Source organism: Marinococcus luteus (genome assembly GCF_034497705.1).
In the GTDB taxonomy this organism is placed as follows: Bacteria; Bacillota; Bacilli; order Bacillales; family Marinococcaceae; genus Marinococcus; species Marinococcus luteus_A.
This window is the reverse complement of record NZ_JAXRUV010000004.1, coordinates 113,469-171,139: the sequence shown is the minus strand read 5'-3', so window position 1 is coordinate 171,139 and position 57,671 is coordinate 113,469. Positions and strand designations below refer to the sequence as shown.

At 49.0% G+C, this 57,671-nt stretch carries 55 protein-coding genes and 1 riboswitch (2 of these 56 cut by a window edge); of the genes, 43 read left to right on the top strand and 12 right to left on the bottom strand.

All coding sequences use genetic code 11. The features are described 5' to 3' along the window. The 24 genes from Q9M42_RS08730 to gatB all read left to right on the top strand — a co-directional run. On the top strand, positions 1-1,366 hold the 3' end of the coding sequence (locus tag Q9M42_RS08730) for an ATP-binding protein (RefSeq protein ID WP_322526099.1). Its footprint begins 1,451 nt before the window's first position; only the last 1,366 of its 2,817 coding nucleotides appear in the window; its start codon lies beyond the left edge, outside the window; the stop codon is at positions 1,364-1,366. 49 nt (positions 1,367-1,415) lie between these two features. Next, positions 1,416-2,723 (top strand): Zn-dependent hydrolase, encoded by a 1,308-nt coding sequence (locus Q9M42_RS08725; RefSeq protein ID WP_322526098.1) that lies wholly within the window; start codon positions 1,416-1,418, stop codon positions 2,721-2,723. A gap of 106 nt (positions 2,724-2,829) precedes the next feature. Then, positions 2,830-3,030: an NETI motif-containing protein gene (locus Q9M42_RS08720; protein ID WP_322526097.1), complete on the top strand. Its 201-nt coding sequence runs from the start codon at positions 2,830-2,832 to the stop codon at positions 3,028-3,030. 91 nt (positions 3,031-3,121) lie between these two features. Continuing rightward, a riboswitch (purine riboswitch) is annotated at positions 3,122-3,223 on the top strand. Positions 3,224-3,397: 174 nt separating this feature from the next. Further along, positions 3,398-3,892, top strand: coding sequence for a 5-(carboxyamino)imidazole ribonucleotide mutase (gene purE / locus Q9M42_RS08715; protein ID WP_322526096.1), 495 nt, complete (start codon positions 3,398-3,400; stop codon positions 3,890-3,892). Next, on the top strand, positions 3,880-5,019 hold the full coding sequence (gene purK / locus Q9M42_RS08710) for a 5-(carboxyamino)imidazole ribonucleotide synthase (protein WP_322526095.1): 1,140 nt from the start codon (positions 3,880-3,882) through the stop codon (positions 5,017-5,019). The genes purE and purK overlap by 13 nt, the downstream gene beginning before the upstream one ends. Before the next feature lie 31 nt (positions 5,020-5,050). Beyond that, positions 5,051-6,346, top strand: a complete 1,296-nt coding sequence (purB, locus tag Q9M42_RS08705) for an adenylosuccinate lyase (protein ID WP_322526094.1) — start codon at positions 5,051-5,053, stop codon at positions 6,344-6,346. A gap of 29 nt (positions 6,347-6,375) precedes the next feature. Then, on the top strand, positions 6,376-7,095 hold the full coding sequence (purC, locus tag Q9M42_RS08700; protein ID WP_322526093.1) for a phosphoribosylaminoimidazolesuccinocarboxamide synthase: 720 nt from the start codon (positions 6,376-6,378) through the stop codon (positions 7,093-7,095). Then, complete coding sequence (purS, locus tag Q9M42_RS08695; RefSeq protein WP_022793713.1) at positions 7,088-7,336, top strand: phosphoribosylformylglycinamidine synthase subunit PurS; 249 nt, start codon at positions 7,088-7,090, stop codon at positions 7,334-7,336. The genes purC and purS overlap by 8 nt, the downstream gene beginning before the upstream one ends. Beyond that, positions 7,336-8,019: a phosphoribosylformylglycinamidine synthase subunit PurQ gene (gene purQ / locus Q9M42_RS08690; protein ID WP_322526092.1), complete on the top strand. Its 684-nt coding sequence runs from the start codon at positions 7,336-7,338 to the stop codon at positions 8,017-8,019. Before purS ends, purQ begins: the two co-directional genes overlap by 1 nt. Beyond that, complete coding sequence (gene purL / locus Q9M42_RS08685) at positions 8,003-10,231, top strand: phosphoribosylformylglycinamidine synthase subunit PurL (protein WP_322526091.1); 2,229 nt, start codon at positions 8,003-8,005, stop codon at positions 10,229-10,231. Before purQ ends, purL begins: the two co-directional genes overlap by 17 nt. Then, the gene (purF, locus tag Q9M42_RS08680) at positions 10,207-11,628 is read left to right on the top strand and encodes an amidophosphoribosyltransferase (RefSeq protein ID WP_322526090.1); all 1,422 of its coding nucleotides are present in this window, start codon (positions 10,207-10,209) and stop codon (positions 11,626-11,628) included. The genes purL and purF overlap by 25 nt, the downstream gene beginning before the upstream one ends. Positions 11,629-11,645: 17 nt before the next feature. Beyond that, the gene (gene purM, locus Q9M42_RS08675; protein WP_322526089.1) at positions 11,646-12,683 is read left to right on the top strand and encodes a phosphoribosylformylglycinamidine cyclo-ligase; all 1,038 of its coding nucleotides are present in this window, start codon (positions 11,646-11,648) and stop codon (positions 12,681-12,683) included. After that, complete coding sequence (gene purN, locus Q9M42_RS08670; protein WP_322526185.1) at positions 12,680-13,291, top strand: phosphoribosylglycinamide formyltransferase; 612 nt, start codon at positions 12,680-12,682, stop codon at positions 13,289-13,291. Before purM ends, purN begins: the two co-directional genes overlap by 4 nt. Then, on the top strand, positions 13,288-14,820 hold the full coding sequence (purH, locus tag Q9M42_RS08665; RefSeq protein WP_322526088.1) for a bifunctional phosphoribosylaminoimidazolecarboxamide formyltransferase/IMP cyclohydrolase: 1,533 nt from the start codon (positions 13,288-13,290) through the stop codon (positions 14,818-14,820). The genes purN and purH overlap by 4 nt, the downstream gene beginning before the upstream one ends. 94 nt (positions 14,821-14,914) lie before the next feature. Further along, a complete protein-coding gene (gene purD / locus Q9M42_RS08660; RefSeq protein WP_322526087.1) occupies positions 14,915-16,162 on the top strand; it encodes a phosphoribosylamine--glycine ligase in 1,248 nt (415 codons plus the stop codon). 367 nt (positions 16,163-16,529) lie between these two features. Then, on the top strand, positions 16,530-18,272 hold the full coding sequence (locus Q9M42_RS08655) for an adenine deaminase C-terminal domain-containing protein (RefSeq protein ID WP_322526086.1): 1,743 nt from the start codon (positions 16,530-16,532) through the stop codon (positions 18,270-18,272). Positions 18,273-18,387: 115 nt separating this feature from the next. Beyond that, positions 18,388-18,702, top strand: coding sequence for a YerC/YecD family TrpR-related protein (locus Q9M42_RS08650; RefSeq protein WP_091615863.1), 315 nt, complete (start codon positions 18,388-18,390; stop codon positions 18,700-18,702). Positions 18,703-18,928: 226 nt separating this feature from the next. Continuing rightward, complete coding sequence (locus Q9M42_RS08645; protein WP_322526085.1) at positions 18,929-19,615, top strand: heptaprenylglyceryl phosphate synthase; 687 nt, start codon at positions 18,929-18,931, stop codon at positions 19,613-19,615. A 73-nt stretch (positions 19,616-19,688) separates the two neighbouring features. Further along, the gene (gene pcrA, locus Q9M42_RS08640) at positions 19,689-21,911 is read left to right on the top strand and encodes a DNA helicase PcrA (protein ID WP_322526084.1); all 2,223 of its coding nucleotides are present in this window, start codon (positions 19,689-19,691) and stop codon (positions 21,909-21,911) included. 14 nt (positions 21,912-21,925) lie between these two features. After that, the gene (gene ligA / locus Q9M42_RS08635) at positions 21,926-23,929 is read left to right on the top strand and encodes an NAD-dependent DNA ligase LigA (protein ID WP_322526083.1); all 2,004 of its coding nucleotides are present in this window, start codon (positions 21,926-21,928) and stop codon (positions 23,927-23,929) included. A gap of 138 nt (positions 23,930-24,067) precedes the next feature. Then, complete coding sequence (locus tag Q9M42_RS08630) at positions 24,068-25,270, top strand: CamS family sex pheromone protein (RefSeq protein WP_322526082.1); 1,203 nt, start codon at positions 24,068-24,070, stop codon at positions 25,268-25,270. A gap of 110 nt (positions 25,271-25,380) precedes the next feature. Continuing rightward, on the top strand, positions 25,381-25,671 hold the full coding sequence (gene gatC, locus Q9M42_RS08625; protein WP_322526081.1) for an Asp-tRNA(Asn)/Glu-tRNA(Gln) amidotransferase subunit GatC: 291 nt from the start codon (positions 25,381-25,383) through the stop codon (positions 25,669-25,671). A gap of 17 nt (positions 25,672-25,688) precedes the next feature. Further along, positions 25,689-27,146, top strand: coding sequence for an Asp-tRNA(Asn)/Glu-tRNA(Gln) amidotransferase subunit GatA (gene gatA / locus Q9M42_RS08620; RefSeq protein ID WP_322526080.1), 1,458 nt, complete (start codon positions 25,689-25,691; stop codon positions 27,144-27,146). A gap of 16 nt (positions 27,147-27,162) precedes the next feature. Further along, positions 27,163-28,599 carry an Asp-tRNA(Asn)/Glu-tRNA(Gln) amidotransferase subunit GatB gene (gene gatB, locus Q9M42_RS08615; protein ID WP_322526079.1) on the top strand — a complete coding sequence of 479 codons (1,437 nt, stop codon included), beginning with the start codon at positions 27,163-27,165 and terminating at the stop codon, positions 28,597-28,599. A 19-nt stretch (positions 28,600-28,618) separates the two neighbouring features. Here gatB and Q9M42_RS08610 read toward each other — a convergent pair whose 3' ends face one another. Beyond that, a complete protein-coding gene (locus Q9M42_RS08610) occupies positions 28,619-29,206 on the bottom strand; it encodes a GNAT family N-acetyltransferase (protein WP_322526078.1) in 588 nt (195 codons plus the stop codon). Positions 29,207-29,279: 73 nt separating this feature from the next. Then, positions 29,280-29,591, bottom strand: coding sequence for a hypothetical protein (locus tag Q9M42_RS08605; protein ID WP_322526077.1), 312 nt, complete (start codon positions 29,589-29,591; stop codon positions 29,280-29,282). A 440-nt stretch (positions 29,592-30,031) separates the two neighbouring features. Here Q9M42_RS08605 and Q9M42_RS08600 point away from each other — a divergent pair, with 440 nt between their 5' ends. Both Q9M42_RS08600 and Q9M42_RS08595 read left to right on the top strand, forming a co-directional pair. Continuing rightward, positions 30,032-30,967, top strand: a complete 936-nt coding sequence (locus tag Q9M42_RS08600; protein WP_322526076.1) for a tetratricopeptide repeat protein — start codon at positions 30,032-30,034, stop codon at positions 30,965-30,967. Between the two features lie 116 nt (positions 30,968-31,083). After that, entirely contained in the window at positions 31,084-31,971 is an 888-nt protein-coding gene (locus Q9M42_RS08595; protein ID WP_322526075.1) for a diacylglycerol kinase, read from the top strand. 27 nt (positions 31,972-31,998) lie between these two features. On the opposite strand, the gene Q9M42_RS08590 is transcribed toward Q9M42_RS08595, so the two are convergent. The 4 genes from Q9M42_RS08590 to Q9M42_RS08575 all read right to left on the bottom strand — a co-directional run bounded on the left by Q9M42_RS08590 (position 31,999) and on the right by Q9M42_RS08575 (position 35,761). Beyond that, on the bottom strand, positions 31,999-32,571 hold the full coding sequence (locus Q9M42_RS08590; protein WP_322526074.1) for a GNAT family N-acetyltransferase: 573 nt from the start codon (positions 32,569-32,571) through the stop codon (positions 31,999-32,001). A gap of 142 nt (positions 32,572-32,713) precedes the next feature. Next, positions 32,714-33,085, bottom strand: coding sequence for a DUF779 domain-containing protein (locus Q9M42_RS08585; RefSeq protein ID WP_022793690.1), 372 nt, complete (start codon positions 33,083-33,085; stop codon positions 32,714-32,716). A gap of 39 nt (positions 33,086-33,124) precedes the next feature. Then, positions 33,125-34,648: an acetaldehyde dehydrogenase ExaC gene (gene exaC / locus Q9M42_RS08580; RefSeq protein WP_322526073.1), complete on the bottom strand. Its 1,524-nt coding sequence runs from the start codon at positions 34,646-34,648 to the stop codon at positions 33,125-33,127. A gap of 132 nt (positions 34,649-34,780) precedes the next feature. Beyond that, positions 34,781-35,761 (bottom strand): aldo/keto reductase family protein, encoded by a 981-nt coding sequence (locus Q9M42_RS08575; RefSeq protein ID WP_322526072.1) that lies wholly within the window; start codon positions 35,759-35,761, stop codon positions 34,781-34,783. A gap of 172 nt (positions 35,762-35,933) precedes the next feature. Between Q9M42_RS08575 and Q9M42_RS08570 the strand changes: the two genes are divergently transcribed. After that, entirely contained in the window at positions 35,934-36,458 is a 525-nt protein-coding gene (locus Q9M42_RS08570) for an N-acetyltransferase family protein (RefSeq protein WP_440972317.1), read from the top strand. On the opposite strand, the gene Q9M42_RS08565 is transcribed toward Q9M42_RS08570, so the two are convergent. Together Q9M42_RS08565 and Q9M42_RS08560 are read right to left on the bottom strand one after the other, a co-directional pair. Then, complete coding sequence (locus tag Q9M42_RS08565; RefSeq protein WP_322526071.1) at positions 36,446-37,171, bottom strand: potassium channel family protein; 726 nt, start codon at positions 37,169-37,171, stop codon at positions 36,446-36,448. The two genes, Q9M42_RS08570 and Q9M42_RS08565, sit on opposite strands and share 13 nt — an antisense overlap. Positions 37,172-37,186: 15 nt before the next feature. After that, the gene (locus Q9M42_RS08560) at positions 37,187-37,708 is read right to left on the bottom strand and encodes a GNAT family N-acetyltransferase (RefSeq protein ID WP_322526070.1); all 522 of its coding nucleotides are present in this window, start codon (positions 37,706-37,708) and stop codon (positions 37,187-37,189) included. Positions 37,709-37,812: 104 nt separating this feature from the next. Between Q9M42_RS08560 and rlmD the strand changes: the two genes are divergently transcribed. Further along, entirely contained in the window at positions 37,813-39,201 is a 1,389-nt protein-coding gene (gene rlmD / locus Q9M42_RS08555) for a 23S rRNA (uracil(1939)-C(5))-methyltransferase RlmD (RefSeq protein WP_322526069.1), read from the top strand. A gap of 82 nt (positions 39,202-39,283) precedes the next feature. Here rlmD and Q9M42_RS08550 read toward each other — a convergent pair whose 3' ends face one another. Together Q9M42_RS08550 and Q9M42_RS08545 are read right to left on the bottom strand one after the other, a co-directional pair. Continuing rightward, positions 39,284-40,459, bottom strand: a complete 1,176-nt coding sequence (locus tag Q9M42_RS08550) for a DUF4317 domain-containing protein (RefSeq protein WP_322526068.1) — start codon at positions 40,457-40,459, stop codon at positions 39,284-39,286. A 122-nt stretch (positions 40,460-40,581) separates the two neighbouring features. Then, positions 40,582-41,394 carry a PRC-barrel domain-containing protein gene (locus Q9M42_RS08545; protein ID WP_322526067.1) on the bottom strand — a complete coding sequence of 271 codons (813 nt, stop codon included), beginning with the start codon at positions 41,392-41,394 and terminating at the stop codon, positions 40,582-40,584. Between the two features lie 318 nt (positions 41,395-41,712). Between Q9M42_RS08545 and Q9M42_RS08540 the strand changes: the two genes are divergently transcribed. From Q9M42_RS08540 to Q9M42_RS08510, 7 genes are all read left to right on the top strand, one after another. Then, a complete protein-coding gene (locus Q9M42_RS08540; RefSeq protein ID WP_322526066.1) occupies positions 41,713-43,227 on the top strand; it encodes a pyridoxal phosphate-dependent decarboxylase family protein in 1,515 nt (504 codons plus the stop codon). Then, complete coding sequence (locus Q9M42_RS08535; RefSeq protein ID WP_322526065.1) at positions 43,217-44,974, top strand: IucA/IucC family protein; 1,758 nt, start codon at positions 43,217-43,219, stop codon at positions 44,972-44,974. Before Q9M42_RS08540 ends, Q9M42_RS08535 begins: the two co-directional genes overlap by 11 nt. Continuing rightward, complete coding sequence (locus Q9M42_RS08530; RefSeq protein ID WP_322526064.1) at positions 44,955-45,542, top strand: GNAT family N-acetyltransferase; 588 nt, start codon at positions 44,955-44,957, stop codon at positions 45,540-45,542. Before Q9M42_RS08535 ends, Q9M42_RS08530 begins: the two co-directional genes overlap by 20 nt. Beyond that, the gene (locus tag Q9M42_RS08525) at positions 45,535-46,845 is read left to right on the top strand and encodes a lysine N(6)-hydroxylase/L-ornithine N(5)-oxygenase family protein (RefSeq protein ID WP_322526063.1); all 1,311 of its coding nucleotides are present in this window, start codon (positions 45,535-45,537) and stop codon (positions 46,843-46,845) included. Before Q9M42_RS08530 ends, Q9M42_RS08525 begins: the two co-directional genes overlap by 8 nt. Before the next feature lie 40 nt (positions 46,846-46,885). Next, entirely contained in the window at positions 46,886-48,685 is a 1,800-nt protein-coding gene (locus Q9M42_RS08520; RefSeq protein ID WP_322526062.1) for an IucA/IucC family protein, read from the top strand. 161 nt (positions 48,686-48,846) lie between these two features. Then, positions 48,847-49,719, top strand: a complete 873-nt coding sequence (locus Q9M42_RS08515; protein ID WP_322526061.1) for an STAS domain-containing protein — start codon at positions 48,847-48,849, stop codon at positions 49,717-49,719. 52 nt (positions 49,720-49,771) lie between these two features. After that, a complete protein-coding gene (locus tag Q9M42_RS08510) occupies positions 49,772-50,212 on the top strand; it encodes an SRPBCC family protein (RefSeq protein WP_322526060.1) in 441 nt (146 codons plus the stop codon). Positions 50,213-50,236: 24 nt separating this feature from the next. Here the strand turns inward: Q9M42_RS08510 and Q9M42_RS08505 are convergent, their stop codons facing one another. Further along, complete coding sequence (locus tag Q9M42_RS08505) at positions 50,237-51,040, bottom strand: alpha/beta hydrolase family protein (RefSeq protein ID WP_322526059.1); 804 nt, start codon at positions 51,038-51,040, stop codon at positions 50,237-50,239. 77 nt (positions 51,041-51,117) lie between these two features. Here Q9M42_RS08505 and Q9M42_RS08500 point away from each other — a divergent pair, with 77 nt between their 5' ends. The 3 genes from Q9M42_RS08500 (at position 51,118) to Q9M42_RS08490 (ending at position 52,982) form a co-directional block, all read left to right on the top strand. Then, positions 51,118-51,276: a hypothetical protein gene (locus tag Q9M42_RS08500; protein WP_322526058.1), complete on the top strand. Its 159-nt coding sequence runs from the start codon at positions 51,118-51,120 to the stop codon at positions 51,274-51,276. A gap of 13 nt (positions 51,277-51,289) precedes the next feature. Continuing rightward, positions 51,290-51,841: a GNAT family N-acetyltransferase gene (locus Q9M42_RS08495; protein ID WP_322526057.1), complete on the top strand. Its 552-nt coding sequence runs from the start codon at positions 51,290-51,292 to the stop codon at positions 51,839-51,841. Positions 51,842-51,929: 88 nt separating this feature from the next. Further along, positions 51,930-52,982 carry a C45 family peptidase gene (locus tag Q9M42_RS08490; protein WP_322526056.1) on the top strand — a complete coding sequence of 351 codons (1,053 nt, stop codon included), beginning with the start codon at positions 51,930-51,932 and terminating at the stop codon, positions 52,980-52,982. Positions 52,983-53,006: 24 nt separating this feature from the next. On the opposite strand, the gene Q9M42_RS08485 is transcribed toward Q9M42_RS08490, so the two are convergent. Beyond that, positions 53,007-53,792 carry an SDR family oxidoreductase gene (locus Q9M42_RS08485; protein ID WP_322526055.1) on the bottom strand — a complete coding sequence of 262 codons (786 nt, stop codon included), beginning with the start codon at positions 53,790-53,792 and terminating at the stop codon, positions 53,007-53,009. 195 nt (positions 53,793-53,987) lie between these two features. On the opposite strand from Q9M42_RS08485, the gene Q9M42_RS08480 reads away from it, so the two are divergent. The 5 genes from Q9M42_RS08480 to Q9M42_RS08460 form a co-directional block, all read left to right on the top strand. After that, on the top strand, positions 53,988-54,419 hold the full coding sequence (locus tag Q9M42_RS08480; RefSeq protein ID WP_322526054.1) for a VOC family protein: 432 nt from the start codon (positions 53,988-53,990) through the stop codon (positions 54,417-54,419). Between the two features lie 13 nt (positions 54,420-54,432). Beyond that, positions 54,433-54,978 carry a GNAT family N-acetyltransferase gene (locus Q9M42_RS08475; protein ID WP_322526053.1) on the top strand — a complete coding sequence of 182 codons (546 nt, stop codon included), beginning with the start codon at positions 54,433-54,435 and terminating at the stop codon, positions 54,976-54,978. A gap of 200 nt (positions 54,979-55,178) precedes the next feature. Next, positions 55,179-55,889: a TraR/DksA C4-type zinc finger protein gene (locus Q9M42_RS08470; protein WP_322526052.1), complete on the top strand. Its 711-nt coding sequence runs from the start codon at positions 55,179-55,181 to the stop codon at positions 55,887-55,889. Between the two features lie 298 nt (positions 55,890-56,187). Further along, a complete protein-coding gene (locus Q9M42_RS08465) occupies positions 56,188-57,009 on the top strand; it encodes an MIP/aquaporin family protein (protein ID WP_322526051.1) in 822 nt (273 codons plus the stop codon). A 235-nt stretch (positions 57,010-57,244) separates the two neighbouring features. Beyond that, positions 57,245-57,671, top strand: the 5' portion of a protein-coding gene (locus Q9M42_RS08460; protein ID WP_322526050.1) for a carboxylesterase/lipase family protein. Its footprint extends 1,118 nt past the window's final position; only the first 427 of its 1,545 coding nucleotides appear in the window; the start codon lies at positions 57,245-57,247; its stop codon lies beyond the right edge, outside the window.

Sequence of the window (57,671 nt, the reverse complement as noted above, 5' to 3'; positions counted from 1 at the left end):
GTTTGCGGAATGGACATCCGGATGGATGAACCAAATCGATGAAGACTGCCGGGAAAAAGTGGGGAACTATTTCAAGGCGTTTATCGGCGGTGGAGCCCCCCCAGACTATAGTATTGAATATAAAATTACGTCACAGAGCGGCGTGAACGTTTACGAGTTATATGGAAGAAATGTGCAGATGGAATCCGAAGAAAAGGGCACTATCTTTGTTCACCGCAACCGGACTAAGGAATTTGAGCTTGACCAGATGAAATCAGATCTTGTCAGCACTGTAAGTCATGAACTCAGGACGCCGCTGTCGAGTATTTTAGGCTTTGCGGAGCTTCTTCTCGTCAAAGATTTAAAGCCGGCCCGTCAGAAAAAATATATAGAAACCATTCACCGGGAAGGTGAAAGACTAACTTCGTTAATTAACGATTTTCTCGATCTGCAGCGTATGGAGTCCGGCCGTCAGGAATACGGCATGGAAGAAATTGATATCAGCAGCCTGATCCTTGAGGTCGTGGATACCTTTGAACCGAACCAGCCGGATCACACGTTTGTTGTAAAGGACCGGCTGCAGTATGGACGAATCTATGCGGACAAAGGCAAAATCGTGCAGGGTGTCACTAATATTGTGGGGAATGCGGTAAAATTCTCTCCAGAGGGCGGTGAGGTGAAAATTGAGCTTGCCAATGAGCAGGATATGGTGAGAGTAAAAATCAAAGACGAAGGTCTTGGAATTCCGGAAAAAGAGCTTCCTCGTCTTTTCGGAAAATTTCACCGTATTAATGATGAAGACCGGAGGAAAATCCGCGGAACCGGTCTGGGACTTGCGGTAACGAAGCAAATTGTTGAAGACCATAAAGGCAGAATAGAGGTTGATTCGATAGAAGGAGAAGGCAGCAGCTTCTGCTTATTCTTCCCGATCTCAGGAGTCGATTTCGATATTGAAGATCTGCCGGAAGAAAATGATCTTCACTCGGTGCTCATACTCGAAGACGACCGGAGCCTCGGGATGCTTCTTTCAGAGGAACTTCGCCACGCCAAATACGAAGTAGTGCACTACTTCAATCCTTACAAAGCGCTGAATGCATTAAAAAGGGGACTGCGACCGGAGGTTTTTGTGGTGGATCTGATGCTTGGAGAAGAAATGGATGGATGGGATTTTATTGAACAGCTGAAATCCTTCCGTCATACCGAAGATGTGCCAATTATTATTTCCTCGGCTTTGCACGAGGATAAAGAGCGAATGGCCCGTATGGATGTCCGGCATTACCTGACCAAGCCATATCCTCCAAACCGTTTATCCCAACAGGTGCGCCGTATCATTGAGCAGGCAGATAGTCAGGGAGAAGTGTATGTTCCCTCCTTTAATGAAGTGTAACGTCTTTGTCGGTGTGTTAGTCTAAAAGAAAAGAAGGAGTGATGTTGCTTTGGGTAACAAGGGATTCAGCAGGGAGCGCCTCCTCCAGACGATTGAGGAAAGCAGGGGCTTTCCGTCGATTGATCCCGAGGTTTTGGCGAGCCGCCTGGAAGAACTGGCGGCTATTGGCCGTACGGAAGAGGGTGGCATTACACGTTATGTTTATACAGAAGAGGAGCAGCAGGCAAAAAATCTTTTTCGTTCCTGGATGGAGGAAGCGGGCCTGAGTGTGCGGGAAGACGGTGTAGGAAACATTTACGGACTGTGGGAGTCAGGCCGTGCCGGAGCCCCGATTATCCTTACTGGATCTCATCTCGACACTGTGAAAAACGGTGGTGCTTTTGACGGAGCTCTCGGCTGTGTATCGAGCCTGATGGCCGTAGAAGCATTGAAGGCAGAAGGAGCCGAACTGGATTGTTCAATAGAAATTGCTGTTTTTGTCGATGAGGAAGGGGCACGTTTTGGGAGCGGGATGCTCGGAAGCCGGGCGGCCGTTGGCGATATCTCGAAGGATGATTTTTTTCAAATGCGTGATGATGAGGGAGTGACGGCGGCGGAGGCGATGAAGCTGATGGATTATTCGCCGAACAAGCCCGAGAAAAATATTTATCCGCGTGAACGGCTGCGCGCATATTTAGAGCTGCATGTGGAGCAGGGAAAGCAGCTCGAACAGCAGGAGGCGGGTATAGGGGTGGTGGAAGGAATCGCCGGCCCTTCCTGGCTTGACGTTCATTTTTTGGGGGAAACGGACCACGCCGGTAATACCCCGATGAACATAAGGAAAGACGCAGCCGCTGCAGCAGCAGAATTTATTCTGTATCTGGAGCAGCTTCCGGCTATGCACAGTGACACCGCAGTAGCTACCATAGGGAGGCTTTCTCTTGAGCCGAACGGTTCAAACGTAATTGCCGGAGAGGCCCGGCTGACAGCAGATATCCGGGACCTCGATGAGGAAGTCCGGGATCAAATGATCAGCCTGGCGCGAAGCGAAGCAGAAAAAATAGCCGCTCGCCGCGGGCTTACTGTTTCTCATGAAGTGGCCTTCAGGGTAAAACCAGTGCCGGCCCCTGAATGGATCCGGCGTTCGATTGAGGAGGCCTCCCGGAGCATCGGCTTAGCTACAGAATCCCTCGTATCGGGTGCTAGCCATGACGCTATGATGTTTGGAGCCTACGTGCCCTTCGGCCTTCTGTTTGTTCCGAGCTTTGAAGGCAAAAGTCATACGCCGGAGGAATTTACTGAATTAAAGGACTGTGTAAATGGGGTTGCTGTATTAAAAGAGACCATACGAACGATAGGCACAGAAAACGGACGATAAATAAGCGGATGAAGCGGGAAATGAAATTCTGCTTCGTTCGTTTTTTTTAGAAAGAACCTGTTATACTGAAAGCATAGAAGTAAAGAAATAAGGAGCAGCGACAAGAATGGCAAAAAAGAAAAATAAACAGACGTTTTACGTACATGAAGAAGAAACAGTGGAAGATTGCCTCGCCCGCATGGCGGCTGAAGGTTTTATGCCGGTACGCAGAATGGAAAAGCCTATATTTGAAGAGCAGACCATTAACGGAGAGATGCAGTATGTGCCTGTGAGGCAGGAAATCAGCTTTGAAGCAAAAAAGAAATAAACGAACATTTGAGGTTTTGTTATTCTGATTGTTCGAATTTTGATTGACAGATAATATAACAACTTGTTAAGCTGAAACATGCAAGCAACAAAAGCAGAACGATGACAATCCTCATATACTTTCGGGAATAAGGCTCGAGCGTCTCTACCCGGCAACCGTAAATTGCTGGACTATGAGGAGAATGATCAAACGAAGCCTTTGTCTGAAATAGTGGAAGCTTCGGCTTGAATTTTTCTTCTATAGTAGAACTTATGCGTTCATGAGACCTTCCCCGGAGTGCGGAAGACTATCCTTTTTAGGGATGGATCTGGCACCGGGGATTCTTTATGTCAAAAAGCAAGTGAGGAAAAGCAAAGGGGTGGCGCAAGTGGAACCGCAGGTAGGAGTAGTAATGGGCAGTAGGTCCGACTGGGAAACGATGCAGAAGGCATGCGAAGTGCTCGATGAGCTCGGTGTACCGTTTGAAAAGAACATTGTATCCGCCCACCGGACGCCGGATTATATGTTTGAGTACGCAGCTGATGCAAGAGGACGAGGAATAAAAGTGATTATTGCCGGTGCCGGGGGAGCGGCTCATCTCCCGGGTATGGTAGCGGCGAAAACGACGCTGCCGGTCATCGGGGTGCCGGTGCAGTCCAAGGCTTTAAGTGGATGGGACTCGCTTTTATCCATCGCGCAGATGCCCGGCGGCGTGCCGGTAGCAACCATGGCCATAGGAACATCCGGGGCGACAAATGCCGGACTTCTGGCCGCTCAAATGATTTCAGCCTTCGATGAAACGTTGGCAGGTAAGCTGCAGCGGCGTAGAGAGCAAATGCGTGAGCAGGTCATGCAGTCAGGAGATGAATTATGGGGAGAGTAATGAAACCGGGACAGACAATCGGAATACTTGGAGGCGGACAGCTCGGACGGATGATGGCGTTTGCGGCCAAGCCAATGGGCTACCGTGTGGCCGTGCTTGAGCCAAAAACAGACTCGCCCGCCGGACAGGTGGCAGATGTTGAAATTGAAGCAGCTTATGACGACCGTGCCGGGGCGGACAGGATGGCAGAAGCGTGTGACGTATTAACCTATGAATTTGAAAATATTGACGCAGACACAGCCAGGCATCTGGAAAATACCCTTTATCTTCCGCAGGGCAGCCAGCTGCTTCATACGGCGCAGCACCGCCTTCGTGAAAAAAAGGCCATTGAAGCAGCAAATATTAAAGTAGCTCCGTACCATCAGGTGACCTCCCGCGAAGAGCTTTCGGCAGCAGTAAAAGAGATTGATGTGCCAAGCGTGCTGAAAACGTGCCGCGGCGGTTACGACGGCAAAGGACAGGTGGTGTTACAAGCAGAAGAGGATGCAGAAGCAGCGTTTGAAACCCTCGGGGGAAGTGACGGTAAAGAGCTCGTACTTGAAGCGTGGATTCCTTTCCAAAAAGAAATTTCCTGCATTGTCACCCGGAGCGTGCACGGGGAGACCGGTGTTTTTCCAGTCGGGGAAAATATTCATGTTAATAACATTCTGCACCAGACAATTGTACCGGCAAGAATTTCTCGATTTGTGAATGAAGAAGCGATACGTATCGCCCACCGGCTTGCCGAGCATGTGGATCTTGTCGGTACCCTGGCAGTGGAAATGTTTGTCACAGAAGATGATAGGGTGTATGTAAACGAAGTGGCGCCGCGGCCTCACAACTCAGGTCACTATACGATTGAGGCGTGTGAAACCTCCCAGTTTGAACAGCACATCCGCGCTGTCTGCGGTCTTCCGCTCGGACCTGCCGGATTGAAGCAGCCGGTGGTTATGACCAACATTCTCGGTGAACACGTCAAGGCGGTAACTGCGCATATGGAAGAGTGGAGCAAGGACCACGTACATCTGTATGGCAAGGATGAAGCCAAGCCCGGCCGGAAAATGGGGCATTGGACGGTGCTCCGGGAGGATCTTCAGGACGCGCTTGATCGGTCCACGGACGTTTGGAAGCAGTACATAGAGAAATAATTATTAAAGAGAAGAGTGGAGGAACCTGATTATGATCGATCGTTACACACGCCCGGAAATGGGTGCCATCTGGACCGAAGAGAACCGCTTTAACGCCTGGCTCGAGGTCGAAATCTGCGCCTGCGAAGCCTGGTCGGAGCTTGGGGACATCCCGAAGGAAGATGTGAAAAAAATAAGAAACAATGCTTCCTTTAGCATCGAACGGATCCAGGAGATTGAAGAGGAAACGCGTCATGATGTTGTGGCATTCACCCGGGCGGTATCGGAGACTCTTGGTGATGAGCGCAAATGGGTTCATTACGGCCTCACCTCCACCGACGTTGTGGATACGGCGCTTTCCTATCTGATTAAGCAGGCCAACGATATTTTGCGGTCAGATCTGGAGCGGTTTCTCGAAATTTTAAAAAACAAAGCAAAAGAGCATAAGCATACGATCATGATGGGGCGCACCCACGGGGTACACGCAGAGCCCACCACCTTCGGAATTAAGCTTGCACTCTGGTATCAGGAAATGAAGCGAAATATCGAGCGCTTTGACGCAGCGGCCGAGGGCATCCGTGTTGGGAAGCTGTCGGGAGCAGTGGGAACGTTTGCCAACATCCCGCCGGCTATTGAAGAATCGGTCTGCCGGAAACTCGGCCTTCAGGCAGCGCCGGTATCGACGCAGACGCTGCAGCGGGACCGTCATGCAGATTACATGAGCACCCTCGCTTTAATTGCTACGTCGATTGAAAAAATGGCAGTTGAAATCCGCAGTCTCCAAAAAAGTGAAACCCGGGAAGTGGAAGAGTTTTTCGCCAAAGGGCAGAAGGGGTCATCAGCGATGCCGCATAAACGCAATCCGATCGGCTCGGAAAACATGACCGGCCTGGCCAGAGTGATCCGAGGCCATATGCTGACCGCCTATGAAAATGTGCCGCTTTGGCATGAACGTGATATTTCCCATTCATCGGCCGAACGAATTATTATTCCAGACGCTACCACGGCGCTCAATTACATGCTGAACCGCTTTGGCAATATCGTGAAAAACCTGACAGTATTTGAGGATAATATGAAAGCAAACATGAACAAAACGCTCGGTCTTGTCTTCTCACAGCGCGTGCTGCTTACGCTGATCAACAAAGGCATGGTGCGCGAGGAAGCATATGACACGGTTCAGCCAAAAGCGATGGAGGCCTGGGAAAAAGGCATTCCGTTCCGGGAGCTGGTGGAAAATGAACCGGCGATTACAAATGTTTTAAGCAGTGAAGAAATCGAGGAATGCTTTGACCACCGTCATCACATGAAGGAAGTCGATACGATCTTCGCACGTGCCGGCATCGAATAATAAGGGATAGTCCAAAGGAGGAGCCTGCGATGGAAAAACGCGCTCTATTGTATGAAGGAAAAGCCAAAAAACTGTATGAAACAGACGTGGAAAATACGCTCTGGGTAGAGTACAAAGACGATGCCACTGCGTTTAACGGGGAGAAAAAAGAAGTGCTGGTCGGGAAGGGCAAACTGAATAACGAAATTTCTTCCCTGCTGTTTCAAAAGCTGCATGAAGAAGGCATAAACAACCATTTCGTGGAACGGCTCTCTGAAACCGAACAGGCGGTCAGGAAGACGACGATTATCCCTCTTGAGGTCGTAGTACGCAATATTATCGCCGGCAGTCTTCACCGCCGCACCGGCATCGGGGAAGGCACTGAAACCGGTCAGCCGGTAGTGGAATTCTACTACAAGGATGATGAGCTCGGGGACCCGTTGATTAACGATGATCATATCCGGCTGCTGCAGGCGGCTTCCCCGTCGCAGGTGAAGGACATGAAGCAGATGGCCGAACACGTGAATGAGACGCTTAAGAAGCATTTTTCCGACCACGGTCTGCTGCTTGTGGATTTTAAGATTGAATTTGGCATGACTGAGGACGGGAAGCTGCTGCTGTCCGACGAAATTTCTCCGGATACGTGCCGGCTGTGGGATAAAGAAACCCGCCAGAAGTTTGATAAAGATTTGTTCCGTTACGGAATTGGTTCTCTTCAGGAAGGCTATACCGAAATCTTACAGCGATTAGGAGGAGCTGCACATGGTTAACGTTCAAGTGTATGTGACATTAAAAGAGGGAGTACTTGACCCGCAGGGAAGTACGATTGAAAATGCCCTGCAGACAATGGGGTACCATGAAGTGGCATCTGTCCAGACCGGTAAGTATATTGAGCTCGAAGTAGAGGAAGGAAACAACCTTGAAGCCCGGATCGAAGAAATGTGCGAAAAGCTTCTGTCCAATCCGGTGATTGAAGATTACACGTACACGATCGGAAAGGGCGTGTCCTGATGAGGTTCGCGGTGATCGTGTTTCCAGGGTCCAACTGTGATGACGACATGTATTATGCAATCCAGGAAGGTCTCGGAGAACCGGTGGATAAAGTCTGGTACACCGAAGAAAGCGTCGCGGATTACGACGGTATTCTTCTGCCTGGTGGATTTTCCTACGGAGACTATCTTCGTTCCGGAGCAATTGCCCGTTTTGCCCCGGTCATGGCGAGCGTCGTGGAGCAGGCGGAAAAAGGCAAGCCGGTTCTCGGCGTATGCAACGGATTTCAGGTGCTGCTTGAAGCCGGACTGCTACCGGGAGCCATGCAGAGGAACCGGTCGCTGAAGTTCATCTGCCGCCCGGCCCGCCTCGCAGTGGCGAATCATGAAACCGGCTTTACCTCCGAATATGCAAGGGACGAGCGAATTACGATTCCGGTAGCCCACGGCGAAGGAAACTACTACTGCGACGACGAGACCCTAAAGGATCTGCAGGCGAACAACCAGATTGTGTTCACATATGAAGATAATTTTAATGGTTCCAAAGAGGCAATTGCCGGCATTGTAAACAAGCAGGGCAATGTGATGGGCATGATGCCCCACCCGGAACGAGCAACCGACCAGATTCTCGGCAGTGACGACGGATTAAAAATCTTTCAGTCAATATTGAAGCAATGGAGGAAATCCCATGTCCTTACTACTTGAGCCTTCCGCAGAACAGATTGAACAGGAAAAAGTCTATCAGGAAATGGGCGTTAAAGACGAAGAATTCGAAATGATTAAAAAAATTCTCGGACGCCTGCCAAACTATACAGAAATCGGCCTGTTTTCAGTCATGTGGTCGGAGCACTGCAGCTATAAGCATTCCAAAGCCCAGCTGAAAAAATTTCCGACAGAGGGAGAGCGCGTGCTGCAGGGGCCTGGGGAAGGTGCCGGCATCATCGACATCGGCGACGGGCAGGCGGTTGTGTTTAAAATGGAAAGCCACAACCATCCATCAGCGATTGAGCCTTATCAGGGAGCAGCTACCGGAGTAGGCGGCATTCTAAGGGACGTCTTCTCAATGGGGGCCCGCCCGGTTGCCATTATGAATTCGCTTCGTTTCGGAGAGCTCGTCAAGCCGCGGGTGAAATATTTATTTGAAGAGGTGGTCGCCGGGATTGCCGGATACGGGAACTGCATCGGCGTGCCGACGGTCGGAGGCGAAGTGCAGTTTGACCCGAGCTATGAAGGCAACCCGCTCGTCAACGCAATGTGTGTCGGGCTTATTGACCATAAGGATATTCAGAAGGGGATTGCAAGCGGGGCCGGAAATACGGTTATTTATGTCGGTGCTAGCACTGGTAAAGACGGTATCCACGGAGCTACTTTTGCTTCGGAAGAAATCAGCGACGAATCGGAAAGCAAGCGTCCTTCCGTGCAGGTGGGGGATCCATTTATGGAAAAGCTGCTGCTTGAAGCATGCCTCGAACTCGTGAAGTGTGAATCGCTTGTCGGGATTCAGGACATGGGAGCGGCAGGGCTGACTTCTTCTTCAGCAGAAATGGCCAGCAAGGCAGGGTCAGGCATCGAGATGAACCTTGACACGGTACCACAGCGTGAGCTTGACATGAGCCCGTATGAGATGATGCTCTCCGAGTCCCAGGAGCGGATGCTACTGGTTGTAAAAGAGGGAGAAGAAAAAGAAATTCATGATATCTGCAGCCGCTGGGGGCTTCATTCAGCGGAAATCGGCCGTGTCATCGATGAGCAGCGTCTTGTGCTCTGGCACGGTGGTGAGCGGGTAGCGGACGTTCCCGTGGATGCGCTGGCCGAGGATGCACCGGTGTACTATCCCGAATCGCGGGAGCCGGAAGCGTTCCGCAAGCGCCAGCAGCAGGAGGCGTGGAGGCCCGACGTGAGTGACGCGAAAGAAACGCTCACGGACCTGTTGAAGCAGCCGACGGTCGCGAGCAAAGAATGGGTGTATGACCAGTACGATTACATGGTCCGCACCAACACAGCCGTTCAACCCGGCTCAGATGCAGCAGTGCTCCGGGTGCGCGGCAAAGATAAGGCACTTGCAATGACGACCGACTGCAATGCGCGTTATCTCGGCCTTGATCCGGAGCATGGCGGAAAAATCGTTATCGCAGAAGCGTCCCGGAACATTATCTGCTCGGGCGGACTCCCGCTCGGGCTGACCGACTGCCTGAACTACGGCAATCCGGAAAAACCGGAAATATACTGGCAGTTTGAGAAGTCGATTGACGGAATGACAGAAGCGTGCAAAACCCTTGAAACACCGGTTATCGGCGGCAATGTATCCCTCTACAACGAAACGCAGAACGGCGCGATTTATCCGACGCCGGTGGTCGGCATGGTCGGACTGATTAAAGAGCTTGCCCATATTACAACCCAGGAATTTAAGCAGGCGGGAGATGCCGTATATATTATCGGCGAAGCAGGAGAAGATTTCGGCGGCAGCGAGATTCAAGAAATGCAGACCGGTTCGATAGACGGACGGGCCCCGGAGCTTGATCTTGACACCGAGTACCGGAGACAACGCGACGTGTTAAAGGCTATTCAGGAAGGAATGGTTCAGTCAGCGCATGACGTATCCGAAGGCGGTCTTGCCGTTGCAATTGCGGAAAGCACGTTTGGCACCGGACTCGGAGCGGAGGCAGTCATTGCCGGGGAAGTTATCAATGAATTGTTTGCTGAAACGCAGTCACGCTATGTGATTTCCGTAACACCGGAAAACCGGAAAGCTTTTGAACAGACAGTACCAGACGCAAGATATGCCGGCAGAGTGACAGAAGAAGCAACATTGCACTTACTCAAAGAATCGGGAGAGACGATTCTTCAAGCTTCTGCCAAGGAGTTGGAGAACGCCTGGAAAGGAGCTATTCCATGCTTGGTGAAATCAAAGGCTTAAACGAAGAATGTGGTGTGTTTGCTGTCTGGAACCATGAGGAGGCGGCACAGCTGACCTATTACGGGCTGCACAGCCTGCAGCACCGCGGGCAGGAAGGGGCAGGCATCGTCGTCAGCGACGGCGATAAACTGTCGAGCCACAAAGGACTCGGTCTTATTACCGAAGCCTTTAAAGAGGGAGATCTCGAACAGCTGCAGGGAAGCTCAGCCGTTGGGCACGTGCGCTACGCTACGGCAGGCGGCGGTGGTCTCGTCAACTGTCAGCCGCTGCTTTTTCAGTCGCAGACGACAGGACTTGCGATTGCGCATAACGGAAATCTTGTGAACGCCAACCACGTGAAAGAAGAGCTCGAGAGAAAAGGAAGCATTTTTCAATCCACCTCGGACACTGAAGTGCTCGCCCATTTGATTAAGAGAAGCAATGAAAACCGCTTTGAGGATCAGCTGAAGGATGCGCTGTCCTATATTGAAGGGGCGTATGCTTTTGCGGTGATGACCGAGGACAAACTGCTTTGCGCCATGGATCCGAACGGGCTCCGTCCGCTTACGATCGGGAAAATTGGAGACACGTACGTGGTCGCTTCAGAGACGTGTGCGTTCGACGTGATCGGCGCTGAGTACGTCCGGGACATGCAGCCGGGAGAAATTGTCAGCATTGACGACTCGGGTATGCGCTCGGAGCTGTTTTCAACCTCTACGTCCCGGGCGATCTGCAGCCTGGAATACGTCTACTTTGCCCGGCCGGATTCCAATGTGGATAATATTAATGTGCATACGGCGAGAAAAAATCTGGGCAAAGAAATGGCTAAAGAAGCGCCGGTGGAAGCAGACGTAGTGACCGGGGTGCCGGACTCTTCGATTTCCGCTGCTATCGGCTTTGCCGAAGCTACCGGCACACCGTATGAACTCGGACTGATTAAAAACCGGTATGTTGGCCGGACATTCATTCAGCCGTCACAGGCGCTGCGGGAGCAGGGCGTGAAGATGAAGCTGTCTGCTGTCCGTGGAGTTGTAGAAGGCAAAAGGGTGGTCATGGTAGACGATTCGATCGTCCGTGGTACGACAAGCAAGCGGATCGTCCGCATGCTCAAGGAAGCGGGAGCGACCGAAGTGCACGTACGCATTACGTCACCGCCGATTACGCACCCGTGCTTTTACGGAATAGATACATCAACGAAGGCAGAATTGATTGCTTCGAACTATACCGTCGATGAAATGCGCGATCTGATGGGGGCGGATTCCCTGTCGTTTATCAGCATTGAAGGCCTGCAGAACGGCATCGGCCGGGATAAGAGCGAGCCGAACTGCGGTCAGTGCCTCGCGTGCTTTACCGGCAAATACCCTACAGAAATTTATGACGATACGCTCCACCCGCACGATAAAATTATGAATGGTTAACAAAGGAGGGCCTATGGATGTCTGAAGCTTACAAGCGGGCCGGTGTAGACGTTGAAGCAGGATACCAGGCAGTAGAGCGGATGAAAAAACACATTGCCCGCACCGGGCGCCCGGAAGTGATGGGGGCTCTCGGTGGTTTTGGCGGTATGTTTGATATTTCCGGACTTCCTTACAAGGAGCCCGTGCTCATATCGGGCACAGACGGTGTCGGCACGAAATTAATGCTTGCTTTTCAAATGAATAAGCACGACACGATCGGCCAGGATGTGGTGGCGATGTGTGTAAATGATATCGCCGTCCAGGGGGCCGACCCCCTCTATTTTCTGGATTATCTGGCCCTGGGAAAAGCAAACCCGGAAAAAATTGAGCAGATCGTGAAGGGTGTAGCAGACGGCTGTGCGCAGGCAGGCTGTGCTGTTATTGGCGGAGAAACCGCCGAGATGCCGGGAATGTACAGCGAGGAAGAATACGATCTGGCCGGGTTTGCCGTTGGTGCGGCGGAGAAGGCGGATATTTTGGCTGAATCAAAAGCAGAACCCGGAGACGCAATTATCGGGGTGGCTTCCTCTGGCGTGCACAGCAACGGATTTTCCCTTGTGCGAAAGGTTTTGTTCGAAGAGGGATTGTTTACGGTGAACGACACGGTACCGCCGTTTCAGCGTCCGCTCGGGGAAGAGCTTCTCGAGCCGACGAAGATTTACGTGAATGCGGCGAAAGCAATTAAGCAGGCAGGAACAGCCAGAGGGATGGCTCATATTACGGGCGGTGGTTTTTTCGAAAATGTTCCGAGAATGCTTCCAGATGGCTGCGGCGCGATGTTTGATGTTAACAGCTGGCAGCAGCCGGAGATTTTTCCCTTCATTCAAAACGAGGGTCATTTGTCCCCGGAAGACATGTTTGGCACCTTTAATATGGGTATTGGTTTAATGACGGTTGTACCGGCTGCGGAAAAAGAAAGCATGCTCCAGGCGCTGAAGCAGGCCGGGGAAGAGGCGTGGACCATCGGGGAAGTGACTGATGGCGGTGGTGTGCAGGTGAAGGGAGCGACGTGCTGATGAAGCTCGCTTTATTTGCCTCCGGCACCGGCTCAAATGCCCGTTCATTGGTCCATGCAGCCCGCGAGCAGCGGATCGAAGCGGAATTTGTGCTGATTGTCTGTGACAAGCCTCACGCCCCAGTCGTTGCCTTTGCTGAGGAAGAGGGCATACCGGTGTGCGCTTTTTCGCCGAAGGAATACGAAAACAAGGCAGCGTTTGAAACTGAAATCGTAAAGGAATTATATGCTAAAGGGGCGGAGCGGATCGTGCTTGCAGGCTATATGCGGTTAATCGGCGATACGCTGCTCACGGAATACGGCGGACGTATGATTAATGTTCATCCGTCGCTGCTTCCGGCCTTTCCTGGAAAAGATGCCATCAGGCAGGCGTGGGATGCTGGAGTAAAAGTGACCGGGGTCACGGTTCATTACGTTGATGAAGGCATGGATACCGGCATCATCATTGCGCAGGAGCCGCTGCATGTAAAAGAATCGGATTCGCTCGAGACGCTCACAGCCGGAATCCAGGCTGTTGAACACCGGCTCTATCCGGAAATTGTCCAGCAGTGGATTGCCCGTCCCCTTAAAACAGTGCAAACCAATACGGAGGGAGCCAACCATTCATGAAACGAGCATTAATTAGTGTGTCAGATAAAGAGGGCATTGTCCCCCTGGCTAAAAGCCTAGAAAAGCAGGGAATTGAAATTATTTCCACAGGAGGGACGAGCCGCGTACTAGAGGAAAGCGGTGTGCAGATCACGGGTATTTCAGAGGTTACTGGTTTTCCAGAAATACTTGACGGCCGGGTGAAGACGCTGCATCCAAACATACATAGCGGACTGCTTGCCCGCCGCAGTGACGATGCTCATATATCTCAGCTGAAGGAGCACAGCATCGAACCGATTGACCTGGTGGTAGTAAATCTGTACCCGTTCAAAAAAACGATCGAAAACCCGGACAAGTCGTTTGAGGACGCTATTGAAAACATCGATATCGGCGGCCCGACGATGCTAAGAGCCGCGGCGAAAAACTTCGAAGACGTTACGGTCGTCGTAGACCCGGATGATTATGAGCTTGTGCTTACAGAATTAAATGAGGGCGGTGCGGTATCAGCTGAGACGAATAAAAAGCTTGCGGCCAAGGTGTTCCGTCACACTGCCTCCTATGACGCGTTAATTGCGGATTATTTAACCCGGGAAGCCGGGGAAAAGCATCCTGAAATGTATACCGTGACGTATGAGAAAAAGCAGGATCTGCGCTACGGCGAAAACCCTCATCAGGAGGCAGCCTTTTACCGGGAGCCGATCGGGCCGCTCAGCTCGATTGCAAACGCCTTCCAGCTGCACGGCAAGGAGCTTTCCTATAATAATATTAACGATGCTGAAGCAGCGCTCAGCATGATCCGTGAGTTTACGCATCCGGCTTCGGTAGCCGTTAAGCACATGAATCCGTGTGGGGTCGCGATTGGGGAAACACTCGAAGAAGCTTACGACAAAACGTATGCCGCAGATCCAGTCTCGATATTCGGCGGCATTGTGGCGTTTAACGGTGAAGTGACAGAGGCCATTGCCGAGAAGCTGAAGGAGATTTTCCTTGAAATTGTCATCGCCCCGAGCTTTTCCCAGGAAGCTCTTGATCTGCTGACGCAGAAGAAAAATATTCGTCTGCTGACAGTGACGCTCGAGGGAATGGCGGAGACACGCTCGCAGCTTACTTCGATTCACGGCGGTCTGCTTGTGCAGGATGAAGATACTAAAGGGTTTCTGGACGCAGACGTGCGGGTGGTCACGGAACGGGAGCCGACAGAGGCGGAATGGGAAGACCTGAAGCTCGCCTGGAAGGTAGTGAAGCATGTTAAATCCAACGCGATCGTATTGACGAAAAATGTCCAGACGATAGGCATTGGGGCCGGCCAGATGAACCGGGTCGGCTCGGCCGGGATCGCTATTGACCAGGCTGGGGAAGAAGCGGTGCACAGCGCTCTGGGCTCCGACGCCTTTTTCCCTATGCAGGACACGGTGGAAACAGCCGGAGAAGCGGGAATTTCAGCGATCATTCAGCCGGGCGGCTCGATCCGCGATCAGGAGTCCATCGACCGGGCCAATGAATTGGGAATCACTATGGTGTTTACCGGTATGCGCCATTTTAAGCATTAAAAGCGGCAGAAAAGTCCGGGAAATGGATTCCCGGGCTTTTATTTGAAGCCAGTGAAGCATGAATATAACGGTTTTTTTGAACAGGAGGATGGCGATGAATGTCTTAGTAGTAGGAGCAGGCGGCCGGGAGCATGCCCTAGCTTACGCCTTTGCAAAAAGTGCGAGTGTGGCCCGCGTGTATGCAGCACCGGGTAATGACGGTATGGAGAATTACGCAGAATGCGTGAACATAGCGGAAAGCGATCAGGAAAGCCTTGTGGCCTTCGCAAAGGAAAAGAAGGTGGAGCTGACCGTGATCGGGCCGGAAGCCCCGCTTTTGGCCGGGCTTGCCGACCGTTTTGAACAGGAAGGGCTGCGTGTGTTTGGTCCGGGTGAGAAAGCAGCTATGATTGAAGGAAGCAAATCCTACGCGAAAGAAGTCATGGAGCGCTATCATATTCCGACCGGCACCTATGCTTCATTTTCAAAATACGAAGAAGCAGAGGTTTATATACGCAGCCAGGGAGCGCCGATTGTCATTAAGGCAGACGGTTTGGCTGCCGGTAAAGGGGTCACCGTGGCGATGACCGAAGCCGAAGCGCTACAGGCGCTTGAAGAAGTACTGAAAGACCACAAGTTCGGCGAAGCGGGAGCCGAAGTAGTCATTGAAGAGTTTTTAGAGGGCGAAGAGCTATCTTTAATGGCTTTTGTCCACGGCGAAACGGTTGTGCCAATGGTAGCTGCGCAGGACCATAAACGTGCATATGATAACGACGAAGGCCCCAATACCGGAGGAATGGGTGCTTACAGTCCCGTTCCTCAGTTTACTCAAAAAGACATCGATGAAGCGGTGGAAAAAGTGCTTCAGCCGGCAGCCTCCGGGCTGGTGGAGGAAGGCACACCGTTCACCGGTGTTCTGTATGCCGGATTAATGATGACGTCTGCGGGACCGAAAGTGATTGAGTTTAATGCGAGGTTCGGTGATCCGGAAGCGCAGGTCGTGCTTCCGCGACTCGAATCGGATCTGGCGGAGCTTTTGGGAACCCTCCTCGACGGAGGCAGGCCGGAGCCAGTCTGGTCGGAAGAAGCGGTACTCGGGGTAGTGGCTGCCTCTAAAGGCTATCCGGGCAGCTATGAAAAGAACCGTCCCATCCACCATGTACCGGAAAGCCCTCTTCTTTTTTTCGCTGGAGTGGAAAAAAAGAATGGTGTATATGTGAACAGCGGCGGCCGGGTGCTGCTGCTGTCAGAAAAGGCTGCGACTCTCGGGGAAGCAAAGGCACAGGTGTATGAAAAAATGAAGGAACTCGATACGAATAATTTGTTTTATCGCACCGACATTGGTTTTCGGGCGCTGCAATAATGAAAAGCAAAACTGTTTCTGCTGATGGCAGAAGCAGTTTTTTTGAACTTTGCAAAGAGAATATGAATTTTATGTTATATTTCCTTTCATTTTCTTTCTCCCAGGTAAAGGATTCTGTTACAATGAGCAGGATAAAAATATTAGTACAGTTTTATCGATTTTTTATAAAATTGCTTAATATTTTAAGTGAATTCTGATAATTGACTGAAACTGTTTCACTATTTTTGTGAAAATATGAAAACAGTTGTAAAAAAGGAAAACGTTTCAAAATTGTCACCTGAAAATATAAAAAAAGCGTTTACATTTGTGATATGATAGGGAAAATGAAATCGAGCAACGAACTGTGTGCAGGAGGAGAGATGTTTGGATGGCAAATAAGCTGTATCATTGGAGCAAATCAACATTAAGAGACCATCTTTCCGTGATGAGGGGCGAAACAGCTCCCTCTATTATTTTAAAAGATGCAACATACTTAAATAGTGCCCGTAAAAGCTGGAGTCGCGGCCACATATGGATATATGACGACCGTATTATGTACGCCGGGCCTGAATGGCCGGAAAAAACACACGGATCAGAAATCGTCGACTGCAGCGGAAAATGGGTGGTGCCGGGTTATATTGAACCACACGCCCACCCTTTCCAGCTGTACAGCCCGCAGACACTGGCGGAGTATGCGTCCGTGCGTGGAACGACTACACTTGTGAATGATAATTTGTTTTTGTTTTTAAATATGGAGAAATACCAGGCGCTTTCTGCTATTGAAGACCTTGGGGAGCTTCCTACGTCCATGTTCTGGTGGGCCCGGTACGACTCGCAGACAGAGCTTGAGGAAGAAGATCGGTGGTTTTCGCCGTCGAACATGAAGGACTGGCTGGAGCATCCGCTCGTCGTCCAGGGGGGAGAACTGACTTCGTGGCCTAAAGTAATGACCGGCAACGATACGATTCTGCACTGGATGCAATACACGAAGGAACTGAATAAGCCAATTGAAGGACACCTTCCAGGCTCCTCGGTATCGACGATTACGCAGATGGCGCTTCTTGGCGTGGACGGCGAACATGAAGCGATGACCGCTGAAGAAGCGCTGCGCCGACTGGACGCAGGTCTTGTCACATCACTCCGCTACTCTTCGATCCGGCCGGATCTTCCGGATATGATCGAAGGACTGCTTGAGGCCGGAATCACGGACTTTCGCCGTTTTACACTGAACACTGACGGCTCCACGCCGGCCTTTTATAAAAAAGGGGTTATTGACCAGACCATTCAAATCTGCCTGGACAAGGGCGTGCCCGAAATCGATGCGTATGAAATGGGCTCGTATAATGCGGCGGTTCACCTTGGTCTCGACAATTTGATCGGCATGATTGCCCCGGGGCGGCTTGCCCATTTGAATATTTTATCGGATAAGCGCGAACCCAAACCTGAAGCCGTTCTTGCTAAAGGACAGTGGGTATACAGGGATGAAACGAACCTGTATCCGAAAAAGCCCTTCGAATGGGAAAAGTACGGGGTGACACCGCTTGAAATTGACTGGGAATTAAAGGACAGTGACTTTCACTTTTCGATGCCGATGGGAATTGAGCTGATGAATTCCGTTATTTTAAAGCCTTACCATATCGGCATTGAAGCAAACAATGATGAACTGTGGAAAACCCACGACGAGTCCTTTTTCATGGTCATTGACCGGTACGGAAAATGGCGCGTTAATACGATCTTAAAAGGATTCGCAACCAAGGTGGACGGATTCGCATCTTCCTTTAATAACAACGGCGATATTATTATGATCGGCAAGCACAAGGAAGATATGCAAAAAGCAGCCGAAGAACTGATTAAAAATAAAGGCGGGATTTTTCTCGTCGAGGACGGGGAAGTGGTGGAGCATATTTCCCTGGGTATTTTCGGTCTGATGTCCTCGAAGCCGATGGAAGAGGTCATTGTTGAGCATGAAAAAATGGTAGCCGCGCTGAAAACCCGGGGCTATCCGCATGAGGATCCGGTTTATTCTCTCTTATTTTTTGCAGCGACTCATCTCCCGTATATCAGGGTTACGCAAAAAGGTATATATGACGTTCATAAAAAAATGGTACTCTTTCCTGCCATTATGCGTTAAACTGTAAAAGTAGGTACTGATATCAGCTAGTTTCAGCTTAAATGAAACTGTTTTGCGCGTCGCTTTATGAATAAATACCTTCGTCTGTCACGTAGCCAAAAAGGAGTGTAGTGTGTTGCAGATTGACAAATTAAGGGGGAAAGAGCTCGATCAGCTCTTTCAGGCGATCCTTTCGTTAAAAAATATCGATGAGTGCTATGAATTTTTTGACGATCTATGCACAATTAATGAAATTCAATCACTTGCCCAGCGGCTTGAAGTAGCAAGAATGCTTCAGCACGGATATACGTATCACAAAATTGAACTGGAAACCGGTGCAAGCACCGCAACCATATCAAGGGTGAAACGTTGCCTGAATTATGGAAACGACAGTTACCAAATGACTCTCGACCGTGTGCATAATGAAAAACAGGAACAGGACTCACAATAGAGCGTAACAGACAGACGCGTATAAAACTCCCGCCGGACTGCCGGATGGGAGTTTTTTTGCGGGGGAAACGATATAAGTTCATTTAGTAACGGCGGTGGATTTGGTATAATGAAAGACTGAGGAATGAAAAGCAAAAAGGCCCGGAATGTTTGGCCGCTTCAGGTATCAGAAGCTTCAAAGAGAGCGTTTCTGAGCTTATCTATTTGCATAAAGGGAGTACGTCTAGATGCTATCATATTCAGAATGGAAACATGCCTTTAAGCTGGATCCGGCGAAAGCGATCAGCGACGAGGATTTAGAACAAATATGTGAGTCGGGAACAGATGCGGTCATTGTGGGAGGAAGCGACGGGGTTACCCTTGATAATACATTGAATCTTCTGGCCCGGGTGCGTCGGTTTCCAGTGGCATGCGCGCTTGAAATCTCAAATATAGAAGCGGTGACCCCCGGCTTTGACTGCTATCTCGTGCCGACGGTATTAAACGCAGGAGAGGCCCGGTGGATTACCGGGCTGCATCAGCAGGCACTGAAGGAAATGGGCCCTGCCCTTGAGCAGGAGGAAGTACTCGCGGAAGGGTACTGCATTTTAAATCCGGATGCCAAGGCAGCAGCATTAACAGAGGCCAGGACGGAACAGACGGATGAAGATATTGAAGCATATGCTGCGATGGCAGACCGGCTGTTTCATCTTCCAATTTTTTATATAGAATACAGCGGCACATACGGCGACGTGCGCATGGTTCAGGAAGCGCGGAAAGCATTACACGAAGCAAGGCTCTTTTACGGCGGCGGTATCCGTTCGAAAGAGCAGGCAGCGGAAATGGCTGCTTACGCAGATACCATCGTAGTCGGAGACATTGTATATGAAAATGTAAAGAGAGCAGTGCAGACCGTCAGAGCGGTCAGACCTTAGCGTAAATCACAAATATTCGGTATACTAAAGCAGGAACGTATGTTCCTGAATACTTACGAAAGGCGGTGGCATCATGCAGCGACAAATCATTGAGCGCATGTTATCCGGAATGAACGAGCCGCAGAAGCAAGCGGTGCAGCACACGGAAGGCCCGCTTCTGGTTATGGCCGGGGCAGGAAGCGGAAAAACCCGGGTATTAACCCACCGGATTGCTTACTTAATTAGAGAAAAAATGATTCCACCCTACGCGATTCTTGCGATTACTTTTACAAATAAAGCTGCCAAAGAAATGAAGGAGCGTGTCGGCAAACTCGTCGGACCGGTTGCCGAGGACATTTGGATGTCGACCTTTCACTCGATGTGCGTCCGCATTCTCCGCCGGGATATCGACCGGATCGGCTATAACCGGAACTTTTCGATACTGGATTCAAGCGACCAGCTTTCTGTTATCAAGCAGATCTTAAAGGATCAGAATATCGATTCGAAAAAATTTGAACCACGGGCGATCCTTGGCATGATTTCGTCCAATAAAAATGTGCTTGAAACACCGAATCAGTTTGCAGAAAGAGCAGAAGGGCCGTTCGAAGAAATTGCAGCGGATGTGTATAAAGAGTACCAGCGCCGGCTCCGGAACAACCACGCCCTTGACTTTGACGATCTGATCATGAAAACGATCCAGCTGTTTGAAGACGTGCCGGAGGTGCTGCAGTTTTACCAGCGGAAATTCCAGTACATTCATGTGGATGAATACCAGGATACTAACCGGGCGCAGTACATGCTTGTTAATATGCTCGCAGCAAAGCGTCACAACCTCTGTGTTGTAGGGGATTCAGACCAGTCCATCTACAAATGGCGTGGGGCGGATATACAAAATATCCTTTCCTTTGAGCGGGACTATTCGGAAGCAGTCACTATTTTCCTCGAACAGAACTATCGGTCGACGAAAACGATTCTGCGCGCGGCAAATGAAGTGATTAAAAACAATGCCGGGCGTAAAGAAAAAACGCTTTGGACGTCGAATCCGGACGGGGAAAATATCTACTATTTTCAGGCCTCCAACGAACGCGACGAAGCGTATTACGTAGTGGATAAAATCAAAGAAATTACGAGAAAGAAGGATATACGCCACGGTGATATTGCCGTTTTATACCGGACAAACGCTCAGTCCCGTGTGATTGAGGAAATGTTTGTAAAATCAGGCGTCGAGTACAATATGATCGGCGGCACTAAGTTCTATGATCGAAAAGAAATCAAAGACCTGCTCGGCTATTTGCGGACGGTGGCAAACCCGGATGACGACATCAGCCTCGGACGGATTGTAAATGTGCCTAAGCGGGGCATCGGAGCCTCCACGATGGAAAAGGTGACCAAGTATGCTGCGAGTCAGGATATTTCCCTCATCCATGCGCTGCAGGAGGCCGATCAAATTGGTCTTGGCGCCGGGCCGGTCAAGAAGCTGCAGTCCTTTGCCGAGCAGATGAAGCACTGGATGCAGATGCAGGACTACCTTTCGGTGACCGAACTGGTTGAAGAACTGCTGGAGAAGACCGGCTACCGGGAAGCGCTGAAAAATGAACGCTCGCTGGAGTCACAGAGCCGTCTTGAAAACCTCGAAGAATTTATGACGGTAGCCCAGGAGTTTGAAAGACGGAGCGAGGATAAATCATTAATTTCCTTTTTAACGGATCTGGCGCTTGTGGCTGATTTGAACGAAAATGATGACACAGACGTGCGGGACAAGGTAGCGATGATGACCCTGCACTCCGCCAAGGGACTGGAATTTCCGACCGTGTTTCTTATTGGGATGGAGGAAGGAATCTTCCCGCACAACCGTTCACTGTTTGAGCCCGAAGAGATGGAAGAAGAGCGCAGGCTCGCCTACGTTGGAATGACCCGGGCCGAGCAGGAGCTTCACCTGACCCACGCTTCCATGCGGATGCAGTACGGACGAACGCAGGCAAACCCAATGTCGCGGTTCATTCAGGAGCTCCCACAGGAGCTGATTTCCGGGCGTGAAGAAAAGCAGCAGGCGCCTGCCGGCGGAAAAACGGGTTCCCCGTTTGAACGGAAACGCCAGGCCGCGACGGCTGCACCCCGGGAAAGCAAAGCACCGACACCAAGCGGAGGCAGTGACCTTGCCTGGAATATTGGCGACAAGGCCAAACACAAAAAATGGGGCACCGGTACTGTTGTCAGCGTACGAGGTGAAGGCAATGACATGGAACTCGATATTGCCTTTCCGAGCGAAGGCGTCAAGCGGCTGATGGCAACATTTGCCCCGATTGAAAAAGCGTAGAAAGGACGAAGCCGATGGAGAGAAAACAAGCAGAAGAACGTGTGCAACAACTCCGTGAGCTGTTGGATAAATACGGCTATTATTATTATGTCAAAGACAATCCAATCGTGCCGGATGCTGAATACGATGAACGGCTGCAGGAGCTGATCCAGCTTGAAAATGATTTTCCGGATCTGCAGGCTCCCGATTCTCCGACGGTCCGGGTTGGAGGAGCGCCTCTGGAAGGCTTTCGCAAGGTGCAGCACCGGATTCCGATGCTGAGTCTCGGAAATGTGTTCAACGAACAGGATGTGCGGGACTTTGACCGGCGGGTGCGCCAGGTGACCGGTGACAATGTGGAATACGTGTGCGAGCTGAAAATAGATGGTCTGGCCGTATCGCTTTCCTATGAGGACGGACGCTTTGTACTCGGGGCGACCCGGGGCGACGGCACGACTGGAGAGGATATTACCCATAACCTGAAAACGGTCCGGGCGATTCCTCTGCGTCTTGAAGAAGCGGTGGATATTGAAGTGCGCGGAGAAGTGTTTATGCCGGAGCGTTCATTTCTCAGCCTGAATGAAGACAAGGAGAAAAATGGAGAAGAGCCATTTGCCAATCCGCGTAACGCAGCTGCGGGTTCTCTCAGGCAGCTTGACCCGAAAATTGCGGCCAAGCGGAACCTGGATATTTTCCTTTACGGGGCCGGCAATGATGATGAGCTGGAAGTAAATACGCACGCCGAATCGCTTGATTTTATGGATCAGCTCGGATTCAAAGTGAACCCGGAAACGAAAAAATGCCGAACCATTGAGGAAGTGCTGGAATTTGTAGACTACTGGACGGAAAACCGCAATGGGCTCTCCTATGAAATCGATGGCATCGTCATCAAGGTGGACGATTTAGGCCAGCGGGAGGACCTTGGATTTACAGCAAAAAGTCCACGCTGGGCCACGGCCTATAAATTTCCGGCAGAAGAAAAGGTGACAACACTCGAGGATATTATTTTAAGTGTTGGACGTACCGGCGTAGTGACCCCGACGGCGAAGCTGACACCGGTTCAGGTGGCGGGAACAACAGTGCAGCGGGCTTCGCTTCATAATGAAGACTTGATCCGGGAAAAGGGAATCAAACTCGGAGACCAGATTGTCATCAAAAAAGCCGGGGATATTATTCCGGAGGTCGTACGGGTGCTCACAGAGCTCCGCGAAGGAAATGAACGGGAATTTGAAATGCCGACCGAATGCCCGTCCTGCGGGACAGAGCTTGTACGTCTCGAGGAGGAAGTGGCTCTTCGCTGCATGAATCCGAACTGCCCGGCCCAGCTGCAGGAAGCGTTGATTCATTTTGTCTCCCGGGGGGCGATGAATATCGACGGCCTCGGGGAAAAGGTGATTCAGCAGCTGTTTTCGCATCAATTAGTCTCAGGCATTGAAGACATTTATAAGCTCGACCGGAATGAACTGCTTGAGCTTGAGCGTATGGGAGAAAAATCCGTTGATAATCTTTTGAGAGCGATTGAAGTTTCCAAAGAAAATTCACTGGAACGCTTACTGTTCGGCCTTGGCATCCGGTTTGTCGGCTCCAAAGCGGCCCGGACGCTGGCGGAAGAATTCGGTACGATGGAGGCGCTTGAACAGGCAGATAAAGACCAGCTTCTTGCCATTTATGACATTGGCGAGAAAGTGGCAGATTCCATTGTTAGTTATTTTGAACAGGAAAACGTTTCGGTGTTGCTCGGCGAGCTGCGCCGGCTCGGGCTGAATATGGAATATAAAGGCCCGCGAAAATCTGAACAGGCAACAGATACAGCGTTCAGCGGAAAAACGGTTGTGCTTACCGGCAAACTGCAGGAATTAACCCGTAAGGACGCTAAGGAGCGTATTGAGGCGCTGGGCGGAAAGGTTACCGGCAGCGTCAGCAGCAACACGGATATTGTGGTGGCAGGGGAAGAAGCCGGCTCTAAATTGGAAAAAGCGAGAGAGCTAAACGTGGCTGTCTGGGACGAACAGCAGTTAATTGAGCAGACAAGTGAATAAAAAGAAGATAAAAGTAGCTTGTTTCACTCGGGCATACCTTCTAAGATAGAGATGGGAAAGAAAAAAATGTAAACGTCTGGACGTACAAAAGAGAAAAAATATCTGGAAGGAAACGCCGGGAATGGAGGAAATGATATCATGCGGAAAAGAGCCGGCCTTGTTATAGCTGCTTCCGTGTTTGCATTATCAGGATGCGGGTTGTTTGGCGGGGATGAATCAGAATCAGAGGACTCTCAGCCGGAATCAGAAGAAGAGTTGTCGCTGAGTGCTGGCATTCCAAGCCTGGATGAGTACTACCGGGCGGTACTCACTGACGATGGCCAGTACGTCACGGGTGAATCCCGGGGACTCAGTAATTCCGTTGTTTATAATCGCTTTGACCTTGAGCGGATGGAAATAGGCATGCAGGAGCTTGCTTCGGAAGAGTTCAGTCAGGATGATTATTATTTCCGGGAAGGCCAGGTTATTGAACGCAGTGAGTTAAATAACTGGCTGCTCCGGGAAGGCGAAGAAGGCGACGGGGAACCAACGACGAGGCCGAAAGGGCTGAACCCACCGCTTGCCGGCAGTGAAGGAGACGGGTTTGAGGAGCGTGAACGCGGTGCACCGAGAACAATGTCCAACCTGCTTGAACATAACTATATGGAAGAGGGAAGCGGCGGTCTTGAACTGGGCGGCATTGTCATCGGGCTTTCGATGAATGAAACATATTACTTCCGCGAAGAAAATGAGGACGGTACCTACGGCCCGTGGCTCGAGGAGTCCATTAGTGAAGAGAATGCTCTTGAGGACGCCCAGCGTATTGCAGGGAAAATCACGGAGCGTCTGCGGGACGATGAACGTGAGAATTCAGACCGCATTGAAGAAGTGCCGATTATGTTTACCGTCTTCCAGGAGGCTCCAAGAGATTCGAGCGTGCCGGGAACGTTTATTGCAACTGGTATGGCTGAGCCGGGGCAGGAGCCTGGAAGCTGGAACGAGTTAAATGAATCGAACTATCTGTTCCCGTCTTCGGAAGCAGAAGAAAATAACCGTTCGGATTCTGAAATGTTCGATGAGTTTAGTAATGAAGTGAACAGCTTTTTTGACAATACAGTCGGTGTAGTTGGAGAAGGTCATTACGTCAACGGTGAACTTGACAGCCTGACGATTGATATTCCTATTCAATTCTATAGTAAAACAGAAATCGTCGCCTTCACCCAGCACGTGGCGGATAATGTGGAAGACATTTTTCCGAACGGCCTTGAAGTTGAAGTGAATATTAATTCCTCTGCTGGCCAGGAAGCGTTAATTACGAAAGAGCCGGGAGAGGATATGTACGTTCACGTATACAATGAGTAATTTGTGAGCGCGGGAAGTGGGCACAGTTGCCCGCTTTCCTTTTTCTTTGATATGATCAGAGTATTGTCACGATAGAAGAAAGATGGAAGCACTTAAAGGAGGAAAAACTGATGGCACATATTTCGAAAGAAGACGTGGAGCACGTAGCCCATTTGGCTCGCCTCTCCGTGTCCGATGAAGATTTAGAGAAGCTGACCGCAGAGCTTGATGCGATCATTGGATTTGCTGAACAGCTCGATGAACTTGATACGACTGAAGTGGAGCCGACATCCCACGTACTCGATATTCACAACGTACTGCGTGAAGATACCATTCAACCATCGCTTGACCGGGAGGAAGCATTAAAAAATGCTCCGGACCAAAAAGACGGCCAGGTGAAAGTACCATCCGTGCTGGAGTAAAAGAAGGGAGATAACGTATGTCCATTTTGGAAGAAAGTGTAGCGTCGTTACATACGAAAATAAAAAACCAGGAAGTAACTGTCGCCGAGCTGGTGGAAGCTTCATTTGCCCGTATTCGCGAAGTAGATACAGATGTAAAAGCGTTTTTAACGTTGAACGAAGACCGGGCCCTCGAGCAGGCTGCAAAGCTTGATAAGCAGATTCAAAACGGCGGCGAGGTGCCGTTTTTGTTCGGCATGCCGGCAGGTATTAAAGATAATATTATCACCCAGGATCTGCGGACCACCTGCGCGAGCCAGCTGCTTGCAAATTTCGATCCGGTCCATAACGCGACTGTGATGGATAAACTGGACGAGGCAGAAACGGTAACCGTCGGGAAGCTGAACATGGACGAATTCGCCATGGGTTCCTCAACGGAAAACTCCGGCGTGCAGGAAACGAGAAACCCGTGGAACACCGAGTATGTTCCAGGGGGTTCAAGCGGCGGTTCGGCAGCCTCAGTGGCAGCCGGCGAAGTGCTGTTTTCGTTAGGTTCTGATACAGGAGGCTCCATTCGCCAGCCTGCCTCCTACTGTGGAGTTGTTGGCTTAAAGCCTACCTACGGACGCGTATCACGGTACGGTCTTGTGGCTTTTGCTTCTTCCCTGGATCAGATCGGACCGCTTACCCGTTCGGTTGAAGATAATGCTTACGTCCTGCAGCAGATTGCCGGTCATTCGGAAAACGATTCGACCTCCGCAGATGTACAGGTACCAAATTATCTGGAAGCACTCGGCAAAGATGTTAAAGGCCTGAAAATTGGTGTGCCGGCCGAATACATCGGGGAAGGCGTGGATGAAGGCGTTAAACAGCGGGTGCTTGAAGCACTGAAGGTACTGGAGGGCCAGGGGGCAGTGTGGGAAGAAGTTTCCCTTCCTCATTCAAAATACGCAGTCGCTGCATATTATTTAATTGCTTCTTCAGAGGCTTCAGCCAACCTGGCCCGCTTTGACGGTGTCCGCTACGGTGTTCGCGATGAAAACGCGAAGGATCTGGTGGAAATGTACAAAGAAACCCGCAGCAAAGGATTCGGCGAAGAAGTGAAGCGTCGGATTATGCTTGGAACCTTTGCTTTGAGCGCCGGATATTACGATGCTTATTACAAGAAGGCCCAGCAGGTGCGGACGCTGATCCGCCGGGACTTCGAAAAGGTGTTTGCCGACTATGACGTCATCGTCGGACCGACAGCACCGACCACTGCGTTTAAGCTCGGGGAGCAGCTTGATGACCCGCTCACGATGTACGCCAACGACATTCTAACCATTCCGGTAAACCTGGCTGGTATTCCGGCGATTTCCGTGCCGTGCGGCTTCTCGGACAATATGCCGGTCGGTCTGCAGATTATAGCCAAGCCATTTGCTGAAGAAACGATCTATACAGTTGCCCACGCCTTTGAACAGGCAACTGAACACCATAAAGCCAGACCGGAATTATAGGGGAGGAACCAGGACCATGAACTTTGAAACAATCATTGGACTCGAAGTCCATGCAGAGTTAAAAACAAATACAAAGATTTTCTGCAACTGCTCAACCGAATTTGGTGCTCCTCCGAATACGCATACGTGCCCGGTCTGCCTGGGCCATCCGGGAGTGCTTCCGGTTTTGAATGAGCAGGCGGTCAACTATGCCATGAAAGCAGCGCTTGCAATGAACTGCGAGATTGCCCCAGAAACGAAATTCGACCGGAAAAACTACTTTTATCCCGACAATCCAAAGGCTTATCAAATTTCCCAGTTTGACCAGCCAATTGGAGAAAACGGGTGGATTGACATTGAAACAGAAGAAAACGGACCGAAGCGTATAGGTATTACCCGCATTCATATGGAAGAAGATGCCGGAAAACTCACGCACGACGAAGACGGAGGCCACTCTCTGGTTGACTTTAACCGTGTTGGCACACCGCTGATTGAAATTGTGTCAGAGCCGGATATTACGACTCCCGAGGAAGGCTACGCTTATTTGGAAAAACTAAAAGCGATTCTGCAGTATACTGACGTTTCCGACTGCAAAATGGAAGAAGGGTCGCTCCGTTGTGATGCGAACATTTCCATCCGTCCGGCAGGCCAGGAGGAATTTGGCACGAAAACTGAGCTGAAAAACTTGAACTCATTTACGAATGTGCAAAAAGGACTGGCATTTGAAGAAGAACGTCAGGAAAAAGAACTGCTTTCGGGCGGGGAAGTACTGCAGGAAACGCGCCGGTGGGATGACGCGAAAAAAGAAACAATTCTGATGCGTATCAAAGAAGGCTCGGACGATTACCGCTACTTCCCGGAACCGGACCTGGTCACGTACTATATCGACGAAGACTGGAAATCACGGATCATGTCTTCCATTCCGGAACTTCCGGATGCACGGAAGAAGCGTTATATCGAGGACTTCGAACTTTCCGAATACGACGCCTCGGTATTGGTGCAGTCCAAGGCAATCGCAGACTTTTTCCAGGAAACTGTTGATGCCGGAGCGGACAGCAAGCTTACAGCCAACTGGCTGATGGGCGAGGTAAGCGGCTATTTAAACAACAACGATATGGATATCGACGAGACGGCTCTCACGCCGGAGTCGCTTGCCAAGCTGATTGAACTCATTGAAAAAGGCACTATTTCAAGCAAAATTGCGAAGCAGGTTTTTGCAGATGTAATGGAGCAGGGCGGCGATCCGGAGCAGATCGTAAAAGATAAAGGACTTATGCAGATCTCTGATGAAGGAGAGCTTAAGCAGGTAGTTGACGGCATATTGGACAATAACCCGCAATCGATCGAAGACTACAAAAATGGAAAAGACAAAGCGCTCGGCTTCCTAGTCGGCCAGGTGATGAAGGAAACGAAAGGGAAAGCCAACCCTCAGATGGTAAACTCTTTAATTCTTAAAGGCATGGAACAGCGCTAATACGAAAAACCCCGCAGCGTTAAAACTGCGGGGTTTTTGTATGCTCCATGCCGGGACCAAGAATAGCTGGCAGCCAGAAGCGCGAACGCATCGTATAGACAACGTGATCGACATAATGGTCGTACAGCCATTCGGCATTACGCACATACTTATATTTTTCAAAGCCGAGCCGTTCCGGAATTGAACGGCTGGGCCGATTATCCGGAGCAACGCAAATATCCACACGCCTAAGATGAATATCCCGAAAGGCATAATCAGTCAATGTCTGTACCGCCCGGGTCATAATGCCTTTGCCCTGAAAGGGGGCGGCGAGCCAGTAGCCAATAACGGTGCGCCGGGTCAGTCGGTACACATGGTTGAAGCTGATCGCACCGGCGAGCCTGCCTTCGTACCAGATACCAAACGTGTAAGAGGTGCCGCGGCGGGCAAGCTTGGCCCGGTATTCAAAAAAACGGAGTACGTCACGCAGCTCGCGTGTCTTATCCACCCAGGGAAGCCAATGACGCAGGTATGAACGATTATCCTCCACCAGCTGCAGATAATCGGCAGCGTCCTTATCTTTAAACGGGCGAAGGTATATCTGGGAATCCACGGTAAAATCAGCCATTTTTTATCCCCTCCGTAAACTATAGGTGGAGGGTATTTTCCCGATATTTTGCCGAATATAACCTATTTTCTGTTCACGCAGAAAGCCTGGCCCATTCGTTCAGCCGCCAGCGCATATACACAAACTGATTCGAAGAAATGTACTGAAACGTATCAACTAAAAGACCATAACAGACAGGCTCTTTCTCGAGTGCTTCCTGAAGGATGGCAGGGTGTTTGTGCCAGATGGCGCCCATCATTTCAATATAAGGGATACGGGCGCCGATAAGGGCGACTTGTTCAAACACCTGATCGCGGAGCTTGCAGAGCTCGGCCGGGTCGTCCGCACGATCCAGCTGGTACAAAAACTGATCTACAAAGTAAGCAATGTATTGATCCGGATGCATGGCCACTCCTCCTATGTAGATAAATGTTTGGAAAGTAAGTAAAAAAAGAATCCCCTGCCAGCTAAACTGCAAGGGATACAAAAAATATAACAGGGGTAAGCTTGGTTAATGGTGTGAAACGTGTGTCGAGGGTGACGGTTTACAATTATTTAAAAATAATTACATTATTCCCGGCAAGTTAACTAGTAACTGGAAATCGCCAGCAGCACCAGCCGTTGTTACTAACCCTATAGCTACAGTCAATTTAATCAAATTAGCTTTCACTGAAAACAACCCTCCTACAAGAAACTTTGTAATTATTTTCTATATGCATTATGACATATACGTATATAAATATCTTTGGGCTTCTAATGCATTCATTGCCCAATAATTAGGTGAAAGCTCTAGAATTGTGGTAAAATCTAAAGTGACTAGAACTATAGTTCTTAAAAGGTGGTTGTATGGAAGATTCAAATGTCGGGAAAAAATTAAAAGATTTAAGACAGTACTACGAAGTAAGTCAAAGAGAACTAGCTGAAAGTATTTGTTCTCAAAGAGCTGTCTCCAAAATTGAACGGGGAGAAATACAGCCGACCGCAGATATACTCCATCAAATGGCAATAAAACTAGGAGTGAAGATTAGTTATTTTTTTGAAGATCATGAAGCTCCACGATTTAACTATATACAGGAGACTAAGGATAAAATTGATAAACTGGTACGTATATATGAATTAGAAGAAGCAATGAAAATCATTAGACAAGAATTAAAAAATCCACTATTTCGAAAGCCTGTCCATCTTAAATTTTTGTTATGGAAAAGAGCCGCCTGCCACTCTAAATTAACACTTGAAAAAGAAGAATCCCTGGAATTATTACAGTTGGCCCTGGATGTGGATACAGGTTCTTTAAGCATTACAGAAGAAGATATTGGTATATATATAAATATTGGTACAGTATATATGGATATGAACGAGTATAAAGACGCCATTTATTATTTTAATGAGGCTCTTGCTCTTTATACAAAACTTCCTGTAGCGCAATGGGATACTTCCAAAACAAAAATTTATATGAATTTGTGCATTGTATACTCCAAAGCCATGCAGTTTGAAAAAAGCCTGGAAGTCGCAAATGAAGGAGTAAAATATATATACGACATAGAATCAGTGTATCTGTTAGGTGAACTTTATTACCAAAAGGGTGTAGCTTTATTTTATATGGGCGAATACGCGAACGCTTTACGATCTATGGAAAAAGCTATGTTTATCCTGAAAGATAAAGGGCAAAAGATGTTTTATGATTTTATAGAAGAAAATTACCTGCGATTTCAAAGGGCTACCTTTGCGCAATATTCCAATTTTAAGCCAAAAAATATCGACCCCACAGCTGCTACTGTTTAATGAATTAACAATAGTATACAATTAATTAGTAACGCATGTAACAATGAGAGACAAAGATAGTTCTTTTATATATTAGCCAAATGAATTGAAATCTTCGATGTAATAGGGGTTATAATATGCGAAAACGAGCGAGAGTAATTTACAATCCAACGTCTGGAAGAGAGCAGATGGAGCGGCAGGTGCCTTATATATTAGACCGGATGGAGCAGGCAGGTTACGAAACGTCGGCCTTTATGACCCGTGGGGAGGGGGACGCCCGGGAGGAGGCACGGCGCGCCTCAAAGGATGGGTTCGAAGCCGTAATTGCCGCAGGTGGAGATGGAACTATTTTTGAGGTCATTAATGGGATCGCTGAACAGGAGTGGCGCCCCAGAGTAGGACTTATCCCTGCCGGAACGACGAATGATTTTGCCCGGGCTCTCGGACTGCAGGGAAAAGAAATTAAAGAGGTCTGCGACGTATTTGCGCGCGGACGCACCCAGGTCATTGATATAGGAAAGGCGAACGGATCGTACTTTATTAATATTGCTGCGGGAGGGAAGCTGACGGAGCTTACCTATGACACCCCGAAAGGGCTGAAAACGGCACTGGGGCAGGCCGCCTATTTCATTAAAGGGTTTGAAAAATTCTGGTCCCTGCATCCGCAGATGGCCACTGTTGAATACGATGGAAAGCTTCTCGAGGAAGAAATTACAATGTTTCTCGTATCCAACACTAACTCCGTCGGTGGTTTTGAAAAACTTCTTCCCCAGGCAGAGTACAATGACGGTTATTTTGATGTGCTGATTGTACAGAAAATGACGATGTTTGAATTCAGCCAGCTGCTACGTCAGGCTTTGCGAGGAAGGCATCTGGAAAATCCTAAAATTAAATACTTTAAAGCAAAACAGCTGCGTATAGAGGCTAAAGAAGACATGCAGCTGAATCTTGACGGGGAATACGGCGGCCATCTGCCGGCGACGTTTGAAAATTTGTACCAGCATATCGAACTGTTCTGCCCATAAAAAACAGCCGCATTGTCGGCTGTTTTTTTAATAGCTTTTCCATTCTGTTTTTAAAATAGCGTAAATCATCACATCCCGCCGTACCCCTTGAATCAACAGCGAGCGGCGCAGTGTGCCTTCATGCACCATGCCGACCTTTTCCATCACCTTGGCGGATGCTGTATTTTCGGTAAAACACCGGGCTTCAATCCGGTGGAGGCCCATATCTTCAAAGCCGAAGCGGATAATCTCCCGTGCTGCTTCCGATCCGAACCCCTGGTTCCAATGATCCGGGGCGAGCGTATAGCCAATTTCCCCGTTGGCATGGCCCCGGTCCCAATGCACAAAATCGATGGTGCCAATTACTTTGCCGGAGTCCTTGCGTTCGATGCCAAATGGCGCCCGGTCGCCGTATTTATAGGAATTCATCGTGATATCCAGAAAATCTTTTGTTTCCCCACGGCTTCTGTGGGTGTCCCATAAAACGTTGCGGGAGACCAACGGATTGGAGGCGTATTCGTAAATATCTTCAAGATCTGAATAACGCAGGGCCCGTAGCCGGAGCCTTGACGTTTCCAGGGTGGGGAAGGGTCGGAACGGTGATGTTGATGAATGATGCATAGGCCTTCATCCTTTACTGTAGCGCGCCCTCAAACGGTGCTTATTTCTTTGTTAATTATAGAATAATAAGAAATACTTAAAATGACAATAGGCACACCAGACAGAAAAAAGCATTCTGCGCAAATGCAGAATGCCTGGATGTTTAAACAGTGGAATTTTGTTCGAGCTCTGTGCGTTCTTCTTCGGAAAATACCCGTGAGCGGGTTAAAAACCGTTTGCCCTCTGGTCCTTCAAGGGAAAACATCCCGCCCCGGCCGTCAACAACATCAATAATCAGCTGCGTGTGCTTCCAGTATTCAAATTGATCCTTCGACATATAAAATGGGGCCCCGCCGATATCTCCCATATACATGTCACTGTTGCCGGTTTTAAAGTCGCCTTCCGGATAGCACATCGGGGCGCTGCCGTCGCAGCAGCCGCCGGACTGGTGAAACATTAACGGACCGTGCCGTTTTGTCAATCTGTTGATTAGTTCAAGGGCAGCGTCAGTAGCGGTTACACGCTCTACTGCCATGAGACATCCTCCTTTTTAATGCTTCCGGTCGCCGTGCGCTTAAAAGAATCCTTTCGGCTGTTCGCTATAGCTGACCAGAAGGTTTTTCGTCTGCTGGTAATGGCCGAGCATCATTTTGTGGTTCTCCCGGCCAATACCTGATTTTTTATAGCCACCAAAGGCTGCATGAGCCGGATAGTCATGGAAGCAGTTAGTCCATACACGGCCTGCCTGGATTGCGCGTCCGAACCGGTATGCGGTGTTCATATCACGCGACCAGACGCCGGCGCCAAGTCCGTACAGCGTATCGTTGGCGATTTCCATTGCTTCTTCCTTAGTTTTAAAGGTAGTCACACTCAGCACAGGCCCGAAGATTTCCTCCTGGAACACGCGCATTTTGTTGTGGCCTTTAAATACGGTTGGCTGTACATAGTATCCCTGTGAACGGTCTTCATCGTCGACCTGGGCTGCTTCACCGCCGACTAGAACCTCTGCACCTTCCTGTTTCCCGATATCGAGATAGGAAAGGATTTTATCGAGCTGCTCCTTGGAAGCCTGGGCGCCCATCATCGTGTCGGTGTCGAGCGGATGACCGACGTTGATGGCTTTCACGCGTTCAATAGCCCGTTCAATAAATTTATCATAAATGGATTCCTGAATGAGAGCACGGGATGGACACGTGCACACTTCCCCCTGATTCAAGGCAAACATGACGAAGCCTTCGATCGCTTTGTCTAGATACGAATCGTCTTCGGCCATTACGTCTTCAAAGAAAATATTCGGTGATTTGCCGCCAAGCTCGAGCGTTACCGGAATTATATTTTCTGAAGCGTACTGCATAATCAGTCGTCCGGTCGTCGTTTCCCCGGTAAATGCCACTTTATCAATGCCCTCGTGCTGGGCAAGCGGTTTGCCGGCTTCAACCCCGAAGCCGCTCACTACGTTCAGAACGCCTGGCGGCAGAAGGTCTTCAACGAGCTCAAGCACCTTGTAAATCGACGCTGGTGTCTGTTCAGCCGGTTTGAGAACGATGCAGTTGCCGGCAGCAAGCGCAGGAGCGATTTTCCAGATCCCCATAAGAATCGGGAAGTTCCACGGAATAATCTGGCCGACAACGCCGAGCGGCTCGTGGAAATGATATGCTACAGTGTCATCGTCGATCTGGCCTATTGTTCCTTCCTGGGCACGAATAACGCCCGCGAAGTAGCGAAGATGATCGATGGCAAGAGGGATATCAGCATTTAGTGTTTCCCTGACAGCTTTGCCGTTTTCCCAAGTTTCGGCAACGGCAAGCATTTCAAGGTTTTCTTCCATCCGGTTCGCCATTTTATTTAAAATATTGGAGCGTTCGGTCGTGGACGTTTTGCCCCATGCTTCCTTCGCTTTATTGGCTGCTGCCACTGCCGCATCAACGTCCTCTTTCGTTGAACGGGCAATCTGGCAGAAAACGGTACCGGTAACCGGACTGACGTTATCAAAATATTCGCCCTGAGCCGGTGCTCTGTATTCGCCTCCAATAAAGTTATCGTATTTGTTTTTAAAATGTACCAGGCTTTCGGGGGTGTTTGGTGCATCGTATCTCATGCAAAATCCTCCTTCGTTTTAGAGAAAAATTGGAAACGCTTACACAAGTTCATTATAGCACCATTTAAAAATAATGAAAATATAGAAGTTCTGTATATAAAAATAATCCCGCCGGCTGCGGCGGCATAGTGTTTAATGAAGCCTGGAGGTAACATCTTCAATTTCCTGAAGGGTGCTGTCGATTTCATCGAGCAGATTGTCCGGCAGCTCAAGCTCCGCAGCTTTTAAATTTTCTTCGAGCTGTTCGGGACGGCTCGCTCCAACAATGGTCGAGCTTACGCCAGGTTTTCGAAGAATCCAGGCGAGGGCGAGCTGGGAAAGCTTAACACCGAGCTCATTACGGGCTAAATTCTCCAGTTTTACGACATTTTCGAGAATGCGGTCGTCCATGAACTTCTCCATTGCAAAATTAATATTTGAATTGGCAGCACGGCTGTCGGACGGAGGCTGTTCGCCCGGACGGTATTTGCCGGTTAAAATGCCCTGGGCAAGCGGGGAAAAGACAACCTGTCCTAGCCCTTCGCGTTCGCTGATCGGAAGAACCTCTTTTTCGATGTAGCGTACGAGCATATTGTAGATTGGCTGGTTCGATACCGGCCGATGAAGGTTTCGTTTATCGGCAATATGTGCCGCATCGCTGATCTGGGTGCCAGACCATTCGCTGAAGCCGTAGTACAAAATTTTACCCTGGCGCACAAGGTCATCAAGCGCCATCAGCGTTTCCTCCAGCGGGGTATCAGGGTCATAGCGGTGGCACTGATACAAATCCATATAATCCGTACCGAGCCGCTGCAGGCTGGCATCGCACTGCTCCATGATGTGCTTGCGGGAGAGTCCGCGGTCGTTCGGCCCGTCTCCCATTGGAAAATACACCTTCGAAGCCAGCACGTAGCTGTCACGGCTGTAGGAGCTTAAAGCTTTGCCTACGACCTTTTCCGCTTCTCCTTTATTGTAGACGTTCGCCGTGTCAAAAAAATTAATGCCGTTTTCATATGCATGGTGAATAATATTACCAGCAGTCTGGCCCTCCACGGAGGAGCCGTAGGTAAGCCAGCTTCCAAGGCCTATTTCACTTACTTTTACGCCGGAGTTCCCTAATCGACGGTACTTCATGCGAACACGTCCTTTTCATAAGTAAAATTCACTGTGGCAGAGAGATAGGTTACGTGAAAAGTATTCCTTTGTTCATTGAATTGTAAACAACCTACAGGCGGATGCTGGAACAAACAAAAGAAAAACAGGTATGTTATTCTAGGAAAAAAAGCAGGATAAGGGGGAGAAGCACGTGGACTATTACATAGCGAGAATGCAGAAGGAGCATTGGCCTGAAGTCCGGGACATATACGAAATGGGAATTATGAGTGAGCATGCGACATTTGAAACGGAGGCGCCGTCATGGGAGCTTTGGTCAGCGACGCACGACTTGGCCTGCCGTCTTGTTGCTATCGACACTACAACTGAAAAAGTAATCGGCTGGGCCGCGCTCGCCCCGGTTTCCGGCCGGGAAGTATATGAAGGTGTAGGCGAAACAAGTGTCTATATTCACCAGGATGAACGCGGGCGCGGAGTAGGTGGAACGCTTCTGGAAGCATTAATTGAAAAAGCAGAGACGGAAGGCTATTGGACGCTGCAGGCCGGCATTTTTCCGGAAAATGACTATAGCCTGCGTATCCACCGGCGCAAAGGCTTCCGGGAGGTAGGCGTCCGGGAGCGTATTGGCAAGATGCAGGGACGCTGGCGCGACGTAGTGCTGCTTGAACGCCGCAGCCAGGTGGTGGGCGTAGAAGAGGAAGACAATTACGATGATTGATCTTCCTCTTTTTTGTAGCGTTCCTTCCACTTTTCAAGCGAAGCGATCATATCATCCATCTCTTTGGCTGTAAGCTCCGGGTAACGGTTTAGCGTTTCCTGTACGTGCCGGGCTTCCGGAGGAAGCGTGCGGTGATCGTGGGAGAAAAAGGCAGCTACGGTGCCGGTAACAATACCGATCAGTCCGATGCCGACGATCATCAGAATGCTTGCAATAATCCGGCCGGCAGTCGTTACCGGATAAAAGTCGCCGTACCCGACCGTAGTCGTTGTCACGACGGCCCACCAGAGCGCTTCTTCGTATGTATGAAAGTCAGGTTCAATCCAGCGCATCGAGAGACTGGCAGCAAACAGCAGCACGCCGACAATGATCACTGCCCGGTCCACTTGATATTTAGAGAAAAACACATCAAGCAAAGAATGCCTGCGGCTGAAAAGCACGATCAGCCGCAGGACTTTCAGCAGCCGGATGAGACGGGCAGCCCGGAAAATTTCTCCGAGCGGCAAGATAGCGATCAACTCGAGCGGATTGCTTTTAATATACTGCCACTTGTTGTCGCTTGCAAAAAAACGGACGCCGAAATCAATCACAAACAACACGTAAATAAATAAATCGAGCGACCTGGACTGGTCAGGAGGCAGATCCACCGTTAAAGAAAATATTAAGAGAGCGGCAAGAATCAGCTCATAAATTGCTTCAAATGAGATGCGCAAGGTTGGTGCTCCTTTCTACAGCAGCTTAGCCATCATAATTTCATTGACGTACGCCCCGTGAGCGAAAAGCGAGTCCTGTTTAATCCCTTCAATCTGAAAGCCGAAGCGTTCATAGAGCGCACGCGCCCCGGTGTTTTCTTCTATTACGGTCAGCTCCAGACGGTGAAGCCCGCGCTTTTCAGCCCATGCTTCGATACGCTCAAGCAGCCGTCTTCCAAGACCCAGACGCTGATAGGCCGGCAGAATCCCTATAACAACAGAGGCGGTCCGGCAGTTGCGGATGGTGCTGCCACCGACACCCATCACGTGTCCAACGACCATACCCGCGTCTTCCACAATAAAAAGCACAAGACGGTCCTTCATAATAAACTCGTTTACCATATGCTGATGCTGTTCGGCCGTTGGCCTGCGTTCTCCCGGCTCCATCAGCATATACGATGTTTCATTGTCGAGCTGCTGGCTGAACGCCAGGTGAACGTTCGCATCCGATGGTTCAATCAGACGGATATCCATATGTATCTCTCCGTTCTTTTTCATTTGCTTATATATTCCTATATTATAGCGTGCGAACAGACGGACGCCAAACCACTCCTGTGTTACAATTTTTTTGACAGACTAGAACGAACGGAAGGAACGAAATAATGAGCAAGCAAAATAAGCCGGAAGCCCCGGTAGAAAAAAATGAGTTAATAGAAACGACAATTGAGGATTTAACCCACGAAGGACACGGGGTCGGAAGAATCCACGGGTATGCGTTGTTTATCCCATACACCCTGCCCGGTGAGCGTATTCAGGCGAAGGTTCTTAAAACAAAAAAAGGCTACGGCTTCGCGAAGCTTATTACTGTTCTTGAAGAAAGCAGCGAACGAACCGAAGCGCCCTGCCCGATCTATGTAAAATGCGGCGGCTGCCAGCTGCAGCATATGACCTACGATACCCAGCTCCGCTATAAGCATAAACAGGTGAAGGATGCGTTCGAACGGATCGGCGGCCTCGACGAAACAGTGGTCCACGATACGATCGGGATGGAGGATCCGTGGCGCTACCGCAATAAGGCCCAGGTGCCGATCGGTGTAAAAGAGGACGGCCGGTTAAAAGCGGGCTTTTACCAAAAACGGACACATAACATTATTGACATGGATGAGTGTATCATTCAGCAGAAGGAAAACGACGCTGCCGTTCAGCAGGTAAAAGACATTGCCGACCGGTTTGGCATGAGCGCCTATGATGAAGAAAACGGACGGGGCTTTCTCCGCCACATCGTGACACGTTACGCCCCAACCACCGGCCAGCTGATGATTGTCCTTATTACAAATGGCAAAAAGATCCCGGAGGAGCAGGCTTTTATTGAAGCTGTCCGAGACGAAGTAAAGGATACGGCAAGCATCGTTCAAAACGTGAACACGAAACGAACGAATGTTATCTTCGGCGATCGGACAAAAACGCTGTGGGGCGAAGACTATATTTACGACCACATTGGCGAAGTGAAGTTTGCGATTTCTGCGCGTTCCTTTTATCAGGTAAACCCGGTCCAGACAAAAACGCTGTATGATAAAGCGCTGGAGTACGCGGACCTGCGCGGTCATGAAACGGTCATTGATGCTTACTGCGGCATCGGAACCATCTCGCTGTTCCTCGCAGAAAAAGCCCGGGAAGTCTACGGCGTAGAGGTAGTGCCGCAGGCCGTGAGTGATGCAAAGCGAAACGCCCAGCTGAATCATTTTGACAACGTAACCTTTGCGACAGGAAAAGCTGAGGAAGTGATGCCGTGGTGGGTAAAAGCAAATGGGATTCGTCCGGACGTTGTTGTTGTGGATCCGCCGCGGAAGGGCTGCGACGAACAGCTGCTGGATACGATGCTCGAGGTAGCTCCCGAACGTATCGTATACGTCTCCTGTAACCCGGCGACACTCGCCCGGGATTTAAAGCACCTCGTGGAGGGCGGATACGAAGTCGTAGAAGCCCAGCCGGTGGACATGTTCCCGCAGACAACACATGTGGAAGTAGCCACAAAATTAGTGCGGAAGTGAGAGGTAGTATGCAAAAAACGCCGCCGGGACAGCTGTATATTAAGAAACAAGGAAGGTCCCGCCCGGGGCCTTCCTTGTTCTATTACGGAGTATCTTCGCCAAAGGCTTCCGGCAGCATTTTAAAGCCTTCAATCTCTGCGTCCTCTTCAATCTCAATCATAATACAGCGTTTTCCCTGATAGTTGACCTGTTTTACGTATTCCAGATCCTGCGGACTGATCGCGATATTGGCGATTTTGGTGTTAATTTTAATGGATTTGGAATTGTATTTCGGCACGATGCTGTTTGCTTTCAGCTCGTACGTTTCGTTATCGGTAACCCGCTGAAAGGCTGTTTTTACTTTGTCGGTCTCCACCTGCTCGCCGCTCTGCTGAAGCACCCGTTCGACATCTTTATAGTCGAGGGTCGGCGGGGCGTCCTCTTCGTTTTCTTCGACGACCCGGTGAATTTCCCCGTAGACGTTCGCAAGCGTGGAGGGATTCATCTGGTCGCCGACCACATCTCTCACTATATCCTCAAATACTGTTTTGTTTTCTTTGGCGGTGACGATTTCTTCGCCGTTCAGCACATCCTCGATAAACCGGTAGTCGGGTTCGTTAGGCTTTGAAGCAGCGTATAGTACATGATTGACGTCAGCGGCTCCTTCCGTTATTGCGGGAAACAAAAAGCCGGCCATCGGATGCTTAAGATCAATGACTGGATCGGCCTCGACCTTGTATTTGAATTCCTTCTCAATGTAATCAAACTGCATTTCTTTTTTCGGCTCTTCTGTTTTATTGATGCTGCAGAGAATGAAGGAATTGGTGTACACCGCATCGCGTCCGCTTGTTTCTGCTTCCTCGTTCCGCTGTTTGGCCGGCTTTAAATACTCGGCGCGGATAAAGGTAATCACGGTGTCCTTTTCATAAGGGTGGTCTTCAATCATTTTTTCGGTCATGCGAAGCATCTGTTCCTTCCAGTCTTCGACATTTCGGCTTAAGAGACCTTTATGAAGAATGAGCTGGCTGGAATTTTCAGCGTCCTGCTGAAATTTCAGCTCGAATAGCTTTTCATCCAGCTGCCCGGTGAGGACCTTTTTGAAGTTGGCCATAAACAGCTCCTGCTGATCACTGTCGAGCATTTCGAATGGCTGGCTCTGATGGTGATAAATATCGGTCGTTTCTTTCATTATGTAAACGTTAAAAATATCGGAGATCGTAAGCAGGTCATTGTCTGTTTTCAACTGCCTGCGAAGATCGGAAATATCTTTTTTATCCATAGGTAGTCCACTCCTGAGCTGTTTGAAGGATTATTAGCTTATTTATTTTAACATATCACACAGGTTCGGGTTCCGGCAGATGTAAAAAAGCCCGCTGCATTTAAGCAGCGGGCAAATTTCATTTATTTATTCGAGGGGCTGCCGAAGTGACGGCGGATTTCTTCGCCGTAGTCATCGGTCAGCGTCATGGACGATTCGTAATCAGGTGAATTTTCCACCGCTTCACGGCTCACACTGGCAGTTGCACTTTCGTCCAGGGCGTTAAACTGATTAAACCATTCCACTGGAACGAGAGAGTGGTCACTTGACAGTGCACCGGCAGTATCGACTTCGATAAACTGAACACTCCAGTCGTTTGTGTCAAAAACCACGTCAGAGATCGTGCCGATGTTTTCACCGCTCACATCGATATCATAGCCGCGGAGATCCTTCGTACTCTGCAGGTAGTAATCTTCTTTGTTTCGGGCAGCTTCCATTTCATTTTCTTCCGGACCGGTTACAGCAGTGTCATGGGCAGGACGCGGATTATTATCGTCGTCATCCATCGGGGCAAATGGCCCGCCTACAGGCATGACCGGTCCGGTGCCGGTGCTTCCGGCTGTTGGAATCCAATAAGGCTCCAGGTTGTAATAGTTTAACACTGAAGCTTCATACGAACGGGAAATAGGTTCATGTTCGTCCGGCTTCGGGCTGTTTTTAATCTGGTCTTTCGAAGCATTCATCTGAATGGCCTGGCCAGCCAGGTCAAGCCGGTTAATCAATTGGGGACTTAGCAGGACTTTTCCTCCGACAAACCATGCACGGGTATCTGCGACGAGAAACCGTACCTTCCATTCGCCTCGGGAGTCGAAATAGACATCGGAAATGGAGCCGATTGCTTCTTCATCAGTGGCTGAAATCCAAAATGCTTGAAAATCTTTTGTACGTACGAGCAATTGCTGCACCTCCTGATAATAGTTATTGATACCCGGCTTATTACCTGATAGGGGTGTTTTTAAACTAACGACATGAGCTCTTAAAAACAGGTGAATATTAAGTCGCTATTTGGACAGGAGAAAGGGTAATAGACCTAAACCGTTCAACTGGCCGATACCAACCTTTGTATCAATTCCAAAGCAGTTGTTGACTTTGATAATCATTTTCAATTAGTGTGTACATTGTAATCAAGAGCTTGTAATAAAGCTTTTATTTTTTTCATTTTAATTGATAATGATTTTCATTATCTATAAATAAGAGATCATGGAGGAGACGATATGCCGGTTGTAAAGGAAGAGTCGCATACCGCATTTGATAATGAATTTTTAACCAATATCGGTGATAAGGGCAGAATCCTTGATACGTTAACCCGGACTTCTGCCTATATAACAGAATTTTTCAATGAAAGTGACAGACCTGTATTCGGAGCAGCAGAGCCGCAGGTGAAGCAATTCTTTCACGGCATAGAGCATGAACATGCCTTTGATAGTGTGCTTGACGAAGTAATGGAGCATGTTATGAAAAGCTCTTTAAACATCAGCCACCCCCACGCAATGGCGCATCTGCACTGCCCGCCGCTTTTGTCCGGGGTGTGCGCGGATTTAATCGTGAGTGCTTTAAATCAATCGATGGACTCCTGGGATCAAAGTCCGGCGGCGACAACAGTGGAGACAGAGGTAGTGAACTGGCTGTGCGAATTGTATCAGCTGCCTCAGACGGCAGCGGGAACATTCACGACTGGAGGCACTCAGTCGAATTTTATGGGGCTGCTGCTTGCAAGAGATCAATACTGCGCCCGGGAATTGTCACATGATGTGAAAGCCGATGGCCTTCCTCCGGAAGCAGCCCGATTTAAAGTTTTCTGTTCAGAGGAAGCACACTTTACAGTAAAAAAATCGGCTGTTCAGCTTGGTCTGGGAGAGCGGTCAGTAGTAGGGGTGCCGACAGATGAGCACAAAAAAATGAACATCGAAAAGCTTGAAGCCTTCATTCAGGAGGCGAGGGACTCCGGTGATCATCCGTTTGCCATAGTAGCTACTGCCGGCACTACTGACTTTGGAAGCATTGACCCGCTCGATGACATTCAGCATACGGCCAATAAAGAAAATCTATGGATGCATGTGGACGCAGCATTTGGCGGGGCTTTAGCGCTATGCAGTGATCAAACTGCCAAACTTGAAGGAATGCAGAACGCAGATTCCCTGGCAGTAGATTTTCATAAATTATTCTATCAGCCAGTCAGCTGCGGAGCTTTTTTGGTTAGGAGCCAGGATAGTTTTCGTTTTATCAGACACGGGGCGGAGTATTTGAATCCAGAGGATGACAGGGATGAGGGCTTTACTAACCTCGTGGACTATTCGATGCAGACGACCCGCCGCTTCGATGCACTTAAAATATTGATGACACTCCGCACCCTCGGCACGGAAAAGTGGGCAGAAATGATTGGCCATGGGTTAAAAATGGCCGGGCGTCTCGCAGAAAAAATTAGCGACGAGCCGGCGCTGTATCTGGTACTGAAGCCGGAAATGAATGCAGTAGTGTTTAAATACTGCACAGAAAATTCTTTTGAAAAAGTGGAAGAGGACGAGATCAATAGAGAAATCCAGCAGCAATTATATGCTTCAGGCGAAGCGGTTATTGCCAAAACAAAAATAGACGGCAGACAGTTTTTAAAGTGCACTCTGCTGAACCCTTTAACGACAGAAAAAGATATTGATCATGTAATTCAGGCGGTCATTGAAGCAGGACGGGAAATTGAAGTTTTACGAAGGAGGAAAAGGGATGAATTTTAAACAGAAAGCAGCAGAAGCTTCGATGCAGAGCTTTATCAATTGTTATTTGCGCGAAACCGGAAGCGGTGTCTGGGGAGAGGCGGAATGTCGCGTGGAGCTCTCCCGTCAGAACATCGAGCTGGTCCTTCCAGTGAAGTACCGATCCCTGACCCACCGGCATATCTTTCACTTTCCGCTTTTTTATAGAACCAGCGAAAGCAGTTCTCTGCTTGAACTGGATGTGCTGACCACCGGGACTTTGCTTTTGAAGGAGCTTTCGCTTGAATATGGTGATAAAGGAGGGAAGGAAGAGATGATGCAGCGGGTGCTGCAGAGCTTTGAGCTCACAGAGCTGTTTTTGGAAGCACGCAAAGAGGAGAAGGGTGAACTCCTCACCCGCTACATTGATTCAGAACAGGCCCTTCTGCTCGGGCATCTGCTGCATCCGACCCCTAAAAGCCGGCAGGGAATGGAACGCGAAAAGGAAAGAAACCTCTATTCGCCGGAAACAAAAGGCCGCTTTCAGCTGCATTATTTCCGGGCGCCATCCGAGCAGGTAGAGGAAGCATCGATGGAAAAAGAAAGTGCGTCGGCTATCGTAAAAAACGAGCTCCTAAATGCTCCGGAGACAGAGGCATTATTTAAAGAGGACTATTGCCGTCTGGATGATGGATATGCCCTGCTCCCGGTGCATCCACTTCAGGCAGAGGCCATGCTCCGGCAGAAATCCATTCAGCGGAAGATAGAGCAGGGTGAATTAGACTATCTTGGCCCGGCTGGCCGGAGCTTTACAGCGACTTCCTCGATCCGGACCCTTTATCACGAGCAGTCCCCGTATATGTTCAAAGTCTCAATTCCGGTGAAGGTTACCAATTCCCTGCGCGTCAATCAAAAAAAAGAACTGGCGCGCGGCGTAGAAGTAGAAAAGCTGATGCAAAGCCGGATTGGACAAGAGACAGCTCGGTTTTTCCCAGGTTTTGAAATTGTTCGTGATCCGGCATATATCGCCCTTAAAGGTGAAGAAGAAACAGGTCTTGAAACGATTATCCGGCGCAATCCGTTTCAGGAAGACATGGACGATCAGGTGTCACTGGCTGCCGGGCTTGTGCACGATGCGTACGGAGAAGGAAGTATGCTCGGTAATCTGATCCGCCGCCTCGCCCGGGAGGAAGACCGGAGCACTGCTGAAGTAAGCCGGGACTGGTTCCGGCAGTATTTATCAATTTCCCTGCATCCGATGCTCTGGCTGTATATGACTCATGGCATTGCACTTGAAGCCCATCAGCAGAATTCCGTCGTACGTTTTACCGGCGGCTATCCGCAGGTGTTTTATTACCGGGACAATCAAGGCTACTATTTTGCACGCTCGAAGGAAGCACACTTAAAAGAATACGTGCCGGAGTTGAACGCTTCAAGTGATACTGTGTGCGCAGATGACATTGCAGATGAACGCTTTCGTTACTATTTTTTTATCAACCATTTGTTTGGGCTGATTAACGGCTTCGGAGCTTCAGGACTGATTGAAGAAGCGGATTTGCTGCAAATACTGCGCGAAGAGCTTGAAGATGCGGAAAAAGCATTCGGCCGTTCCGCCTTGACCGAGAGTCTTCTTGAACATGAAAAAATCCCATCCAAGGGTAATCTGCTGACCCGCTTTTTCGACATGGACGAATTGGTCGGCTCCCTTGCTGAACAGTCTGTGTATATCCATATTTCAAACCCACTGACTGCAAAGGAGTGCATGCAGCATGAACGCCAAACAATCTAATCCCCATATTTTTAACCGGGAGTCGGGAGAAGAGCTGGATGAATGCATTCAGTTTCGTGAGGTGGATGTACAATCCGATCTGCATCTTCTGCACGGCTGGATGCACCAGGCGCATGTCGTACCGTTCTGGCAGCTGAATATAAGTAAAAGCAGCTATCAAGCGCATCTTCAAAAGGCACTTGCGGATAATCATCAATCGCTATATATCGGAGAGCTTGATGGCCGCCCGGTCAGCTACTGGGAGGTGTATTGGGCAGCAGATGACATAATTGGTTCTTATTACGAGGCGGAACCGGCAGATCAGGGCGTGCACCTTTTGATTGGGCCGCCTGAAGAAACGGGCAGGGGACTTGCCTTGCCGCTTTTAAAAGCTATGCTTTCGATGCAGTTTCAGCAACCAGAGACAAATCGGGTGATCGCTGAGCCTGATATTACCAATGGCAAAATGATTCATGTGTTTAAAAAAGCAGGCTTTGAGCCTGTAAAGCCGGTGGATCTGCCTGACAAACGTGGGCTTTTGATGGTCTGCACCCGCAGGGCATATGAAGGAGGAGACCACGATGACTGAGGAAATATACGATGTGGTTGGGATAGGAATTGGACCGTTTAACCTGGGAATGGCGGCACTTGTGGAAAATGTGCCGGAAGTGAATGGTCTATTTCTGGATGAAAATGATAGGTTTGAATGGCACGGCGGCATGCTGCTCGACGGCACCAGCCTTCAGGTTCCATTTCTTGCAGATCTGGTTACGCTGGCTGACCCAAAAAGTCCTTATTCCTTTTTACAGTACTTGCAGGAAAAGGAGAGATTATATCATTTTTATTTCTATGAGAAATTTCATATTCCGCGTCGCGAATACAATGACTATTGCCGGTGGGCAGCTGAAAAGCTTTCCTCCTGCCGGTTTGGGCAGCGGGTTGTCCAGGTGGATTTTCTGAAGGAGAACGGTCTGTATAAAGTGGAAACAGAAAATACTGTTGCAGGGAAAAGTGAGTGCTTCTATTCCCGGCATGTAGTAATGGGTACCGGCACGACACCGGCGCTTCCCTCATGGATGGAAAAAGGAAGAAGTGTCTGCCACTCTGCAGACTACCGGTACCGCCGGAATGAATTGCTCCAAAAACAGAGCATCACGGTGGCAGGCTCCGGTCAGAGCGCCGCTGAGGTTTTTCTCGATCTGTTAAAGAACCGGCCGGAATATGGATTCAGCCTGCGCTGGTATACGAGGTCATCTGGGTTTTTCCCTATGGAATATTCCAAGCTCGGACTTGAACATTTTTCGCCGGATTATACCAGTTATTTTTACCATCTTGACCCTGGTACAAAGGAGGAGCTGCTCCAGAAGCAGGATCTTCTGTATAAAGGGATCAGCGCTGATACGATTGCGGCCGTATACGACGAGCTGTATGAGCAGACAATTGGAGGGGAAAGCCGGGACATAGTTCTTCAGGCAAATACGGAACTTACGAGTATGGAGAGTACGCCTGCTGGCGATATAAAGCTGTTTTTGAAGGAAGTTAACTACAGTACTGAGTATACGGAAGAAACAGAAGCGCTAATCGCTGCGACAGGCTATCAGCCATCTCCACAGCCATTTCTAAAAGGAATCGAAGCGTATCTGCAGCGTGATGAGCGCGGGCGTCTGCAAATTGATGAAAAGTACCGAGCAGTGCAGGCTGAGAAAAATCGCCATGTTTTTATCCAAAACGGCGAAATGCATACGCACGGTGTCGGAGCGCCGGACCTCGGGCTTGGAGCTCACCGGAACGCGGTTATTATTAACCAAATCGCAAACCGGGACGTTTACCCCGTCCGGTCTGAAAATGTCTTTCAGCAATTTAAGAGAGAAAAGGCCGGGGTTATCGTGTGAAGCTGTACACCATAATATTAAAAAGAAAGGAAGGAAGCAGATGAATTCATATACGGCGGAGTCCACAGAATCTGTCCAACAGCTGCACTGGGAGGAGGCCAACCGGCGGTTAACGGCTAAAATGCTTCAGGAATTCCTGTACGAGGACATTATCAACGCAGAGGTTATCGAAGAGGGTGACCCGCAGAAGCTTCAAGTGAAAACACCGCAGGCAGTTTATGCCTTTTCGGCGCGCAAGCGGCTTTTTGACAGTATTCATGTGTATCCGGAAAGTATAGTAAAAAAAGAAGATAAAGCAGAATCACCCATCCGGGCGGACGCTTTTCTGCTTGAACTCCAGCAAATGGCTCCGATTTCGAGTGAGACAGCTGGACATTTACTCAAAGAATATTATCATACCCTGACAGCAGACTGCTATTTGCTGGACAAAAAAACGACAGCTGCCGAGCTTGCAGAAATGGATTATCTGCTGCTTGAAGGAGAAATGGGCGGCCATCCCTGGATCACATACAATAAAGGCCGAATCGGCTTCAGCTTTCAGGATTATCTTTCTTATGCTCCTGAACATAAGCAGAAGATCCATTTATTCTGGATAGCGGTCCATAGGGAAGCTGCTTCGTTTCAGACATTGCATCCTGATGGGTACCGTCAATTAATAGAACAGGAGCTGAATGGAGCCGAACGCGACTATTTTAGCGACCTTATAAACCGTGCCGGGAAAGAACCGGAGGACTATTATTACATGCCGGTGCATGACTGGCAGTGGGACAATCATATTGTGACGCTTTACGCTGAGTATATTGCCGGAGGGTGGATTATTCCTCTGGAGTATGCAGGAGATGCGTACCTTCCGCAGCAATCGATTCGTACGTTTGTTAATACGGAGCATAAAACAAAAAAACATGTGAAGCTTCCCGTAAGTATTTTAAATACACTGGTTTACCGGGGTCTGCCAAGCGAGCGGACAAAAGTGGCCCCGGAAGTGACCAAATGGATTCAGGCGGTCAAGGACGAAGACCCGTTCCTACGGGACACGTGTGAGATGGGGCTGCTCGGGGAAACAGAAACAATCGATGTGCCGCATCCGGCGTTTCATCATTTGCAGGGAGTGCCGTACCAGTATACAGAGATGCTCGGTGCTGTCTGGAGAGAAAGTATTTATACGGCTGTAAACGAGGAGGAAAACCCAGTAACGCTGGCGGCCCTTTTGCATGAAGACGCTAATGGCAGGCCTTTAGTGCAGGAGTACGTGGAACGATCGGGATTAAGTACAGAAGCGTGGATAAAGCAGCTGTTTGATTCCCTGCTTCCTCCGCTTTTGCATTACATGTATAAGTACGGTACCGTTTTTTCTCCTCACGGTCAGAATACGATTATTGTATTAAAGGATTACGCACCGCAGCGGCTGATCATGAAAGACTTTGTGGATGATGTGAATGTGAGCGATCAGCAGCTGCCAGAGCTTGAAGAGCTTCCAAAGGAGTTAAAGCAGGTTCTCCGGTGCGAGCCGCCAGAAGGGCTCGTGCAGTTCATTTTCACCGGCTTGTTCATTTGCCACTTCCGCTACCTGGCGGATTTGCTCGACCGGAAGAACTTACTTACAGAAAATTCATTCTGGAAAATGACTGTGGAAACAATAGAAGCGTATCAAAAACGCTTTCCGGAGCTGAGCGGACGCTTTGAGCTTTTTAATCTTTTTCAGCCGGCCATGGTGAAGCTGTGTCTGAACCGGAACCGGATGCTTGATTACGGCTACGGCGACGGCGATGATCGTCCTCACGCTTCAGAGCATGGGTATGTGGACAATGCACTCTATATGGTTCGCACGAATAACGAGTAAGTCAGGGGCCTTCCCTGGCTTTTTTGTATGTGAATTTATTTTTGTAACAAACTACATAATTAGTACATAAACATATCATACTAAAGACACATGTATTGTCCGTAATTAAGAAAAGTATTATAATAATTCTAATGTGCAAACCATTCCCAGGAGTAATCTAAATGTTGGAGGAACATAAATTGCAAAAAGAATATAGTCTGGATTCGACTGAATTCCCGTCACTCAAATCCGTTTCGCAGAAAATGTTTGATTTAATAGCCGACCAGCTTGATGTGAATACAGCGTATATTACAAAGCGGGGCAACAATGAAATGACTGTTATCAGCACGTTCAATAAAAATGAAGAAATTATCCCTGAAGGCTTTTCGGTAAAATACAGCGACACCTACTGCAGAAAAATTATAATGAACGAGGAAGACGCTCTCTGTACAGAGGATTTGACAAAAGATGTAATGACAAAGGAATTAGAGATAACCTCCGAATTACAGATGAAAGGATTTCTCGGTGTCACACTGACAGATCTGGATGGCAACGTATTTGGAACGCTGTGCGTTATGGATCCGGAAGAAAAAATATTCAGTCAGGAGGATGTAGACTACTTAAAATCCATGGGAGAAGTGCTTGCACATATTATCGAGCTTGACCACACTCAGTACAACCTCGGATTTTTGAATGTGCCGATTATCCCGGTTAGGAAAGGAATTTCGATTCTTCCGGTTCAGGGAATTATTGATGAAAAACGGGCTGAAATTATTACCCGGACCGTTCTGGAGTATGCAGCAGACCAAAAAATTGAGCACCTTGTGATTGATTTGTCCGGGCTTGTGATTGTGGACGGTGAGTTTCCGCACGTGTTTATTAACGTCATTCATGCTCTGAAGCTAATGGGAGTAAACATTTTGCTGACAGGAATATCCCCGGCTATCGCCCAGCACGAGTTAAGCAATAATGAAATTTTAAAAATGAATATCCACATTTCAAGAAATCTTGAAGCTGCACTCGAACATATTGGTTTTCATCTGCAGTCTCAATAAAGCCGGCGACTCCGCCGGTTTTTTACTATTAAAAGTATAAAGGAGGAATAAAATGAAGCATGAGATCCTGATAAAGGCATCCAGACAGACAGTATACGATTGTTTAACAGATCCAAAGAAGCGGTCAGAGTGGAGTCCGGAAATTATCGATATTACATATGAGCATGATCCGAAAAAAGAAGAAGCATTGTTTACTCAGAGCCAAAAGGCGGGAGGCTCTACTTATGTATTCCAAGGGAAAAATCTGATCGTGGAGGAGCCGGCGATTTTCAGCTACGAGTTAACTCTCAAGCAGATGAACATTGCCGTAGCCTATGAATTAACAGAGAAGTCGTCCTGGACAGCTGTCACGCAAACGTATGACTCCCGCCAAAAAAATCGTATTGGACGGCTGGTTGATACACTCGCGCGTCCGCTGACGAATAAACTGGCTAAGGATATACTGAAGGGACTGAAAAGGTGCAGTGAAGCGTCAAAAGAACCGCGAAAATAATAGTAAATTATTTTCGCGGTTCTTTTATAGAGAAAGCATCTCATGGATTTCTTCTTTAATCAGGCTCCAGGCATCGGTTTGTATATCGGTAAGCATAAAATGCTCCGCGTCCGGGAGTTCGAGATACCGTATGGACCGATAGCCGATTTTGGCCGCCTGGTGATACTGCGCACTGATGCCGACCGGCACGTTCACGTCGAGCGCTCCGTGCACAAGTATTTGGGGGACATCGATAGGGATTAGATCAAACGGTGATGTTTCAGTATAGCGCTCAGGAAATTCGTCCGGGGAGCCCCCGAGCAGATCTGCGACGGGGTCGATGGGTTCCTGGGCATTTGTGATTTTGTTGCGGTAGTCATGTATCTCGTGCATGAGGTGTAAATCAAGCACCCCGGCGAGACTTACCGCTCCATATATGGATAGCGGGTCAGCGAAGTGGGATAATTCGCTGGTAGCCGGCAGGGATGGCCTGGCAGCGAGCCATAAGGCAAGCTGTCCTCCTGCGGAATGTCCAATGGTAAACACCCGTCGAATGTCAATGGGATGAAGGGCTGCAAGTTCCCGCACGTAATCAGCGGCCCTGCCGACGTCGTTAAACGTTCCCGGCCAACCACCGCCCTCGTGACCAACGCGCCGGTATTCAATGTTCCATGTGGCAACGCCTTCCCGGGTCAAATCCTCGGCTACGTCCTGAATAATATCGAGACCGAAGGGTGTTCGCCAAAAACCGCCGTGAATAACTATTGCTAAAGGAAAAGGACCTTCTCCCTCGGGGAGGCGAAGGTCTCCAAACTGTTCAGAGTGCTCACCGTAATAAATTCGTTCCATATTTTTCCCTCCTGTTCTCCTTTTATCATACCTGCTTTTGGTACAATAGATAATAGGAAATGCTGAGGAGGAGAGACGTGAGAATAAAAACGTTTTACGCCATAAGCGATAAAGGACTCGACAAGAAGGTGAACGCCTTTTTGGACGATGCAGGCATCGAAGTCACGGATATCCAGTTTGCAATGAACTTCTTTTATTTCAGCGCGATGATCGTATACCAGGATAATAGAGAATAAACGGGGGATAGATATGCAGCCATTAGTAAAAGCAATTGAAGGAGAGCAGTTGTACCTGCGTCCATACACGAAAGAAGAAATACCGGCATTGTACGAAGCGTTTAATAATAATCACATCGCCCGCCAGTTTACCGGCACAAACCGTATATACACCCTGGAGGATGTGGAGCGTTATATCGAAGGCACCGATGCCCATGCAGACGTCCGTCTCGGCATTTTCATGCAGGGAAACGATCAATTAATCGGGGATACTTCGTTTATTGATATCGACACACCGGCGAGCCGGCAGGCGAGATTTCAGATGGTTATATTTGACGACTATATCGGCCAGCGCTTCGGCACTGAAGCAACAAAGCTGATGCTTGAATACGGGTTCGGGAAACTGAATTTCCACCGTATTGAACTTGAAGTTTTTTCGTTTAACACCCGGGCGATTCATGTATATGAAAAGCTTGGATTTGTGCACGAAGGGATGAAGCGCGAGTGTCGTTACTATGACCACCAGTATTATCACGCCGTGATGATGAGCATACTCGAGCAGGAGTACCGGGAAAAGCATCGCTAAGCCGCCTGGGTCCAGGCGGTTTTTCATTTTGTGGAACCGATTCTCATGCAGGGGCCGGGGTAAATAACCATTCATTGAAGGTGACAATGTGAAAGAGATATACAGCAGCGTGGTGCAGTTTCGCGGCACCCATTACGAATTTGGCAAATACCAGGGAGAACTTCTTGCCGGGTCATTATCCGTTGAAAACCGGGATAAGCAATGGAAAATAAGAAAGCCGCGGTTTCAGGTGGACATAGGGGAAACGAAAGGGGCGCTCATGAAAGTGGCCCCGAGTATCTGGGAGGAGCTTGAAGGGCTGCAGGATGGTTTGAAATGGAGCATGGAAAAAATCATTATGCATTTTTCCGGCTATCGTCTTGAGATACCTAAATCGGGCTGCTCTATTATGACCGGAGACAATTATCTGGTGCGTAATTACGACTATCACCCAAAAACCTATGAGGGCAGATACACATTGTTTCAGCCGGCGGGTCATGGCTATGCGATGATAGGCCCTTCGCAGCGGGTAACCGGCCGGATGGACGGCATGAACGAAAAACAGCTTGCGATGGGCTACAATTTTATGCACCGGAAAAAGCCGGGAGACGGATTTATTTGTTCCATGATCGGCCGCTTAATCCTCGAGGTATGTGCATCGGTCGAGGAGGCGGTCGATATGCTGAAAGAAATTCCGCACCGTCACTCGTTCAGCTACGTGGTTCAGGACACGAAGGGTGTTTCCAAAGTAGTGGAGGCTTCGCCGCGCGGAGTTATCGCCAGGGAGGACCTGACATGTACGAATCACTTTGAAAAAATGCCGGAAGAAAACCGTCATTATTTAGTGGATTCGAAAGCCCGGCAGTCAGTCATGGAACAAAAAAGGGAGGTGCGTCCTTCCGCAGAAGAGGCGTACAGGCTGCTGAATAATACTGAAGGCGGGGTGTTTTCGGATAATTATCACAGCTGGGCTGGCACGATTCATACCTCTGGGTACCTGCTGAAGGAACAAAAAGCATGGTTCGCGCTTGGTGGTGACCGGGAGCCCTACAAAATTGACTTCTATCGCTGGCTGAAAGGGGAAGACTTTTCAGGACAGTATTTGTATGGACAGGTAGATACCGGTATGAAATTCCTTCATATGGATAAGAACGTAAAATAAACCGGCCCGCGGCCGGTTTATTTTTTATATTTGGGCGTCCCAGTTCTGCTGTTCCTCCTGCTTCATCTGATCCTCGGTATCCTGCGGATGAGCCGTACGGAAGGCATGATGATCGGCTTCGATGACTTCAACCATCTTGCTAATCATATCGTCAGGGTCAAACTGGCTGTCAAGCATTTGCTCCATTTCGCTGATTGATTTTTCTGGAGTGAAGTTTTTTTCCGGGTCGTACCATTTCCACTTTTCTTCGAACATCCGGTCATTAAAACCGGTTTCATACGGGCCGGGGTTAATGGTGGCCACCTGGACATTGAATTCTTCAAGCTCTGCTTTCATAGACTTTGCAATGGACTCGATAGCGTGTTTAGTAGAGCCGTACGGGGCCAAATAAGGCATCGCCACCACGCCGACGATAGAGCTGAGAAAAATTATTTTGCCCCGGCCTTTTTGTACGAATTTTTTAGCAGCAATCTGAGCATTTTCAAGCGTGCTGAATACATTGGTTTCATAAATTTCGCGAACACGGTCAACCGGTATTTCAGCAATTGGGCCACCTTCCCCGATGGCTGCGTTTGCGACGAAAATGTCATAGTCATAGTCAGCAATCAATTGCTGATCGCGCTTATTGGTAATGTCGAGCTTAATCACTTCGAGGTCCACCCCCGCTGCTTCTGCTTCCTCCCGTAGACTTGTAATCTGCGCCATAATTTCGACTGCAGCAATCACACGGTGGCCTTTTTTAGCCAGGCCAATCGCTGTGCCCTTTCCAAGGCCGGTGCCGGCACCGGTAATAAATATTGTTTTACTCATGAATTGTCTGCCTCCTTATAATAATCCTGATTGTAATGGACCGTTCCCATTTAAATGAAGGGTGAAACGCCCAGCATAGCCGGAACTACCTGACCAGTAATTCCTGGAAAATGAAAAAGGAAAACAAAAATCTCCGGCGAAATAACAATTAAAGTATCTATTGTACGTGGGATTTCTATAAGGGAGGCTAAAGCTGTGGATAGAATTAATCTTATTACACTTGGTGTCAGGGATGTTGCTGCTTCCAGGAAATTTTACCGGGAGGGGCTCGGTTTTGAAGCTGCTGCAGCTGAAGACGGACCGAATATTGTATTTTTTAACAACAAAGGCACCAGGCTGGCTCTTTATTCGTTAAAGGAGCTGGCGGAGGAAATTGGTGAAAAAATGGAGGAAGCGGCCCAGGGGTTTTCGAGGGTGACGCTTTCGTACAATGCGAAGTCCGCCGAAGAGGTGGACTTCGTCATAAAGCAGGCAGCCGAGGCTGGGGGCAAGATTGTAAAAGAACCAGAATGGGTGTTTTGGGGAGGCTACAGCGGGTATTTTAAGGATCCAGATGGCCACCTTTGGGAAACGGCGTACGCAGAATTCTGGAAATTTGACGAGCAGGACATGCTGATTATGGAGTAAAAGGAGACATTCTATGTTTTCGTATAAAATTAACGATCGTCTGGAACTGATGCTGCTTCAAAAAGAGCACGCGGGAGAGCTGTTTGCCCTCATTGATAAAAATCGCGGGCATCTAAAAGAATGGATGAACTGGGTAGACAGCGTCCAGTCGGTCGAGGATACTGCTGCAAACATTGAAAGGGCGCTTGAGCAGGCGGCAGCTGGAGGCGGATTTCGAGCCGGTATACGGTTTGAAGGCGTTCTTGTCGGTGTTATTAACTACCATGAAGTGGACTGGGGAAACAAAAAAACAAGCCTTGGCTATTGGCTTGGGAAGGAATACGAAGGAAAAGGCATCATGACTCATGCGGTAGAAGCTATTGCGAACTATGCCTTCGACGAAATGGAGCTGCACCGGGTGGAAATCCGCTGCGCTGAAGGAAATATAAAAAGCAGAGCAGTGCCGGAGAAGCTGGGATTTCAACTGGAAGGAATACTAAAGGACTCAGAGCGCCTTGCCGGTGGTTATGTCAATCAGGCAGTCTACGGAATGGTGAAAACAGAAGATGGAAGCAGTTGATAAATTTTAAGAGAAACCCGGTGTTTACACATCAGTGAACCCGGGGAAAAGGTGTTAAGCAATCACGGTTGATTTTAAAGCCGGAGGGAAGCCTTTATTTTTTCCGGCTTATTTTGTATGAACGCTTTTAAAGAAAAAAGCATTTTCAATATACGTGCTAATTGGGTAAAGAGAGAGTAGACAAAACTGGAGGGATACAAATGATTACGGCAGAACAGGAAAAAGCGTTAAAAGAACAGCTTTTGGAAATGAAAGAAGAAAATAAAGAAAAAATTGAAGCGGAAGAAACAGGAAACGCCAACAACAATACAGAAACGATCGGTGAACTTTCCGAGTACAGCAACCACCCGGGCGACCAGGGTACGGAGCTGCATGAAATGGAAAAGGACGCAGCATTAAATAATCAGGCCCGTGAACAGCTTGAAAACATTGACCATGCTCTTGAGGTAATGGAAAACGGCAATTACGGCAAGTGTGAGGTCTGCGGCAGAGAAATTCCATATGAACGTCTGGAAATTGTGCCGGAAACAACGCGCTGTGTAGACCATGCAGGCAGTGATAAGCCTGCCCAGGATCATCCCGTAGAAGAGGATGTAGTCAATCCCGGGCCGGAGCGTGAAAAAACGGAAGAAAATGTAGCTTTTGATAAAGAAGATACGTGGGAAGCGGTAAGTGAGCACAGTACTTCCCAGACGCCTTCCGATGATCCGGATATGACCGGCTACACAAGTGAACAGGAAGAAGAGGAAGAACAGGAAGGACGGGTGGAAAAAGTGGAAGACGCCTCCGTCGCTGATATGGAAGGGGAGGACACTGGCAACACAGCTGACCAGAAGGAGCAGTGGCAGGGAAGCAGAAATTCTGCCGAGCAGGAAAATGAAGGGAAAAATAATTCGAAAGATAAAAAATAAATACAAAGGTGTACAGTCGGCTGACCATGCAATTAACGGTCAGCCGCTTTTTTTATGAAAGGAGCCAGTCAGGAAAAAGAGGATAAATGAAATTCTGTGCTCCAAATCAAATTGACAGCGTTTTCTTTTCGTGCTACAGTTTTTCTAAGTTAATATATCGGGCTGAGTCGAATGAAAGCCGCACACTTAAATGCTCAAGAAGGAGCGGAGTGTGCGGTTTTTTAGTCGTTTTAAGGAAAGGAAACGGCTGTCGATACTTATGTCTGCAATTACAAACGCTTACAAGGGAGCTGGAAAGATGTCGATATATTTAGCGGAAGTTATTGGTACGATGATACTTATTATTTTTGGCGGCGGTGTGGTCGCAAACGTTAACTTAAACAAATCGAAAGCTGAGGGGGGAGGATGGATTGTTATAGCGCTCGGGTGGGCGTTCGCCGTGGCGATGGGGGTCTACGCCGTCGGGCAGTTTTCCGGCGCGCATTTGAATCCAGCCGTTACTCTTGGCTTCGCCTCAATTGGGGCGTTTGAATGGGCGCAGGTGCCAGGCTATATCGTTTCTCAAATTATAGGAGCAGGGCTCGGCGCAGCTGTTGTATACTGGCATTTTCTCGGGCACTGGAAGGAAACAGATAATGCTGATGTAAAGCTGGCGGCATTTTCAACAGATCCGGCGATTCCGAACCGGTTTGCAAACTTTTTAAGTGAGTTTATCGCGACCGCTGTATTTTTACTCGTATTAAACAGCATAGGCGCAAATGAGTTCACGGATGGCCTGAACCCGCTTATTGTCGGTTTTCTTGTAGGGGCGATCGGGCTGTCGCTCGGCGGCACCACAGGCTACGCCATCAACCCGGCCAGGGATTTGGGGCCTCGTATTGCTCACGCCCTGCTGCCTATTGCGGGCAAAAGGGATTCCAACTGGCCATATGCCTGGATTCCGGTAGCGGCGCCGGCGCTCGGGGGCGTTTTTGGCTCACTCGTTTACAGGGCCGGATTTTTAGGGGAAGGCTACGGTGTGCTTGCATTGTTCAGTATTGTTGTCATCATCGTCTTAGGTGTTCTTTACGTAATGAATAAACGTGATACAAAAGTTAGCAATCCCGACGTTAAAAACTGATAACTGAAAACTGCAGTCCCCGACTCCGGGGTATTGCAGTTTTTTTATTGTTTGTATAGTAAAAAGAACACCTGTAAATATGAATATCATAATGATAAGTAAAAATTTGTAAAAATATGTAGCTGCTTATACGTAACCTGCTCTGTGTTCCGTCGACTAATACCAGGAAGAATTAAAATATACATATGTTCTTACTAAAAAATAAATATAACGCTTTGTATTTATGGAGGATAAAATGAAAAAATCAAAAGGAACTGTCCGGCTGCATGCACCCGGAGGAATATATGAAGGCCGTTTATACAAACAAGTTCAGGAATATCTCGGAATAAAATATGCAGAAGCGGAGCGGTTTAAAAGGCCGCAGCGTTTAGGCGAATCCAAAGAAGTATACAGTGCTCTGGATTATGGTCCCGCCTGCCCGCAGACCGTGGAAGGCCTCCGAAAGGGTACGGAAGCGGAGGACTGTCTGCATGTAAACATCTGGAGACCGGACGAAGAACCGGTGCACCGCCGGCCGGTGATGGTGTTTATTCACGGCGGCGGCTTTAACAGTGGATCGAACCGGGAGGTCCTGTATGACGGAAAATCGTTGGCTGTCCGGGGAGAGGTGGTGATGGTGAGTATTAATTACCGGCTGGGGATGTTTGGCTTTTTGGATGCAG

Coding starts and splice junctions, on each gene's coding strand:
- Q9M42_RS08720 (WP_322526097.1), top strand. CDS start 2,830: ATGGCAAAAAAGAAAAATAAACAGACGTTTTACGTACATGAAGAAGAA.
- purK (WP_322526095.1), top strand. CDS start 3,880: ATGGGGAGAGTAATGAAACCGGGACAGACAATCGGAATACTTGGAGGC.
- purB (WP_322526094.1), top strand. CDS start 5,051: ATGATCGATCGTTACACACGCCCGGAAATGGGTGCCATCTGGACCGAA.
- purC (WP_322526093.1), top strand. CDS start 6,376: ATGGAAAAACGCGCTCTATTGTATGAAGGAAAAGCCAAAAAACTGTAT.
- purS (WP_022793713.1), top strand. CDS start 7,088: ATGGTTAACGTTCAAGTGTATGTGACATTAAAAGAGGGAGTACTTGAC.
- purQ (WP_322526092.1), top strand. CDS start 7,336: ATGAGGTTCGCGGTGATCGTGTTTCCAGGGTCCAACTGTGATGACGAC.
- purL (WP_322526091.1), top strand. CDS start 8,003: ATGTCCTTACTACTTGAGCCTTCCGCAGAACAGATTGAACAGGAAAAA.
- purF (WP_322526090.1), top strand. CDS start 10,207: ATGCTTGGTGAAATCAAAGGCTTAAACGAAGAATGTGGTGTGTTTGCT.
- purM (WP_322526089.1), top strand. CDS start 11,646: ATGTCTGAAGCTTACAAGCGGGCCGGTGTAGACGTTGAAGCAGGATAC.
- purH (WP_322526088.1), top strand. CDS start 13,288: ATGAAACGAGCATTAATTAGTGTGTCAGATAAAGAGGGCATTGTCCCC.
- purD (WP_322526087.1), top strand. CDS start 14,915: ATGAATGTCTTAGTAGTAGGAGCAGGCGGCCGGGAGCATGCCCTAGCT.
- Q9M42_RS08655 (WP_322526086.1), top strand. CDS start 16,530: ATGGCAAATAAGCTGTATCATTGGAGCAAATCAACATTAAGAGACCAT.
- Q9M42_RS08645 (WP_322526085.1), top strand. CDS start 18,929: ATGCTATCATATTCAGAATGGAAACATGCCTTTAAGCTGGATCCGGCG.
- pcrA (WP_322526084.1), top strand. CDS start 19,689: ATGCAGCGACAAATCATTGAGCGCATGTTATCCGGAATGAACGAGCCG.
- ligA (WP_322526083.1), top strand. CDS start 21,926: ATGGAGAGAAAACAAGCAGAAGAACGTGTGCAACAACTCCGTGAGCTG.
- Q9M42_RS08630 (WP_322526082.1), top strand. CDS start 24,068: ATGCGGAAAAGAGCCGGCCTTGTTATAGCTGCTTCCGTGTTTGCATTA.
- gatC (WP_322526081.1), top strand. CDS start 25,381: ATGGCACATATTTCGAAAGAAGACGTGGAGCACGTAGCCCATTTGGCT.
- gatA (WP_322526080.1), top strand. CDS start 25,689: ATGTCCATTTTGGAAGAAAGTGTAGCGTCGTTACATACGAAAATAAAA.
- gatB (WP_322526079.1), top strand. CDS start 27,163: ATGAACTTTGAAACAATCATTGGACTCGAAGTCCATGCAGAGTTAAAA.
- Q9M42_RS08610 (WP_322526078.1), bottom strand. CDS start 29,206: ATGGCTGATTTTACCGTGGATTCCCAGATATACCTTCGCCCGTTTAAA.
- Q9M42_RS08605 (WP_322526077.1), bottom strand. CDS start 29,591: ATGCATCCGGATCAATACATTGCTTACTTTGTAGATCAGTTTTTGTAC.
- Q9M42_RS08600 (WP_322526076.1), top strand. CDS start 30,032: ATGGAAGATTCAAATGTCGGGAAAAAATTAAAAGATTTAAGACAGTAC.
- Q9M42_RS08595 (WP_322526075.1), top strand. CDS start 31,084: ATGCGAAAACGAGCGAGAGTAATTTACAATCCAACGTCTGGAAGAGAG.
- Q9M42_RS08590 (WP_322526074.1), bottom strand. CDS start 32,571: ATGCATCATTCATCAACATCACCGTTCCGACCCTTCCCCACCCTGGAA.
- Q9M42_RS08585 (WP_022793690.1), bottom strand. CDS start 33,085: ATGGCAGTAGAGCGTGTAACCGCTACTGACGCTGCCCTTGAACTAATC.
- exaC (WP_322526073.1), bottom strand. CDS start 34,648: ATGAGATACGATGCACCAAACACCCCCGAAAGCCTGGTACATTTTAAA.
- Q9M42_RS08575 (WP_322526072.1), bottom strand. CDS start 35,761: ATGAAGTACCGTCGATTAGGGAACTCCGGCGTAAAAGTAAGTGAAATA.
- Q9M42_RS08560 (WP_322526070.1), bottom strand. CDS start 37,708: ATGAAAAAGAACGGAGAGATACATATGGATATCCGTCTGATTGAACCA.
- rlmD (WP_322526069.1), top strand. CDS start 37,813: ATGAGCAAGCAAAATAAGCCGGAAGCCCCGGTAGAAAAAAATGAGTTA.
- Q9M42_RS08550 (WP_322526068.1), bottom strand. CDS start 40,459: ATGGATAAAAAAGATATTTCCGATCTTCGCAGGCAGTTGAAAACAGAC.
- Q9M42_RS08540 (WP_322526066.1), top strand. CDS start 41,713: ATGCCGGTTGTAAAGGAAGAGTCGCATACCGCATTTGATAATGAATTT.
- Q9M42_RS08535 (WP_322526065.1), top strand. CDS start 43,217: ATGAATTTTAAACAGAAAGCAGCAGAAGCTTCGATGCAGAGCTTTATC.
- Q9M42_RS08530 (WP_322526064.1), top strand. CDS start 44,955: ATGAACGCCAAACAATCTAATCCCCATATTTTTAACCGGGAGTCGGGA.
- Q9M42_RS08525 (WP_322526063.1), top strand. CDS start 45,535: ATGACTGAGGAAATATACGATGTGGTTGGGATAGGAATTGGACCGTTT.
- Q9M42_RS08520 (WP_322526062.1), top strand. CDS start 46,886: ATGAATTCATATACGGCGGAGTCCACAGAATCTGTCCAACAGCTGCAC.
- Q9M42_RS08515 (WP_322526061.1), top strand. CDS start 48,847: ATGTTGGAGGAACATAAATTGCAAAAAGAATATAGTCTGGATTCGACT.
- Q9M42_RS08510 (WP_322526060.1), top strand. CDS start 49,772: ATGAAGCATGAGATCCTGATAAAGGCATCCAGACAGACAGTATACGAT.
- Q9M42_RS08505 (WP_322526059.1), bottom strand. CDS start 51,040: ATGGAACGAATTTATTACGGTGAGCACTCTGAACAGTTTGGAGACCTT.
- Q9M42_RS08495 (WP_322526057.1), top strand. CDS start 51,290: ATGCAGCCATTAGTAAAAGCAATTGAAGGAGAGCAGTTGTACCTGCGT.
- Q9M42_RS08485 (WP_322526055.1), bottom strand. CDS start 53,792: ATGAGTAAAACAATATTTATTACCGGTGCCGGCACCGGCCTTGGAAAG.
- Q9M42_RS08475 (WP_322526053.1), top strand. CDS start 54,433: ATGTTTTCGTATAAAATTAACGATCGTCTGGAACTGATGCTGCTTCAA.
- Q9M42_RS08470 (WP_322526052.1), top strand. CDS start 55,179: ATGATTACGGCAGAACAGGAAAAAGCGTTAAAAGAACAGCTTTTGGAA.
- Q9M42_RS08465 (WP_322526051.1), top strand. CDS start 56,188: ATGTCGATATATTTAGCGGAAGTTATTGGTACGATGATACTTATTATT.